General features: G+C 35.9%; 55 protein-coding genes and 1 other annotated feature (1 of these 56 running past the window's edge). Of the genes, 35 read left to right on the top strand and 20 right to left on the bottom strand.

Going from position 1 to position 57,671, the window contains the following annotated elements; all coding sequences use genetic code 11:
- On the top strand, positions 1–593 hold the end of the coding sequence (locus tag ACK3CR_RS07220; protein ID WP_243519946.1) for a sensor histidine kinase. It extends 637 nt beyond the left edge of the window; 593 of the gene's 1,230 nt are visible here — the last part of the coding sequence; the start codon falls outside the window, past its left edge; its stop codon occupies positions 591–593.
- A 406-nt stretch (positions 594–999) separates the two neighbouring features.
- Here ACK3CR_RS07220 and ACK3CR_RS07215 read toward each other — a convergent pair whose 3' ends face one another.
- From ACK3CR_RS07215 to ACK3CR_RS07200, 4 genes are all read right to left on the bottom strand, one after another.
- Entirely contained in the window at positions 1,000–2,901 is a 1,902-nt protein-coding gene (locus tag ACK3CR_RS07215; RefSeq protein WP_488975168.1) for a sucrose-specific PTS transporter subunit IIBC, read from the bottom strand.
- The gene (locus ACK3CR_RS07210; protein WP_488975167.1) at positions 2,894–3,880 is read right to left on the bottom strand and encodes a carbohydrate kinase family protein; all 987 of its coding nucleotides are present in this window, start codon (positions 3,878–3,880) and stop codon (positions 2,894–2,896) included. The genes ACK3CR_RS07215 and ACK3CR_RS07210 overlap by 8 nt, the downstream gene beginning before the upstream one ends.
- A 35-nt stretch (positions 3,881–3,915) precedes the next feature.
- Positions 3,916–5,388, bottom strand: coding sequence for a glycoside hydrolase family 32 protein (locus ACK3CR_RS07205; protein ID WP_243519951.1), 1,473 nt, complete (start codon positions 5,386–5,388; stop codon positions 3,916–3,918).
- A gap of 138 nt (positions 5,389–5,526) precedes the next feature.
- Complete coding sequence (locus tag ACK3CR_RS07200; protein WP_488975166.1) at positions 5,527–6,453, bottom strand: LacI family DNA-binding transcriptional regulator; 927 nt, start codon at positions 6,451–6,453, stop codon at positions 5,527–5,529.
- 192 nt (positions 6,454–6,645) lie between these two features.
- Between ACK3CR_RS07200 and ACK3CR_RS07195 the strand changes: the two genes are divergently transcribed.
- Entirely contained in the window at positions 6,646–7,908 is a 1,263-nt protein-coding gene (locus tag ACK3CR_RS07195; RefSeq protein ID WP_488975165.1) for an MFS transporter, read from the top strand.
- Positions 7,909–8,264: 356 nt separating this feature from the next.
- Positions 8,265–8,651: a hypothetical protein gene (locus ACK3CR_RS07190; RefSeq protein WP_243519957.1), complete on the top strand. Its 387-nt coding sequence runs from the start codon at positions 8,265–8,267 to the stop codon at positions 8,649–8,651.
- Between the two features lie 160 nt (positions 8,652–8,811).
- Here ACK3CR_RS07190 and ACK3CR_RS07185 read toward each other — a convergent pair whose 3' ends face one another.
- From ACK3CR_RS07185 to ACK3CR_RS07175, 3 genes are all read right to left on the bottom strand, one after another.
- On the bottom strand, positions 8,812–9,264 hold the full coding sequence (locus ACK3CR_RS07185) for a DMT family transporter (protein ID WP_243519959.1): 453 nt from the start codon (positions 9,262–9,264) through the stop codon (positions 8,812–8,814).
- Positions 9,265–9,305: 41 nt separating this feature from the next.
- Positions 9,306–9,734 (bottom strand): DMT family transporter, encoded by a 429-nt coding sequence (locus tag ACK3CR_RS07180; RefSeq protein ID WP_328124386.1) that lies wholly within the window; start codon positions 9,732–9,734, stop codon positions 9,306–9,308.
- 389 nt (positions 9,735–10,123) lie between these two features.
- Positions 10,124–10,771 (bottom strand): helix-turn-helix transcriptional regulator, encoded by a 648-nt coding sequence (locus ACK3CR_RS07175; RefSeq protein WP_243519964.1) that lies wholly within the window; start codon positions 10,769–10,771, stop codon positions 10,124–10,126.
- Between the two features lie 404 nt (positions 10,772–11,175).
- On the opposite strand from ACK3CR_RS07175, the gene ACK3CR_RS07170 reads away from it, so the two are divergent.
- Together ACK3CR_RS07170 and ACK3CR_RS07165 are read left to right on the top strand one after the other, a co-directional pair.
- Entirely contained in the window at positions 11,176–12,282 is a 1,107-nt protein-coding gene (locus tag ACK3CR_RS07170) for a threonine synthase (protein ID WP_488975164.1), read from the top strand.
- Positions 12,283–12,368: 86 nt separating this feature from the next.
- Positions 12,369–12,782, top strand: coding sequence for a GNAT family N-acetyltransferase (locus tag ACK3CR_RS07165; RefSeq protein WP_328124112.1), 414 nt, complete (start codon positions 12,369–12,371; stop codon positions 12,780–12,782).
- A gap of 53 nt (positions 12,783–12,835) precedes the next feature.
- On the opposite strand, the gene ACK3CR_RS07160 is transcribed toward ACK3CR_RS07165, so the two are convergent.
- A complete protein-coding gene (locus tag ACK3CR_RS07160; RefSeq protein ID WP_216700977.1) occupies positions 12,836–13,279 on the bottom strand; it encodes a MarR family winged helix-turn-helix transcriptional regulator in 444 nt (147 codons plus the stop codon).
- 230 nt (positions 13,280–13,509) lie between these two features.
- Between ACK3CR_RS07160 and ACK3CR_RS07155 the strand changes: the two genes are divergently transcribed.
- The 8 genes from ACK3CR_RS07155 (at position 13,510) to ACK3CR_RS07120 (ending at position 23,461) form a co-directional block, all read left to right on the top strand.
- On the top strand, positions 13,510–15,279 hold the full coding sequence (locus ACK3CR_RS07155) for a sigma-54-dependent Fis family transcriptional regulator (RefSeq protein ID WP_243519971.1): 1,770 nt from the start codon (positions 13,510–13,512) through the stop codon (positions 15,277–15,279).
- A gap of 203 nt (positions 15,280–15,482) precedes the next feature.
- Positions 15,483–16,376, top strand: coding sequence for a 4-hydroxy-tetrahydrodipicolinate synthase (gene dapA / locus ACK3CR_RS07150; protein WP_488975163.1), 894 nt, complete (start codon positions 15,483–15,485; stop codon positions 16,374–16,376).
- A 23-nt stretch (positions 16,377–16,399) separates the two neighbouring features.
- Positions 16,400–17,566 carry an iron-containing alcohol dehydrogenase gene (locus tag ACK3CR_RS07145; RefSeq protein WP_488975162.1) on the top strand — a complete coding sequence of 389 codons (1,167 nt, stop codon included), beginning with the start codon at positions 16,400–16,402 and terminating at the stop codon, positions 17,564–17,566.
- 20 nt (positions 17,567–17,586) lie between these two features.
- Complete coding sequence (locus ACK3CR_RS07140) at positions 17,587–18,900, top strand: four-carbon acid sugar kinase family protein (RefSeq protein ID WP_488975161.1); 1,314 nt, start codon at positions 17,587–17,589, stop codon at positions 18,898–18,900.
- Positions 18,901–18,924: 24 nt separating this feature from the next.
- Positions 18,925–19,929, top strand: a complete 1,005-nt coding sequence (gene pdxA / locus ACK3CR_RS07135) for a 4-hydroxythreonine-4-phosphate dehydrogenase PdxA (protein WP_488975160.1) — start codon at positions 18,925–18,927, stop codon at positions 19,927–19,929.
- Positions 19,930–20,074: 145 nt separating this feature from the next.
- Positions 20,075–21,493 carry a sodium:solute symporter family protein gene (locus ACK3CR_RS07130; RefSeq protein WP_328124100.1) on the top strand — a complete coding sequence of 473 codons (1,419 nt, stop codon included), beginning with the start codon at positions 20,075–20,077 and terminating at the stop codon, positions 21,491–21,493.
- 24 nt (positions 21,494–21,517) lie between these two features.
- A complete protein-coding gene (locus tag ACK3CR_RS07125) occupies positions 21,518–22,699 on the top strand; it encodes a sialidase family protein (RefSeq protein WP_488975159.1) in 1,182 nt (393 codons plus the stop codon).
- 15 nt (positions 22,700–22,714) lie between these two features.
- The gene (locus ACK3CR_RS07120) at positions 22,715–23,461 is read left to right on the top strand and encodes an SDR family NAD(P)-dependent oxidoreductase (RefSeq protein WP_243519984.1); all 747 of its coding nucleotides are present in this window, start codon (positions 22,715–22,717) and stop codon (positions 23,459–23,461) included.
- 50 nt (positions 23,462–23,511) lie between these two features.
- Here the strand turns inward: ACK3CR_RS07120 and ACK3CR_RS07115 are convergent, their stop codons facing one another.
- Positions 23,512–24,699: an RtcB family protein gene (locus tag ACK3CR_RS07115; protein ID WP_488975158.1), complete on the bottom strand. Its 1,188-nt coding sequence runs from the start codon at positions 24,697–24,699 to the stop codon at positions 23,512–23,514.
- 221 nt (positions 24,700–24,920) lie between these two features.
- Between ACK3CR_RS07115 and ACK3CR_RS07110 the strand changes: the two genes are divergently transcribed.
- The 3 genes from ACK3CR_RS07110 to csaA all read left to right on the top strand — a co-directional run bounded on the left by ACK3CR_RS07110 (position 24,921) and on the right by csaA (position 26,203).
- On the top strand, positions 24,921–25,337 hold the full coding sequence (locus tag ACK3CR_RS07110) for a YfmQ family protein (protein WP_243519988.1): 417 nt from the start codon (positions 24,921–24,923) through the stop codon (positions 25,335–25,337).
- A 153-nt stretch (positions 25,338–25,490) separates the two neighbouring features.
- Positions 25,491–25,730 carry a SunI/YnzG family protein gene (locus tag ACK3CR_RS07105; RefSeq protein WP_488975157.1) on the top strand — a complete coding sequence of 80 codons (240 nt, stop codon included), beginning with the start codon at positions 25,491–25,493 and terminating at the stop codon, positions 25,728–25,730.
- 143 nt (positions 25,731–25,873) lie between these two features.
- On the top strand, positions 25,874–26,203 hold the full coding sequence (csaA, locus tag ACK3CR_RS07100; RefSeq protein WP_488975156.1) for a chaperone CsaA: 330 nt from the start codon (positions 25,874–25,876) through the stop codon (positions 26,201–26,203).
- Between the two features lie 191 nt (positions 26,204–26,394).
- On the opposite strand, the gene ACK3CR_RS07095 is transcribed toward csaA, so the two are convergent.
- Complete coding sequence (locus ACK3CR_RS07095) at positions 26,395–27,870, bottom strand: L-lactate permease (RefSeq protein WP_488975155.1); 1,476 nt, start codon at positions 27,868–27,870, stop codon at positions 26,395–26,397.
- 106 nt (positions 27,871–27,976) lie between these two features.
- On the opposite strand from ACK3CR_RS07095, the gene ACK3CR_RS07090 reads away from it, so the two are divergent.
- A complete protein-coding gene (locus ACK3CR_RS07090) occupies positions 27,977–28,537 on the top strand; it encodes a helix-turn-helix domain-containing protein (RefSeq protein ID WP_488975154.1) in 561 nt (186 codons plus the stop codon).
- 29 nt (positions 28,538–28,566) lie between these two features.
- Here the strand turns inward: ACK3CR_RS07090 and ACK3CR_RS07085 are convergent, their stop codons facing one another.
- Positions 28,567–29,517 carry a DMT family transporter gene (locus ACK3CR_RS07085; protein WP_488975153.1) on the bottom strand — a complete coding sequence of 317 codons (951 nt, stop codon included), beginning with the start codon at positions 29,515–29,517 and terminating at the stop codon, positions 28,567–28,569.
- 106 nt (positions 29,518–29,623) lie between these two features.
- Here ACK3CR_RS07085 and ACK3CR_RS07080 point away from each other — a divergent pair, with 106 nt between their 5' ends.
- Positions 29,624–30,514, top strand: coding sequence for an AraC family transcriptional regulator (locus ACK3CR_RS07080; RefSeq protein ID WP_488975152.1), 891 nt, complete (start codon positions 29,624–29,626; stop codon positions 30,512–30,514).
- Positions 30,515–30,538: 24 nt separating this feature from the next.
- Here ACK3CR_RS07080 and ACK3CR_RS07075 read toward each other — a convergent pair whose 3' ends face one another.
- From ACK3CR_RS07075 to ACK3CR_RS07065, 3 genes are read right to left on the bottom strand one after another with little or no spacing between them, the layout of a single operon-like run.
- Positions 30,539–30,889 (bottom strand): DMT family transporter, encoded by a 351-nt coding sequence (locus tag ACK3CR_RS07075; protein ID WP_488975151.1) that lies wholly within the window; start codon positions 30,887–30,889, stop codon positions 30,539–30,541.
- Between the two features lie 23 nt (positions 30,890–30,912).
- The gene (locus ACK3CR_RS07070; RefSeq protein WP_243520003.1) at positions 30,913–31,242 is read right to left on the bottom strand and encodes a DMT family transporter; all 330 of its coding nucleotides are present in this window, start codon (positions 31,240–31,242) and stop codon (positions 30,913–30,915) included.
- Between the two features lie 11 nt (positions 31,243–31,253).
- Positions 31,254–31,793, bottom strand: coding sequence for a TetR/AcrR family transcriptional regulator (locus tag ACK3CR_RS07065; protein WP_243520005.1), 540 nt, complete (start codon positions 31,791–31,793; stop codon positions 31,254–31,256).
- Between the two features lie 908 nt (positions 31,794–32,701).
- On the opposite strand from ACK3CR_RS07065, the gene abc-f reads away from it, so the two are divergent.
- The 4 genes from abc-f to ACK3CR_RS07045 all read left to right on the top strand — a co-directional run bounded on the left by abc-f (position 32,702) and on the right by ACK3CR_RS07045 (position 37,180).
- Positions 32,702–34,330 (top strand): ribosomal protection-like ABC-F family protein, encoded by a 1,629-nt coding sequence (abc-f, locus tag ACK3CR_RS07060; protein ID WP_430238260.1) that lies wholly within the window; start codon positions 32,702–32,704, stop codon positions 34,328–34,330.
- A gap of 131 nt (positions 34,331–34,461) precedes the next feature.
- Positions 34,462–35,604, top strand: a complete 1,143-nt coding sequence (solA, locus tag ACK3CR_RS07055; RefSeq protein ID WP_328124089.1) for an N-methyl-L-tryptophan oxidase — start codon at positions 34,462–34,464, stop codon at positions 35,602–35,604.
- A 77-nt stretch (positions 35,605–35,681) separates the two neighbouring features.
- Complete coding sequence (locus tag ACK3CR_RS07050) at positions 35,682–36,566, top strand: Vgb family protein (RefSeq protein WP_488975150.1); 885 nt, start codon at positions 35,682–35,684, stop codon at positions 36,564–36,566.
- 128 nt (positions 36,567–36,694) lie between these two features.
- Positions 36,695–37,180, top strand: coding sequence for a small multi-drug export protein (locus ACK3CR_RS07045; protein WP_328124087.1), 486 nt, complete (start codon positions 36,695–36,697; stop codon positions 37,178–37,180).
- Positions 37,181–37,275: 95 nt separating this feature from the next.
- Here ACK3CR_RS07045 and ACK3CR_RS07040 read toward each other — a convergent pair whose 3' ends face one another.
- Positions 37,276–38,616: an amino acid permease gene (locus ACK3CR_RS07040; RefSeq protein WP_243520014.1), complete on the bottom strand. Its 1,341-nt coding sequence runs from the start codon at positions 38,614–38,616 to the stop codon at positions 37,276–37,278.
- Positions 38,617–38,732: 116 nt separating this feature from the next.
- Positions 38,733–38,964: a binding site (T-box leader), on the bottom strand.
- Positions 38,965–39,196: 232 nt separating this feature from the next.
- Here ACK3CR_RS07040 and ACK3CR_RS07035 point away from each other — a divergent pair.
- The 7 genes from ACK3CR_RS07035 to ACK3CR_RS07005 all read left to right on the top strand — a co-directional run bounded on the left by ACK3CR_RS07035 (position 39,197) and on the right by ACK3CR_RS07005 (position 47,013).
- Complete coding sequence (locus tag ACK3CR_RS07035; protein ID WP_488975149.1) at positions 39,197–40,360, top strand: iron-containing alcohol dehydrogenase; 1,164 nt, start codon at positions 39,197–39,199, stop codon at positions 40,358–40,360.
- Between the two features lie 356 nt (positions 40,361–40,716).
- Positions 40,717–41,817, top strand: a complete 1,101-nt coding sequence (locus tag ACK3CR_RS07030; RefSeq protein WP_328124084.1) for an ABC transporter ATP-binding protein — start codon at positions 40,717–40,719, stop codon at positions 41,815–41,817.
- A gap of 145 nt (positions 41,818–41,962) precedes the next feature.
- Positions 41,963–42,949: an SIS domain-containing protein gene (locus ACK3CR_RS07025; protein WP_243520020.1), complete on the top strand. Its 987-nt coding sequence runs from the start codon at positions 41,963–41,965 to the stop codon at positions 42,947–42,949.
- Between the two features lie 111 nt (positions 42,950–43,060).
- Complete coding sequence (locus ACK3CR_RS07020) at positions 43,061–44,347, top strand: ABC transporter substrate-binding protein (RefSeq protein WP_243520022.1); 1,287 nt, start codon at positions 43,061–43,063, stop codon at positions 44,345–44,347.
- Positions 44,348–44,397: 50 nt separating this feature from the next.
- A complete protein-coding gene (locus tag ACK3CR_RS07015) occupies positions 44,398–45,276 on the top strand; it encodes a carbohydrate ABC transporter permease (RefSeq protein ID WP_488975148.1) in 879 nt (292 codons plus the stop codon).
- Positions 45,277–45,296: 20 nt separating this feature from the next.
- Entirely contained in the window at positions 45,297–46,160 is an 864-nt protein-coding gene (locus ACK3CR_RS07010) for a carbohydrate ABC transporter permease (protein ID WP_410915145.1), read from the top strand.
- A 13-nt stretch (positions 46,161–46,173) separates the two neighbouring features.
- A complete protein-coding gene (locus ACK3CR_RS07005) occupies positions 46,174–47,013 on the top strand; it encodes a fructoselysine 6-kinase (protein WP_410915144.1) in 840 nt (279 codons plus the stop codon).
- A 34-nt stretch (positions 47,014–47,047) separates the two neighbouring features.
- Here the strand turns inward: ACK3CR_RS07005 and ACK3CR_RS07000 are convergent, their stop codons facing one another.
- Complete coding sequence (locus tag ACK3CR_RS07000; protein ID WP_328124081.1) at positions 47,048–47,788, bottom strand: GntR family transcriptional regulator; 741 nt, start codon at positions 47,786–47,788, stop codon at positions 47,048–47,050.
- 541 nt (positions 47,789–48,329) lie between these two features.
- Positions 48,330–48,551 (bottom strand): hypothetical protein, encoded by a 222-nt coding sequence (locus ACK3CR_RS06995; RefSeq protein ID WP_488975146.1) that lies wholly within the window; start codon positions 48,549–48,551, stop codon positions 48,330–48,332.
- 393 nt (positions 48,552–48,944) lie between these two features.
- Here ACK3CR_RS06995 and ACK3CR_RS06990 point away from each other — a divergent pair, with 393 nt between their 5' ends.
- The gene (locus ACK3CR_RS06990; RefSeq protein ID WP_488975144.1) at positions 48,945–49,289 is read left to right on the top strand and encodes a hypothetical protein; all 345 of its coding nucleotides are present in this window, start codon (positions 48,945–48,947) and stop codon (positions 49,287–49,289) included.
- Positions 49,290–49,642: 353 nt separating this feature from the next.
- The gene (locus ACK3CR_RS06985; RefSeq protein ID WP_488975143.1) at positions 49,643–50,377 is read left to right on the top strand and encodes a class I SAM-dependent methyltransferase; all 735 of its coding nucleotides are present in this window, start codon (positions 49,643–49,645) and stop codon (positions 50,375–50,377) included.
- 237 nt (positions 50,378–50,614) lie between these two features.
- Here ACK3CR_RS06985 and ACK3CR_RS06980 read toward each other — a convergent pair whose 3' ends face one another.
- From ACK3CR_RS06980 to ACK3CR_RS06970, 3 genes are all read right to left on the bottom strand, one after another.
- Positions 50,615–51,283 carry a TetR/AcrR family transcriptional regulator gene (locus ACK3CR_RS06980; RefSeq protein ID WP_488975142.1) on the bottom strand — a complete coding sequence of 223 codons (669 nt, stop codon included), beginning with the start codon at positions 51,281–51,283 and terminating at the stop codon, positions 50,615–50,617.
- A 131-nt stretch (positions 51,284–51,414) separates the two neighbouring features.
- Positions 51,415–52,137 (bottom strand): MBL fold metallo-hydrolase, encoded by a 723-nt coding sequence (locus ACK3CR_RS06975; RefSeq protein WP_488975210.1) that lies wholly within the window; start codon positions 52,135–52,137, stop codon positions 51,415–51,417.
- 98 nt (positions 52,138–52,235) lie between these two features.
- Positions 52,236–53,411: an FAD-dependent oxidoreductase gene (locus ACK3CR_RS06970; protein WP_488975141.1), complete on the bottom strand. Its 1,176-nt coding sequence runs from the start codon at positions 53,409–53,411 to the stop codon at positions 52,236–52,238.
- A gap of 497 nt (positions 53,412–53,908) precedes the next feature.
- Between ACK3CR_RS06970 and ACK3CR_RS06965 the strand changes: the two genes are divergently transcribed.
- From ACK3CR_RS06965 to ACK3CR_RS06950, 4 genes are all read left to right on the top strand, one after another.
- On the top strand, positions 53,909–54,364 hold the full coding sequence (locus ACK3CR_RS06965; protein ID WP_488975140.1) for a MarR family winged helix-turn-helix transcriptional regulator: 456 nt from the start codon (positions 53,909–53,911) through the stop codon (positions 54,362–54,364).
- Complete coding sequence (locus tag ACK3CR_RS06960; RefSeq protein ID WP_488975139.1) at positions 54,361–55,761, top strand: MDR family MFS transporter; 1,401 nt, start codon at positions 54,361–54,363, stop codon at positions 55,759–55,761. Before ACK3CR_RS06965 ends, ACK3CR_RS06960 begins: the two co-directional genes overlap by 4 nt.
- A gap of 121 nt (positions 55,762–55,882) precedes the next feature.
- Entirely contained in the window at positions 55,883–56,626 is a 744-nt protein-coding gene (locus ACK3CR_RS06955; RefSeq protein ID WP_488975138.1) for an SDR family NAD(P)-dependent oxidoreductase, read from the top strand.
- Positions 56,627–56,744: 118 nt separating this feature from the next.
- Positions 56,745–57,449 carry a DUF6022 family protein gene (locus ACK3CR_RS06950; protein ID WP_488975137.1) on the top strand — a complete coding sequence of 235 codons (705 nt, stop codon included), beginning with the start codon at positions 56,745–56,747 and terminating at the stop codon, positions 57,447–57,449.
- The last annotated feature ends 222 nt before the right edge of the window (positions 57,450–57,671 follow it).

Here is a 57,671-nt window from a genome sequence, read left to right as displayed (position 1 = left end):
CGTCTGCCACCATTCAAGAAAAAGCAGTGGATATCTCGCTAATTTCAAAGGAAAGCCGGCGCTTGTCTAAACTTGTTGGCAACTTACTAATGCTTGCACGGTCTGATTCTGGAAGTTTAGAAATGGAGAAAGAGACCTTTTCATTAAGCATTTTGCTAGAAGAGCTTCATGAATATTATGAAGAAATTGTATCCTATCAAGGCAAATCTATTACGATGAGGGTAGAGGACTCTCTTCATTTTAAAGGAGATAAAGAACGAATTCATCAACTAATGATTATTTTATTAGACAATGCATTGAAATTCACAAATATTGATGGATGCATTGAAGTGTCTTGCCGTGAAACACCTTCTTCTATCAATATAGAAGTAAAAGACAATGGAATCGGCTTACGGGAAGAAGAAATCCCAAAAATTTTTAACCGATTTTATCAAGTGGATAAAGCACGATCAGATGAAGGCGGAGCAGGACTTGGTCTTTCTATTGCTCGTTGGATCATCGATAAACACTATGGGAAAGTGAAGGTAACAAGCAAACTAGGAGCAGGAACAAAATTTGAAATTACGTTCCCTAAAAATCAAAGAACAGGATAGCATAATTTAGAATATGATGTAGAATGAGCAGGAATTTAGGGGCGATTTGCAAAATATAATAAGAGTAAGGCTAAATCATGATAAGTTTATAGTATTGCATAGGTGCCTAATAGATTCATCTTCTTTATGCTTATTAGCCTTATGATGTAGAGTGACTCTTAAAAACTCTATGAGAAGAATAGTAAGTAAAAATGATATGGGGGTTTACAATATGGATGTATTGAAAGACCTTAATATTATCGTATGGGGAGGACTATCATCTTTCATACTAGGATTTGTTGTTCTTACTATTATTCAAAAAATTGTTTTTGTTTTTCTTTCTAGTTTTTAAACTCCAACAAGTATTTTAAATATTTTTATAACAAAAAGAGTAGATGACAATATCTACTCTTTTTGTTTGAAGAGGCTAACCAAGTTGAACAGCGAGTACTGTTTCTTTACTAGGTTTTCTTTTTGGTAATACTTCTTTGACTGACGGAAGTCCAGAAGGGATAATAACAGGTGTAATGGATGAAAGACCTGCTTGTTTAATTACGTCTAAATCAAATTCCATAATCAGTTGACCAGCTTTTACCGTATCTCCTGTTTTGATATAGGACGTAAATCCTTTGCCTTTTAAGTTCACTGTATCAATTCCTATATGAATTAATAGTTGGGTACCGCTTTCATGTTCTAGGAAAATAGCATGTTTGGTTTCAGCTACAAGACCTACTGAACCGTCAAATGGAGCATAGACTTTTCCTTCTGATGGTTGAATAGCCATTCCTTCTCCCATTTGTTTTTGAGCAAAAACAGGGTCTGGAACCTCTTCTAGTTTAATAACTTCTCCTTTAATTGGAGAAGGGATTTCTAGTGATGTTAGCGAGTTGTTTATTTTATTGATTTTTTCCTCTGCTTTCATCTGTTTGTTTAGAGAGCTTTCTTGAGGTGCATCTTTATATCCGAATAACCATGTGAGAGTGAATGCTACGGCCATTGCTACAACGTTTGTTAAAATATAAAGAAAAAGTTGATCATTCAAGTATAAGAGCGTACCAGGAATTACGGTTACGGCCATACCTGTTCCAGCTAAGTCGAAGAAAGAAGCAAGGAATCCTCCAACAGCACCACCAATTAACCCTATAATAAAAGGCTTCATAAAGCGTAAGTTAACTCCGAAAATAGCTGGTTCTGTAATTCCTAAAAAGGCTGAGAACGAAGAAGGGAGGGCTAGTGCTTTTAGCTTTTTATTTTTTGTTTTTAGTCCGACTGCTAAACAAGCAGCACCTTGGGCAGCCATTGCAGCCGTAATAACTGCATTAAACGGATTGTTTCCATACTTCTCGAGAAGTTGGATTTCTAAGAAATTAAAAATATGATGAACACCTGTCACAACGATAATCTGATGAAAGAAACCAATTACAAGTCCTGCAATACCGTATGGCAAGTTCAACACAGCTGTTGTGCCTGTTAACACCCATTCTTCTAGTGAATGGAAGATAGGACCAATCGCAAAAAGTCCTAATGTAATCATAACGGCTAGTGTAATAAAAGGAGTTAAAATAAGATCTAATGCTTCAGGTATGCGCTTTCTTAATGATTTTTCAAATTTTGCTCCAATTAAACCGATAAAGAAAGCAGGCAAAACAGAGCCTTGATAGCCGACAACTGGAATAAATCCGAACATTGTTAACGCTTTCTCAGTACCTTCTGCAACAGCATAAGCATTTGGTAGAGCAGGGTTTACTAACATCAGTCCGAGAACAATTCCAAGTATAGGGCTACCTCCAAAAACGCGGAACGCAGACCATGCAACAAGAGCAGGTAAAAAGGCAAAGGCTGTATCTGTTAAGACTTGCGTATATAGAAGGAAGTTTGGCGGAATATCTTTAGGTGTTGCCCCAAACCATGAGAGGATTTCGTCTTGAGTAAGCAATCCTCGTAGTCCCATAAACAATCCTGTAGCAACTAATACAGGGATAATAGGAACGAAAACATCTCCAAATGTTCGAATGCTCCGCTGAAAAGCATTTCCTTGTTTTTTACCTTCTTTTTTCACATCTTCTTTTGAGGAACTTTCAATTCCTAGTTTTTCGACTTCTTCAAAAATACGATTAACAGTACCGGTTCCAAAAATGACTTGAAATTGACCTGAATTGAAGAAAGCTCCTTTTACTTTATCAATATTTTCAACTTTGTCTTGATCAATTTTTTCCTTGTCATGAACCATAATTCGAAGGCGAGTAGCACAATGAGCAAAAGAGGCAATATTTTCTTTTCCACCAATCGCTTCTAATACTTCTTTTGCAATTCTTTGATTTTCAGACATTGATGTTCATTCCTTTCCTCATACATTGTTGTACATCTATAAGAGTTGGAAGAGCTGGAAAAGCTCCTTTTCGAGTTGTTGTTAGAGCTCCACTTGCATTAGCAAATTGCAGCAATGTTTCATTATGTTCTAGTAGAATAGAATGTAATTTTTCCTTTTGTACACCATATTGAAGTAGCTGATATAGGAAAGCTCCCATAAAAGCATCTCCTGCACCTGTTGTATCTTGTACGTCAACTTGATAACCGTGTGAGTCAAAACTTCTATCTTTTAAAAACAGTTGTGCACCTTGTTTTCCTTTTGTATACAGAATAGCTTGTACATCTCCTATAAAAAGAGAGGAAATTGCTTTCTTTTTATCTGAAATTCCAGTTATAAACTCTAATTCATCTTCTGATATTTTTAAGAGATTTGATTGTGGAATAAAAGATTGAATGGTACGACGATATTCCTCGTGATCATGCCATAAAGGAAGGCGAACGTTAGGGTCAAAACTAATGAGTCCACCTTTTTTCTTCATTTCATTAATTGCTCGCACATGAGCGTGTTTCATCGGTGACTCGATTAAGTCCACAGATCCAAAATGTAAAATATCTTGGCTTGTAAATAAATTTGAGTCAATTTCTTCTTCAGTTAAAAGCAAATCAGAAGAAGGATTTCGATAAAAAGAAAAATCACGCTCTCCATCAGCTTGTAATGAAACGAAAGCTAAGCCTGTGTTAGCTTCATTTGTTCTTTTGATAAGGTTTGTTTGTACACCAACACTTAATAATTGATCGATTAGGAAGTCTCCAAATGCATCGTTACCTAGTTTTGTAATGACCGAGGCGTTTGCCCCTAATGTAGCAGCTGCAGCTGCCACATTTGCTGGGGCACCTCCTGCAGCTCGTTCAAATGATTTAACATCTTTTAAAGCCATTCCTTTGTCTAAAGGAATAAAATCTATTAATACTTCACCAATTGCAAATAATGTTCCCATCTGTTCACCTTCTACGTTTTAAAAATCGTTATTTCTTAATAGTCCCATTTAACTGCTTTAAACTTAGCGGTTCCTTTTTGAGCAAAGAAACGAATAGCTTTACTGTTTTGACTAGGGAAAATCCGGCTTGTAAAGACTTCTTCGCCGTCATTTATAAAAATCTCAACAGAGGAGACGTCTACAAACATGTGAATCTTAAATGTTTGCGCATCGAAAGAGCAGCGACGTATAGATCCGTTTTTCTTCCCCAAAGGTTGCCCAGATAAAGAGCGGTCTAGAATTATTTTATTACTCACAGAATCGTACGCTAGTACTGTTTTTTCGGTATTGCTTGCTCGGAATTCAATTCCAACTCGATCTGCTTTTATGTCTTCAATATCACAGATAAGCTCATAAGCTGTACCGTAAAAATCCTCTAATTGTTTTGTTTCATTATCAACACTAATATTTATATTTTTCTCCTTTTTACGGAGAAGAGCTAGCTCTGAAACAGGGCGTTGAATTAACTTGTCATCTTTTATATTAATTTGTCTTGGAAGTGTTAAACAGTGTGCCCATCCTTCTTTGTCTGTTGGATATTCTAAATCAGGAAGACCCATCCATCCAACTAAAATTCGACGACCATCAGGAGTTTCGGTTGTTTGTTGGGCATAAAAATCAAATCCTTTATCTAACTCTTGAAATGGTTGATGTTCAAAGGCTCGCGACTCCATATTTAAAGGTTTTCCAATAAGATAACCTGATTGGTAAATGTTATTGTATCTCTCGTTTTCTTGTTCAATCCCTTGAGGAGAAAAGAGGAGGACACCATGATCATCCATTTCAAAGTAATCTGGGCATTCCCACATATAACCGAATTCATTAAGGTCTGTAAGAATCTCACCTCTAAAGTTCCACTGAAGGAGGTCTTTTGATTGGTAAAGAACGATGCAGCCTGTTTTATTATCTCGCTGTGCTCCAATAACACAGAAATATTCTTCATCTGATTTCCATACTTTCGGATCTCTAAAATGATCTGTATATCCAGGCGGGGTTTCGAAAATAACGGGTTTATCAAACTTTGTAATTAAACCGTTTTTGTCCATCTCTGCCAAGCACTGAAAAGGATGCCTCACCCAAGAATGATCACGCGTGTTGCCTGTATACATAAGATATAGTTTGTTATTTTTAACAATTCCGCTACCTGAATATGCTCCATGAGAATCATATGGTCCACCAGGTTTAATAGCAATGCCAACTTCTTCCCAGTGAGCTAAATCCTTAGAGGTCGTATGAAACCAATACTTCATTCCATGCTCAGGACCAAAGGGAAACCACTGATAAAAGAGGTGATAAGCCCCATTGTAATAAGAAAATCCATTTGGATCATTCAATAATCCAGTTTGAGGTTGAATATGATATTTTTGACGCCATGGACTTTTTGACACCTTTTCTTTTAAGCGCTCGAGCTCTTCAGGAAGAGCTTGTTCAATATACCTGTACTTCTCTTCTCTTGTCATTTTTTCCATTATTTTCATCCTCATCATCGAGTTTTAAATCATAGGGGTTTTAGGAACCGGTTCCAAAAAAGACTTTTGAAAAAACCAATTCCAACTTCAGTTTAAGGAGTGGAACCGGTTTCGTTGTGTTTATCATAATAGATAGTATTATAGTTTGTCAACGCTTTCTCTTTCAATCAGTGTAACATCTAGCGTAGAACACATATTAACGCTTTGATCTTCTACGAGCTGAATAATTTGTTGGGCAGAAAGTTCACCTGCTTGCAGGTAAGCATAATGCACAGTTGTTAGAGCAGGATGAACAATTTCAGATGTGTCATAGCCACCAAATCCTGTAATAGAGAGTTGTTCTGGGATACGGATGCCTCTCGCATGGGCAGCTTTCATGACCCCAAGTGCAATATTATCTGTTGCACATACAGCAATAGAAGGGAGGGAGGCATCCAAAATGTTTGAAGCTACTTCTATCGCATCTTTAATTTTAAAGCTTGTTTCATAATATTGAACCTCACAATTGTGTTTAGCAATGGCTTTTTGAAATCCCTGTTTTCTTTTTATTCCAACTGCTTCGTCTTTCTCTGTTACGCCTAAATAAGCGATTTGTTGATGGCCGCTTTCTAAAATATGTTTCCCCATTATATAGCCAGCTTTAAAATCATCATGAATTAAACTATGTAACTGACTGTGTTTTTGACCAACTAAAATAACGGGGATGTCGACCTTCTCGATAGCGGTTAGGTGAGCTTCTGTTATTTCTGCAGCAAGCAAGATAATTCCTGACACTTTCTGCCTTGCAAAATCATAGATAGCCTCAATTTCCCGATGTTGTTCTTGATTTGTATTAGAAATTAACAAATGATAATTTTGAGCTCTCAGTTCTTGGTCCATTCCTGTTAAGGTTTGCGAAGTTGCATAAGAATCTAAGCGAGGGACAATAGCTCCGATTATATTTGTTTTCTTAGCTTTTAAACTTTGAGCAAACGTATTTGGAATATAATTTTGTTCTTGAATAATTTGCTCGATTTTCTTTTTTGTCTGTAAACTAACCGAGCCGCCATTTAAGTAGCGAGACACAGTACTTTTTGCTACTCCAGCAAGCTTGGCGATATCAGCGATTGTTTTAATATGAAAAACTCCTTCCTTAAGAACCCTACCATTTATAGATATAAGATATTATACTAATTTTAACTCTGTTTCAAAAGGAAAGGGAGCTAAACTTTTACGTCTCTTTCTAAACACATTAGAAATTAAAAGGAGCTTGGTACAATGGCTAACAAATCGGGATTACCACCTTCTTACATGAATCAGCACCTTTTAGAAAAAACAAGCTACAAATGGATTGTTTTACTTATTGCCACTGTTGCTCAAACAGCGGCAACATTTGTTACGTATGGAATGGGACCGCTCGCGACCTTTTATCAACAAGAATATGCTCTTTCACAGTTCCAAACAGGTTTAATCGTTTCTACCGTTAATATTGGTCCAATATTTTCAATGTTGTTTTTTGGAGATTTAATGGATAAGTTTGGTGAAAAATGGGTTGTGGGAGGAGGCGCAATTATCCTCGGTTTGAACATTTTTTTCGCCGCCTTTATTGATCATTATGCGTTCCTTATTGTAGTACTCACTTTTGTTGGGGTATGGTACGGGACGGCCCAACCAGGGGGGAGCAGCGTTATTATAAAATGGTTTCCTAAAAAACAGCGAGGCCTTGCGATGGGGATTAGACAGACGGGAATTCCGATTGGAGGAGCTTTAGCTTCCGCATTTTTACCGATCGTTTTTTACCAGTATCATTTAGCTTCCGCATTATTTCTGCAATCTTTTGTTGCCATAATAGGGGGGATTGTTTTTCTTCTTTTCTATAAAGATATGAAAATAGAAAGGAAGGATAGAAAAGAAGAACGATTTATGGAAAAACTTCACCAAATTAGAAATAACAAAAGTCTTTATCCTGTTTTTTTCATTGGCGTAACGATGATTTCGTTTCAAATCATCCTTGTTGCCCATCTTATGAGTTATCTTCATCAAGCTTCTCATATTAGATTAGGTACAGCAGGTCTTCTGCTTAGTGTCTGTTTAATTGGAGGCATGATCGGAAGAATTGTGCTTGCTTTTATAAGTGATACCGTTTTTAACGGGAATCGGAGCAAGCCGCTTCAGCTTACAATACTGGCTACAGTCTTTTTTCTACTAGCTCTTATCTTTTTACCAAGCCATCTATCAATAGCAGGAAACACCGTACTTTGCTTTTTTGTTGGGTTTTTAGGAATTGGTTGGTTCAGTTTATTTATTGTTTTAGTTTCTGAGAAAGCCTCGTCGCATTTTATTAGTTTAACAGTTAGCTTTGCGTTGACTTTGAACCAGTTAGCAATTGTGCTTTCTCCTATGATATTTGGATTGTTCGTCGACTTTTTCCATGGGTATGGCGTTCCATTTCTTTTGTTAACAGGCGCAATACTAATTGGTGGAGTATGGTTAAGGTTGTCAGAGAAGAAAGAGAAAATTCAAGTGTTAACTAGAATGTAAGATATGTTTCGGTGTCTAAAAATCTTAAACGAACATAATATATTCAGTGTTTTTAGTAAAAGGATGTATTTTTTCATGCCTTGAGCCACTACAGCCATCCTAATAACAAGAGAGGAAAAAGGTATATGAGATCATCATATACTTTTCATATGGGGTATGTATGCACACCTTTTCTTCTTCTTTCATACGTATGTAAAAAGAGCATTAGTTTTTATAATGCCCCTTTTATATTCCATAAATTCACTTCTGCCCTCTGCTTGTCTGAGGGTTTTTCGTATCCTAATTCTATTCCTTAATCTTTCATATTTCTCTCTTTTATGGAAATGCTATCATAAGATGGAAATAGTAGGGGTATTTTGAGTATCTTAAAATTTCCAAAGGTATTGTTATCTTTAATGCTAATTCTACCTTGGTTCTCCTTGCCATTGCTTGGTAAAAGAGCTGTTAAGAGGTATCTGCCAGCAGCGTTATTTATTTCTCTTGTTGTGAGAATCGTTCATTTTAGAGCAAAAAGAAAGAATTGGTGGCACTGGGAAGAAAGACTTCACCCCAAATTATCTAGTGAATTCCCTTTAATGTGGGGACCTTATTTAATAGGATCAATGTGGATTTTCAAATTAACATATGGTCGCTTTGTTCAGTTTTTATTGCTGAATTTATTCGTTGATTCTCTGTTTACGTTTGTATTAGTGGACTTTTTTAAAAAGCGAGGAATTGTGTCGTTAGTACGCTTGAAAAAGTGAGGGCTAGCTCTCATTTTCTTTATGGATTCTCTGCTTTTATATGGATTTCAGTACATAAAGGACAAAGGAAAGGAAAAGGGAAGATAGAAAGGAAAAGTATTTAAAAAGACAGCCTTATGGCTGCCTTTTTCATGTATGTATAGAGGGTTAAATGTGATTGCTAGCTTTTTTCCTCTTTCCCTTTTCCGAACTTAAATACTAAGATGCCAGCAATAATAACAAGAACTCCTAAAAGCTTATTAAATGTAAAGGGGATTTTTTCTAATCCTAGCCATCCTAGCGAATCCCATAAAAGAGCGGTTCCGAGCTGTGATGTCAAAACAATGGAGATTGTAAACGTTGGTCCAAGTCGTTTCATCCCTTGTACTAAACAAAAAACAACTCCAACTCCAATTACTCCTCCAAACCATTGCCATGTTTGTAAATTTTGTAGCTCAAACGTATTTTTTCCTTCTACAATCAAACTTACAATGAAGGAACATAAAAATCCCATTCCAAGTACAGTTGTTGTTGTTGTCCATGAACCGGTTTTTTCGTTCACTTTATTATTAAAAACCGTTTGTAGGCTTACAACGGCTCCTGCAAGTGCAGCGAGCAAAATACCAATTATCATATGAATGCCTTCTTTCATAAGGTGATGAATATGTATCTTGCTTATTTATAACTTAAAATAAGAACACCAACAATCATAATCGTAATGCCTAAAAATTGAGGAAGCTTCATCTTCTGTTTTATAAGCCCAAACCAACCTTTTATATCAATTAAAAAAGCCGTACAAAGTTGAGAGATTAAAAGAATAGAGATAGCAAATGTTACTCCAATATGTTGAATAGCGGTAACTTCGCTAAATATAATAAGAGCACCAAAGCCACCTCCTAAAAGATAAAGTGGTTTTACTTTTTTAATTTGAGCTATATGTCCATCCCGTTTTACAACCCAAATGCATAAGGCAAGCAGAAACCCAACAAATTGGGTAAGTGAAACAGCTTGCCATGTGCCGACTGTGTCACTAATTCTTGTGTTAATAACGCCTTGAAGAGTAATGCATGCTCCTCCTAAAAAGGCAAATAAAATTCCTTGCATGTTTCTCATTTCCTCCTTTTGAATGATTTTGCTTTTACACTTTCTTAAGTGTAAAGGAATAGAGGGAGTGGGGCAACGGACTGTTGACAGATTTCAGGGTGAGGATAGAAATTTTTAAAAAGACGATTGTTTAATTGTCTTTTTGAAACTATGGGCTATTTCTTTCCTTGTTAGACGTCCTTTTAACTTACTGTATAATTATATTTTACAATATCATTCTATTCTACTAGTTTTATCCTAACTTAAGAATTAAAAAGAAAGAATACGCATTTTAGGGGGAGAGGAAATTATATTAATATAAAAAACTATGAGGTAGAAGAAAGGGGAATTTGGTTTGTAGAGGAAATAGAGTAAAATAACAAGAGAACCCCCTGTAGAGGTTTCTCCTGTTATTTAAAGCCATTCTTTTTAATCTCATCTAAGTAGCTATATACCGTTACTTTTGAAATTCCAAGCTTATCTGCTACTTTATCAACAGATCCTTTAATAAGGAAGATCCCTTTTTCGTCCATAAATTGTATAAGCTTAATCTTATCTTTTCTTTTCAATTGTTGTTGATGATGATTTGAAATGATTCGGTCAATTAAATCATCTGCAATTTCAACCACATTTTCTACCGGCTCTATTGTGGCTTCCTTTGTCTCTTCTTGATCAGTTCCTATGAAATCTTGCAGAAATGCTTGAAGATGGATCATATTTTTTATGCTGTAATTAATACAAAGAGCTCCAACTACTTTATCATCTGTTCCTCGTATCAAAGCCGTAGATGACTTTATTTCTTCCCCATCTTCGGTATATGTTTTGTAACCTGCTACATAATCATCATGAAATTCGCGAGATAATAATACTTCCTTTACTAAGTGATCAAAGGGCTGTCCAACAGTTCTTCCTGTTACATGATTATTGACTGCGTAAATGACGGAGTTTTGAGGAACCGTTAAATCATGAATCACAACTTCACAATCTTTCCCAAATGTTTTAGCAATTAAGTTTGCAATAGGAATATATTTTTTTAATTCTTGATTAGAAACATTCACTTTATAATAACCACCTTGTATTGGCATCTTATTAGATATAGGTTTGTTCATTCTTATAACCTTTTCTGTATTATACTATAATTTATAGAAAAAAATATATAAAATATTATATTAGTTGAATTTTATATAATTTTTTATATAATTATACGTATAACCATTATAACTTCTTTCTGCTGTATAATTTTTTATAAATTATTATGAATAGAGTTTATCTAAAGATTATTTCAAAGCAATTTTTAGACTAATTCTATAATGCGAGGAGAACTCGGAATAACTAAATGAAGAATCTTAATAGTTTTGTGAGCACATATTTTAAATTCTATTGCGCTAATAAATAGAGGGCATGACGAACTTAAGATAGAGATAGAAACTCTCTTGAAAACTAAAATAGAAGGGGATTAGAAATGAAAGAGCAGTATATGTGTCATTCATGTGGAACTAAGTATAATATCACCGAAATGATCTGGAAATGTAAATGTGGAGGTTTGTTAGATTTAAAGAAAGAGAAAGGGGAGATAAATCCAGAGGAATGGAAAAAAGGACAGGGTACAATGTGGCGATATGTTTCTTCTATGCCATTTAGTGAAGAGTGTTCGATATGGAAGACGATTACAATGGGAGAGGGTTATACGCCGCTTATTAGATTAGACGAAAATGTACCCCATACTTTTGTGAAAGTGGATTACATGATGCCAACTTTGTCATTTAAAGACCGAGGAGCAGCTGTCTTAATGGCGAAAGCAAAAGAATTAGGCGTTACAAAGGTGATTGCTGACAGCAGTGGGAATGCAGGAACGTCAATTGCTGCTTATGCGAGACGTGCAGGGATCCCTTGTGATGTTTTTCTAAGCGAAGCAACATCTCCTAAGAAAATAGCTCAAATTAAAGCGCATGGAGCTAATGTAAGAGCTATCCAAGGAACAAGAGAAGAAGTAGCTTCAGCGGCTCAAGAAGCTGTTGAGCTTGAAAAGGTGTTTTATGGAAGTCATGTTTACAATCCATTCTTTTATGAAGGCACCAAAACTTATGCCTATGAGCTTTTTGAACAAAGTCAAGAGTTCCCAGATGCGCTTATTATTCCTGTTGGCAATGGAACGTTACTGTTAGGCACATATTATGGTTTAAAAGAATTACAAGAGTGTAAGTTAATTCATAAATTGCCAAAACTAATTGCTGTTCAAGCTGAAAACTGTTCACCTTTAGCAGATTCCTTTAGTGATAACGAAAAACAAGAAAGAAAAGGTACTAAAGAAACAGTAGCAGAAGGAATAGCGATTGCAGCACCTGCTCGAGCTTCGCAAATTTTAAAAGCTGTTCGTGCAACAGATGGTCGGTTTATTACAGTAGCAGAAGAAGAAATTCAAAAAGCGCGCGTCGAGTTAGCTCACAAAGGTTTTTACGTGGAGCCTACAACAGCCGCAAACTATGCGGGTTACTCCAAATATGAAGGTGCAAAAAGTGAGCGTATTGTAATTCCGCTTTGCGGAGCAGGAATTAAAGGAGATAAATAAACGGCTGGACTGTCCTATTAAGAAGAGGGGGATATTGATAGTTCAGGTTACATTAATCGCAATCTTTCGTTTGGGAGAGTGAGAAAATGGAGTGGACAATAGCTAACATAGAGAAAGAACAAGCTTGGGATATAAGGCATAAAGTGATGTGGCCGAATAAAAGCATAGAGTACATAAAATTAGAAAATGATTCATCTGGCATTCACCTTGGTCTTTTTAGAAGAGGAAAGTTAATTTCTGTAGTTTCTCTTTTCGTAGATGAGGAACAAGCGCAGTTTCGAAAGTTTGCAACAACCCAAGAAGAGCAAGGAAAAGGATATGGAAGCAAGTTGTTAAGGTATACACTAGAAAGAGCTAAAGAAGAGGGAGCATGTAAAGTTTGGTGTAACGCAAGAAAGAATAAGATCGATTTTTATAAAAAGTTTGGATTATATGAAAAGGGTAAGGAGTTTATAAAAGGAGGCCAATCGTATATTATCATGGAAAAATATTTTGCTTAAAATATTTTAAAGTAGAAAAGCTGACCTTATTAGTAAAGGACAGCTTTTCTACTTTATGTTAACAAGTTATCCAACTTTTTAAACACATTTGTCACTTGGTCAATCTCTTCATCTTTCATATCTCGAAAAAGTTCAATAAATGCCTCTGCTCGTTGCTTTATCACTTCATTTACAACTTTTTTTCCTTCCTCTGTTAGTGAAAGTTGAATAACTCTTCGATCGCTTTCTAAGCGAACTCGGTCAATTAGATGATGTTTAAAGAGGGTGCTCGTTAACACTGTACCCCCTCCTGACGTGATTCCTAAATAAGATGTCACTTCAGAAGCTGTACATCTTCCTTTTTTAGAAAGATAGAGAAGAATTAAAATATGTCCATCTGCTAGGTTATATTTTGTTTTAGGGAAAAGGTCGTTTTGCTTTTTTAGCTTTCGAAATACGTTTTGAAATACGTCCTGAAATTCCGCAAGTTTTTGTTCTTTTTGCTCGTTTTTTTCCATACTTCGACTCCTCATAAGATAGCTGCTTTTATTATGACATTTTTTCTGATTGTTGGATAGAGATGAACTTCTTTCTATATAAGTTGTAACGATTTATTGTGTAAAGGGATGTTGATTATCGTCTTATCCTTAAAATCTCTTTTCCACAATTATTTTACTTTTGAATAAATAGGAAAGTTTGATATATTAAAGATGTGTTTAAATTTGCAACAGAAACAGAAGGTGATGAGATGAAGGTAATGGCCATTGCACCTTATACAGGGCTAAAAGAGTTAATGATAAGTTTAGGAGAGCAGGAAGATTTTGAACTTCAAGTAGAGATTGGAGATTTAGAGGAAGGGTTGTCACTTGCGAAAAAAGCCTGTGATCAAGGTGTAGATGTAATTATTAGTCGCGGTGGAACAGCGGAGCTTATTGAAAGAAAGGTTTCGATTCCTGTTGTTGAAATAGAAGTTTCAGGTTACGATATGCTTCGTGTTTTAACCCTTGTTAAAGGTTACCCTGGTAAAACAGCTATTGTAGGGTTTTCTCCAATTTCAGAGGGAGCTGCTACAATTTGCGAAATCCTAGATATTGATATTTCTTCTTTTAAGATAACCGAAGAAGACGAAATTCAGCCTATTTTAATTAATTTACAGCAAAAAGGTTATGAAAATATTATTGGTGATGCTAGTACAACAAAGAAAGCCGAGGAATTGGGGCTAAACGGAATTTTATTAACGTCTGGAAAAGAGAGTGTATTAAAATCGTTTCAACAAGCGAAAAGAAGTTATCGTTTTCTCTCTTCTTTGCACAAAAAATATTTAATCTCACATCAGCTTCTACAAGAAGAGCAAGAGGCAATTGTTGTATATGATATAAACGGAGCTGCTCTATTTTCTAATCCTTCTTTCTCAGAGAAGATTGGGAATGAATTTGAGAATCATTTCAATATAAAAGAAGCCATCCGTTATGCTTTAACACAAGGAACATTCAAAACGATGTTGCAGATGAACGGATCTTTATGGAACATCACAGGGAATAAGCTTCAAAATGAGAGTTCAGAGCTTTTTGTTTTTCGAATAACGAAGGGACTTCTAGATGAAAGGCAGGCAAATGGTATATCTGTTATTTCACCTTCAACTGAATATATAACCAAAAACAGCTTAGGTGGAATAGCAACAAAAAGTAATGTAATGAAAGAAGCTATCGCAAATGCTGAAATGTGTGCCAATACAGATGTATCCGTATGGATCAGTGGTGAAGAAGGAACAGGAAAAAGCCGACTTGCACGATACATTCACTTTAATAGCGGTAGACGTCAGTATCCGCTTGTTGTGATCGATTGCAATGTTGTAGATGCTGATCAATGGGAAGAGTTACTAAGCACCGAAAATCCCCAGCACTTTTTCTCTAATCATGTTCATGGCAGCATTTTCTTGAAAAATGTGGAACATCTTCCTTTATCACTTCAAAAAAAGCTCGCTTTTTATTTGAATAATGAGGCCCAAGCATGTCGTTTTCTTTCTTCATCTCAGCAAGACCCAAAACACTTGCTAGAAATGGAGGAGTTATACCCGCCATTGTACTATGCTTTAGCTGGAACAATCCTTTCCCTTCCTTCCTTACGTGATCGTGCGGAAGATATTGAAAGTTTGACTCTTTTGCTTATTGGAGAGTTAAATATAAAGCTTGGAAAACAAATTGTTGGAATTCGTCCCCAAGCAGTAGAAGAACTGAAACGGTTGAAATGGAATGGCAACTTAAATGAACTAAAGCGCTTTATTCAAGAGAGTATGGTCCTTGCCAAAGGTCCGTTTTTAGAATGCAAAGACGTTAAGAGAGCTACTGTGATAAAAGAAAGAGCTGAAGTTTCAGCTAACATAGACTTGAACGGCACATTAGAAGAGATTGAGCGGAAAATCATCCAAAAAGTATGGAGAGAAGAAGGAATGAACCAAACGAAAACGGCTCAGAGACTTGGAATCAATCGCACAACCCTGTGGCGAAAGTTGAAGTAAATAAAACAGTTGCCTTTGTTAAAAAAGGTAACTGTTTTATTTTTAAACAATTATCGTCGTTTTTTGAAAATTTATAATTATTATGTTGATAAATTAAACATAAAGTAATACAATTAATATTGTAAACGCTTTACACAGTTGAAAACACATTGTGTTTCAAAAATAAACAATGAAGCTCGCTTTTGATAGAGGAGGAAATCAAAATGAAAGTAAAAGGCATCATTCCAGCGTTATTAACCCCCTTAACAGCTCAACAGAAAGTTAATGAACCTGTATTGCGTCAGCTAGCAAACTCGCTTATCGATGCAGGAGTGCACGGGCTCTTTGCTCTAGGTACAAACGGTGAGTTTCATTTATTAACAGAAGAAGAAAAATTGAAAATTGCTAAAGTGCTTGTAGAAGAAGTAAATGGAAGAGTTCCCGTTATTGTAGGGACAGGAGGGAATAGCACAGAAGAAGTGATTTCCTTGTCTAACAAGATGGAGAGATTAGGAGTTGATGCTCTTTCTATTATTACTCCTTACTTTGTTACTCCAACGCAAGAGGAGGTAATTGTTCATTTTCAAAAAATAGCTTCCTCAACTTCTCTACCTGTTCTTTTATATAACATTCCTTCAAAAACAGGGATGAGCTTAGAGCCGCAAACAGTGGCAACTTTAGCTAAGGTTGACAATATTATCGGAATTAAAGATAGCAGTGGAAACTTCGAAAATATTAAACAGTACATTTATGAAACAAAGGAAGAAGACTTTAGCGTATTAGCAGGTACAGATTCTCTTATTCTCAAAACGTTACAAAAAGGTGGCGTTGGCGCAATAGCAGCAACTGCCAATATGATTCCTGAAATAGTTGTTGATATTTACAACAATTGGTCTCAAGGTAATCTGGACAAAGCAGAGGAAGCTCAACAAAAGTTACAGCCTTTACGTGACACCTTTCAATATGGGACATTACCAGCAGCTTTAAAAAAGGCTGTAGAACTTTCTGGCCTTCCGGTCGGACCACCGAAGTTCCCTGTTCAACCGATTTCAGGAATGGAACTTGCTCATATTCAGAAGATGGTTGAGGGCTATAAGAAACAAAGTGTAAGTGAATGATAGAAGAGAAAGAGGGAGAGTAGATGACAAACTTATATCAATTTCAAACAGCTGATCATATTATTTCAGGTGCTGATAGCCTTAAAAATATAGGAGATTATCTTCATCTTTTAGATAGAGAGCTTCAAAGAGCGTTAATTGTGACACAGCCAACGATGAAACGCTTGGGTTTTGTTGAGCAAATGAAGAATGACTTAGCCAAACATGGAATTGAATCAGATATAAACATTGACGTTCTTCCAGAACCTACACTTCAAAATATTGAAGAAGTTTTCGAATCTATAAAACATCAACAATATGATTTGTTCATTGGGCTTGGGGGAGGAAGCGTTCTTGATGCAGTTAAAATTCTCTCTGTTCTAGCAACAAATAATCAATCTCTTAAAGATATGTTAGGAACGGATTTAGTGAAGAAACCAGGAATTCCAACACTTTTAATTCCGTCCACTTCAGGAACAGGTTCTGAAGTGACGCCAAATGCCATTGTAACTATTCCTGATGAAGAACTGAAGATAGGGATAGTCAGTAAGCATCTTCTTCCAAACCTTGTTTTTCTTGATCCTATTTTAACGCTTAGTTTGCCTCGGCCAATTACGGCTGCAACAGGGATGGATGCGTTCACGCATTCACTTGAGTCATTTATCTCGAATAAAGCAAATTTAATTAGTGACATGGTAGCACTTGAATCTATTCGTCTTATCTCAGCTAGCATTGTCGAAGCATATCAAAATGGTTCTTCTGTTGTAGCGCGTGAGAAAATGCTTCTTGGTTCAATGTACGGAGGAATGGCTTTAACAAGCGCAGGAACAGCAGCAGTTCATGCCTTAGCTTATCCGTTAGGAGGCAAATTTAAAATTCCACACGGTGTTGCGAACTCTATGCTCCTTCCACACGTAATGAAATTTAATATGGACGCAATTGAAGAACGCCTCTCTCTAGTAGCTGAACCAATGGGAATTGACACAAGAGAGTTATCCGAAAGAGAAGCAGCAGAAAAAGTAGTCGAAAAAATCGTGGAATGGACTAACCTATTAGAAATTCCCCAAAATCTTAAAGAGTATGGAGTAACAGAAGGAGACGTTTCTTCATTAGCGGTTTCGGCTTCAAAAGTAACGCGTCTTTTAAAGAACAATCCAAAAGAGCTAAGCTTAGAAGATATGGAAGCAATCTACCGCAAACTACTTGTTTAACGTAAAGGTGATGATGATTGATGAGAATATCCGTAATTTCTGATGATTTAACTGGAGCAAGTGATTGCGGAGGTCAGCTAGTCCAATATGGGCTTGATGTATCTGTTGTTTTGCAAAAATATCATGAAAAAGTTCAAGAAAATCAAGCTGTTATCTTCAATACAGATAGCCGTGCTTTAGCTGAAAATGAAGCCTATAAAAGAGTGAAAAAAGTAGCGAATTGGGTTCAAAAGCAACCATTTGATATTGTATACAAAAAAATTGATTCCACAATGAGAGGGAACATCGGGCAAGAAATCAATGCTGTTGCGGATGTTTTTTGTCCTGATTTTGTGTTAATTTCACCCGCTTTTCCTAAAGCAGGACGTCAAGTTGTAGATGGTATTCACTTTCTTCATCAAAAGGAGCTTCACGAAACAGAAGTAGCAAATGATCCTAAAACACCTGTAAGAGAGTCGGAAATTTCACATTTAATTGAACAACAAGCTAAACGAAAGGTTGGTCACCTTTTTTATAAAGACTTGCGAATCGGCAGCGAAAATGTGAGTAAGAAGCTTGCCCAATTTAAAGAACAAGGAATTTCATATATAACCGTTGATGCGATTGAAGAAAGAGATTTAAACTCTCTTGTCACAGCCGTTGCCCAAACAGATCTTTCGGTTGTTTGGGTTGGATCAACAGGGCTTATTAACTACTTACCACCTCTTTACGGATTACAAAAAAAAAGAGATCAGCTTCAGCTTACTTATAATAATAATCCAGTTTTATTCGTTGTAGGAAGCGTAAGTAAAGTTGGTAGAAATCAGCTTCAGACACTCCAAGATAGAACAAATACAGTTGGCTTAGAAATAAATCCTAAAAATATGCTAGCGACAAAGGAAGGGTTGAGAAAAGAAATTCATCGTATTCTAACTGAAGCTGGCGAAGCTTTTCAATACGGGAAAAATGTTGCATTGTTCTCTTCTGCAAAAGTGAAAGAAACACAAGAAATGGGAAGGAAATACGGTTATAGTGCTGTTAGGGTAAGCAACGAAATTTCAGCTATGCTTGGAGACGTTTCGCGTAAACTTATAGAAGTTTACGATCTCAAGAACCTTTTTCTTACAGGAGGAGATACCGCTCAGCAAGTATTAGAAAGGTTAAACGCAAACTCCTTTCAGCTTATGGATGAGGTGGAAGCTGGGATTCCACTCGGAAAGCTTGATAATCAAGAGATTTTTGCCGTTACAAAAGCAGGAAGCTTTGGAACTGAACTAGCAATGGTGAAATCGCTTTATAAACTGCAAGGGAGAAAAAGCGATCGTTTAGATGTTTTAAATCATAAAACGAATTAAAATTTGAAGCTTGAGGAGGCTATTATGAAACCTATTATTGGAATTACGATGGGAGATGGAGCAGGGGTAGGACCTGAAGTCATCATCAAAGCACTTGCTCATTCTTCTGTTTATGAAATGTGTGATCCGGTTGTTATTGGCGATGCAAAAATATTGAAAAGAGCCGCAGAATTGCTGGAGTCTTCTGCAGATATACATGAGATTCATGATGTTAAGGAAGGGAAATTCATTCATGGTGTGATAAATTGCCTTAGTCTTGATCTTCTTCCAGAGAATTTACCATTTGGGGAAGTTTTACCTGAGGCAGGAAGCGCTGCATTCAAATTTATTGAAAAAGCCATTCATCTAGCCAAAGAGAAAGCGATTCACGCTATCTGCACAGCACCGTTAAATAAAGAAGCGCTTCATAAAGGTGGTTATTCGTATCCTGGTCACACTGAAATTTTAGCAGAACTAACAGATACAAAAAGCTACTCCATGATGTTATCATCGCCAAAACTAAAAGTGATTCACCTTACAACTCACGTTGGATTAAGAAAAGCGATTGATTTAATTAATCCGGAAAGAACGTATACAGTGGTGAAATTAGCGCATGAAACATTATGCAGAGCTGGGTACAGTGCTCCGAAGATCGCTGTTTGCGGGATTAATCCTCATGCTGGCGAAAATGGCCTCTTTGGTGAAGGAGAAGAGGAAGAAAAACTTGTTCCTGCTATTGAAAAAGCAGCGAACGAAGGAATGAATGTGACAGGACCGTATCCGGCTGATACCCTCTTTTTCCGAGCGGTTCGAGGAGATTTTGATATTGTGATTGCTTGTTATCATGATCAAGGGCATGTGCCGATCAAAGTATTAGGACTTGAAGAAGGAGTTAATATTACAGTTGGGCTAAACGGGGGAATTATCCGAACATCAGTTGATCATGGTACAGCTTTTGACATTGCAGGAACTGGGGTTGTTGATGAACGTAGTATGCTGGCAGCTATTGCTTCAGCGGCGGAATTAGCTCCAAAAGAAGCGGTGAAATAGCATAAGGAAGTGAAGGCTTTTAAGGCCTTCTCCTTTAGGAGTATACATGTAAGCGTTATCTTTTGTAGGATAGATAGAATTGCAAAGTGATTTATAAAACAAGGATCTAAAAGCTGGGAAAGATACTTATAGGGGGATGCGGAGGATGGAAACGTTAAATCCGGGTAGTTTAACTTTTGTACTAGGTGTTATTGTCGTATATATATTATTCACAACATGGCTAACAATGAGGTTGCGAAGTAAATCGAGTGCTGAATTCAACAATGCAGCAAAATCACTGCCAGCGATTGTTGTTGGAATTCTATTAATGTCAGAGTTCATTGGAACAAAGTCTACAGTAGGGACAGCAGAATCATCATTTACAAACGGAATTGCTTCTTCTTGGTCACTGATTACTGTAACAATTGCCTTTTTCCTTTTTTCTTTCTTTCTTGTAAATAAATTTTATGGTACTGGAAAGTATACAATTTCAGGCATTATTGAACAAAAGTTTGGAAAGTCAACAAAGATGGTAGTATCCGTTATTATGATTGTAGCACTTCTTCTTGTGAATCTAGGAAACTATTTAAGTGGTTCAGCAGCTATTGCTTCTATATTAGGATTACCGCTTATGACTTGTGCTATTATTACAGCAGTTGTAAGTACGTTTTACTTCACTTTTGGAGGAATGAAAGGCGTAGCATGGGTTACCATTCTTCACTCACTCGTAAAATATGCGGGAATTATGATCACGGTAGTGGTAGCCGTTTACTTATGCGGTGGATTTAAGCCTGTAGCAGCAGAGCTTCCAACACACTATTTTACATGGGATGGAACAATTGGTGGTGCAACGATTTTTGCTTGGCTTATTGGAAATATGGGTGCTATTTTTTCCACGCAGTTTATCATTCAAGCGATCACTTCATCCAAAAGTGCAAAAGAAGCGAAAAGATCAAGTTTGTATGCTGCATTGTTATGCTTACCATTAGCGATTGCGATTGGAATTATCGGAGTTTGTGCCCGCTATTTGTATCCGAATATTGACCCTATCTATGCTTTTCCAGTATTTTTAGAACATATGAATCCTGTCTTAACAGCTATTGTCGCAACATCTCTAGTCGCTTCTATTTTTGTAGGAGTATCAACTGTTGCTCTTGCAACAACAACACTAATTATCGATGACTTTTATGCTCCAAAAGCAAAACCATCTCCTGAAAAACTTATGAAAGTAACGCGTATTACTTCTATTGTGGTTGGTTTTGTGCCTTTAATTGGGGTTGTATTAGCTCCAGAATTGCTAAGCTTGTCATTTTTTACACGTGCATTAAGAACATCTATTGCAGTTGTAGCTGCTATGGGATTTTACCTTCCATTTTTCAGCACGAATCGAGGAGCAACGATTGGACTTGGTTTGTCAGGTGTATTAACTTCTGTATGGTACTTACTTGGAGATCCATACGGTATTGATAATATGTATATTGCTGTTATCACACCATTTATCGTGATGGTGATTGATCGCTACATCGGAGGAAATAAAAACCGGAAAATGTCTGAAAGTTCAGAATTAAAGGATGCGAAAGTTTAAATAAATCAAAGGGAGTGTTAAGACATGAGTAATCAAACAACCATTACTTCAGATGGAAAATTAAAAGAGGTAACAGAAGGATTAAAAAGAACAGAAGCCTATTTACCTTCTGATTGCATTCAAAATCATGCAGCGAACTTGCTTGTTTTAGAGAATGGAGATCTACTATGCACATGGTTTGCAGGAACACAAGAAGGAATTCCGGACATTCATATTTATATGTCTCGGTTAAAAAAAGGAGAAAGTTCATGGAGCAAAGCAGTTAAAGTATCAGATGATCCAACTCGTTCAGAACAAAATCCTGTGTTGTTTAAAGCTCCAGACGAGAAGATATGGTTATTGTATACAGCACAAAAGTCGGGAAATCAAGATACAGCTATTGTACGCTACCGCATCTCAGAAGATAATGGGTATTCATTTGGTTCTATTAAAACGCTATTTAATCAAGCAGGGACGTTTATTCGTCAGCCAATTGTTGTGTTAGATAATGGTGAATGGCTTCTTCCTGTGTTTTATTGTCATACAACGAAAGGGAGGAAGTGGACAGGGCATAGAGATACAAGTGCTGTAAAAATTTCAAAAGATGAAGGGAACACATGGGAAGAATACGAAGTACCAAACAGTACTGGATGTGTTCATATGAATATTGAGAAGCTTGATAATGGAACGCTTTTAGCCCTATTTCGAAGCAGGTGGGCAGATTATATTTACAGCAGCTATTCAACTGATAATGGAAGAACATGGAGTGAGCCTAAATCAACAGAACTGCCAAACAACAATTCTTCAATTCAGTTTACAAAGTTAACAAATGGTCATTTAGCTCTTGTTTTCAACAATATGAATGCTGAAAATTGCACTGAACGAAGAGCGTCTCTTTACGATGATATTGAGGATGAAGAAAGTGAAGAAAATGTAGTGACAGAAGCGGTAGAGGATAGTGGAGAGAGAGAAGCGTTCTGGGGAGCTCCTCGTGCTCCGATGACAGTTGCTATTTCAGAAGACAACGGTGTGACGTGGCCATTTGTGAAAGATATTGAAATTGGAGACGGCTATGCAATGACGAATAATTCAAAGGATAAGCTTAACCGAGAATATTCTTATCCATCGATTAAGCAAGGTAGTGATGGAGATCTTCATATTGCGTTTACGTATTTTAGGCAAACGATCAAGTATGTTCAACTTACTGAAGAAGAAATTAAACGATAAGTGGAGGAACTTGCGATGTTGCTAGAAAATAAGATAGCGATTGTAACAGGAGCGAGTCGTGGAATTGGGAAGTCCATTGCCTTAACGCTTGCTAAACAAGGAGCTTCTCTTATTATTCATGGAACAAATGTTGAACTTCTTGAAAATTTGGCAGATGAAATCCGATTATTAGGAAGAGAATGTATTGTAAAAGTAGGAGACGTAGCAGATCCACATGTAGCTCAAAAAGTTGTCAAAGTAGCTATTCATAGGTTTGGTCGAATAGATATTTTAGTCAATAATGCAGGGATGAATATGAGAACATCTACGCTCGAAATGGAACTTGAAGATTGGCAGCGAGTGCTTGACGTAAACTTAAATGGTACGCTCTATTTTTGTAAAGCAGTTTTACCTTATATGATTGAACAAAATGGAGGAAAAATTGTAAACGTTAGCTCGACAACGGCAAAAACAGCGCATAAAAACGCGGCGCCGTCTTACGGAGCGTCTAAAGCGGCGGTAAACTATTTAACGATGCACCTTGCGTTAGAAATGTCGTCTTACAATATTTATGTTAATGCCGTATGTCCAGGTCCTGTGGAGACAGATATGAGCAGTCAATGGACAGAGGAATATCGTCAATCTGTAACAGGACGCATTCCACTTCAAAAATTAGGGAAACCGCAAAATGTCGCAGATAGCGTATTGTTTCTAGCTTCAGATATGGCTGACTTTATTACAGGAGAGACTATTAATATTAATGGTGGAACATATATGAATTAAAGGGGAAAAGGAGACTAGAATGCTAGTCTCCTTTTCAGGATGTTTATTCTTTAATGTGCTTTAAAATTATAAAGTGGTTTAATTACTTCTTCAATAGTAAGCGCGTCTTTTGTATGCTCGATAATTTCTTCCATGGACTTATATGCCATTGGACTTTCATCTATCGTAGATTCCACAACAGATGTTGACCAGACATCCTTCATTGTTGATTTATAGTCTTCAAAAGGCACGACTTGTTTTGCTTTTGTACGCGACATCAGTCTTCCAGCGCCGTGAGGACCAGAGTAGTTCCAGTCTGGATTTCCTTTTCCATACGCAAGTATACTTCCATCGCGCATATTCATTGGCACAATGACTTTCTCATCTTTTCGAGCGGAAATGGCTCCTTTTCTGAGAATCATATTATCCATATCAATATAGTTATGAATCGTATCAAATCGCTCGGTGATGTTCCACTTCATATGATGAACGATCTCCTCAATCATAGCGCGACGGTTGTAAAGGGCGTAGTTCTGGGCAATCTTCATGTCATGCATATAATCTTCAAATCCTTGACCTTCTAGATAAGCGAGTGCTTTTCTGATGTGTGGGGTCGCGACTGCTTTTAAAGCATCTTGAATTTCAGCATGCCTGCCTTCTTTCTTTAGCTTCTGAACAAGCTCTCTTTTTTGTTCGCTTAAATCTGTTAATCTTTCATATGCAAAATTTTGATAGTGCTCGGCAATTTGTTTTCCGAGATTTCGGGAGCCGCTATGAATGACAAGATAAACATCATTATGTTTACTTTGGTTCAGCTCAATAAAATGATTACCTCCGCCTAACGTCCCAATGCTATATTTTGCTCGATGAACATTAATCGGAGCTCGTACTTCATCGTATGGAATGGTATTTGATAAAAGGTGTGGATTGTGACGCATCGCAAAGCCGCTTGGAACATGTTTGCGGACCACTTCATCTAATTGATCATAAGATATTTGCTCCGCTGTTACATTTAACTTGGCAACGGCCATCCCACAACCAATGTCAACTCCAACTAAATTAGGAACAATTTTATCTCCAATTGTCATTGTTGTTCCAATTGTGCATCCAGCACCTGCATGAGTATCAGGCATAATGCGGATTTTATTATCTTTCACAAACTCTTGATCGCAAAGTTCCACAATTTGTTCTCTTGCTTTGTTGTCTAAGTTAGTCGTGAATACTTTTGCTTTGTTGTACTTTCCGCTTAGTTCAATCATATTTTTCTCCTTTAAATGTCTTATTAAGAGGTTACTATATATTGGTATATTTTTCATCTTTTATTTTTATGAGAAGTTGATTGTTTCATGATGAATGAACGTTACCTTTGAGGGGGAAGGGCAGAGATGTCACGAATATGACAAAGATAAAAGGATGCTCTTATGATAAGATAAAAGATGTAAATATTACATGTAGTTGAAGTATAATGGAGATGATTAATGTGACCTGGTTTTTTATAATTTCATTAGTTGTAATTAGTTTAGTTAAAATAATAATTGCATGTCCGCCAAACTTTCTGGCAGAACGGCTTGTAGGAAAGTTCGAGCTTCATCCAAAGCTCGAAGAAAAAGATGTAACAATTCGTATAGGGGAAAGTCAAATAGAAGGGCAAGACAAAAACGAGGTTCTTCGCTCGTTTAACGAAGCCGTTTTTTTAAATCGCTATGATCTCTTTCCTAAAACAAATGGCACCCCTCTTGTGATTGAGACGAAAAAAGGAAGCAAGGATGTTACATTTCTAGTTTATCGCTATAACGATCATGTGGACGTTTTTAAGCAATATAAGAAAAGCACTGTTGCATATCGTCTTCTTTCAGATTGCTTACAAGAACCAAGCAGAGTGGAAGCTGCTTATTAAATAAAAAAAGACGTTCAACATTATCTTGAACGTCTTTTTTGTATTAAAGCTAAGTTTGATGTTCATCTTTTTTCATTCTTCGTTAGGTTTATGAGAGAAAGAAGGTTTTAAAACGATCTCACTCTAGTCTTCCTTTTTTTATTTGCCCTTTATATGTTAAAATGTAATTATAAGGAAAAAGGGGTGTTGATCACAGTAGGCATGGACGTCGAAAAGAGAGAAAAAGAATTCGTTATTCAAGGGGGATTAGCCATAATTCATATTCCTTTAAAAGAAATTACAGAAGTAACGGAAGATGAGACATATGGTGAGAAAGAAAAACAAGCAGTACGTATTGGGATGTCATATGGAACAACAGATCGAATTGTCATTAAAACCGTGAAACAGAATTAAATTCTGTTTACAACAAACAAATATAGACATTATCAATAAAGAAGAAAGCCAGTAAAAGTGGATTTTTTCACTTTATTCCCTTATAAATATCCGGAATACTCTGTTAAATTAATAAAAACAAACTAAATCTTGGAGGCATAGCAATGGCAACAATCGAAGATTTCTTAAACTTAGATATTCGCGTTGGTACGGTTGTTAAAGCGGAACCGTTTCTGGAAGCTCGAAAGCCGGCAATTAAATTAGAAATTGATTTTGGTGAAATAGGAATTAAACGCTCTTCAGCACAAATTACAAAAAGATACGAACCAGAGCTGCTGATAAATCAGCAAGTAATTGCTGTTGTTAATTTTCCTTCTATGCGAATTGCTGGTTTTAAGTCAGAGGTACTTGTTATAGGTGGCGTACCTGAGGAAGGTGATGTGGTTTTATTAAAGCCAGATCAGCCTGTAAAAAACGGTACGCCTATTGCTTGAGCATTAAAAAATGGATTTCTACGAGAACAGGAACAAAATAGCTTTTAAAAAAACCTGCAGCTTTGCTCATAAGCAGGTTTTTTCACTTATCTTTTAAACTGTAGTGCTTGTATGTCACACTAATGTACACCTTATTTCCTAAACTTTTAAATAATCCATACTATGGCATAATTTCAACTCACTATGTATTTTTAAATACATAGTGAGAAGAGAAAAATTTCAAGAACTAAAAAACTTAACGTTCCCCCTATTATGAAAGTCATTTTTCTTTGAATAATATTCTCCTGTTTTCCAACTTTGCACACAGAAGTGCTTAATGTAACTCTAGATGGGTTCATCATAGTAATCATTGAAGAACTTACATTTTGAGTACAGGCTGCTAAAATAGGCATGGAGCCGATTTCAGCAGCTGTTTGGGTTTGCAGCTTAATAAACATTGTATTTGAAGCTGTATTACTTCCTGTTAGAAACCCGCCGACAGCTCCAATAAAAGGAGAAAGATAAATAAAATATGCTCCAAATGAGTAAGCAGCAAAGTTTGAAAGAACATGGATCATTCCGGATTTAGTCATAATTTCTGAAATGAAGATAAATAGAAATGTCGTAAGAACAACTGGAAAACATTTTCTAACACTTAATTTTAAACTTTCTAAGATGTTTAGTATCGAGAGTTTAAAAAGAATGGTTGCGAAAATACAGCTCAAAATAAGAAAGAAACCTGGAGAATATAACAATGGAAGCTCAAAATCATAGTTTTCCATTTTAATATTAAAGGTACTATTTAAGTTTTCTTGAAAACTAGGAATCATTCTAGAAGTGAGAAGAACAAACGTTAATAAAAGATAAGGGCTTATATTTTTAATGAATGTTAATTTTTCCGTGGAAGAAATATCAGGTGTTTTATTTCGTAGTTTAATGAGTGAAAACACCATAATTATTGTAATAAGGGAGCCGAATAAGCCTGCAAGTTCAACATTTATATACCTATTGCATAATAAAATACTACTACTGAGAACTAAACTGACAAAAATAATTTCGGGTAGTCTTTTTAGAACTTCCCTTTTTCCAGCGGCAATTGTACATCCTAAAATAGTAAAATAGATATAAAGAGGAAAAGACATCAAGGCACTTCCTACACCAAGCATATCTAAATCTACATCACTTAGCTCAGCTCCGATAATTGTTCCTAAAGCTAGTGTTCCCCACGGTATTGCGCATAAGCTAATTAAAGATAGAAGAGAAGCTTGAATGCCATTAAAACCTAAGGCAAGAAGAATAGGAGCTATTACAATAATAGCTAGACCAAACCCGCTAACAGATTCTATTAAAGGAGATAGTCCTAATGATAAGATTAATACTTGGTAAATTCGGTCGTTTGTTGATAGAGAGATAAAGAATGCGATTTTTTTTACAGCCCCTGCTTTTTCCATGAGATGAAAAAGTAAAATACCAAAGAATAAAATGTAGAGAATCATAAAGGTTGTTAAAGAAGTTTTAACCATAGGATGTAGCAACGCTGTTGGACTCTTATGAAAGAATGGAGATAGGGCAAGCAGAGCTGTTAAAATAAGAGTGAACACGCCTGTGAAAATAGAAGACTTTTTGAATAAGAAAAGAAGCGACAAGATACTAAAAAGGGGAAGAAAAGATAAAATAATCTTGAGCATAATAACACTTCCTATCTGTTTTATACTATAGAATAAAATATTACACTATAGTATAATTAATTTCTACCCTTATTTTTGAAAAAATTGTGTAGAAGGTGTGATAAAAATGGGTTTTGGAACAAATATAAAAAATATGAGAAAAAAACAAAAGATGACCCTTCAAGAGCTTTCTGAGCAAAGTAATGTGAGCGTTTCGATGCTTTCACAAATTGAGCGAGAAGAAAAAAACCCAACGCTTCAAGTAGCTTGCCAAATTGCGGAGTCATTACATACAACATTATCGTTCCTTATTGAAGAGCAACAACAAAAGGAAACGATCACAATAAGGAAAAAAGAACGTCTTATATACCGTGATGAACAGTCAGGATTTGAGCGACATTTATTATCGCCATCACTCCCTTCAAAAGGAGTGGAATTTATTTTAAATGTTGTTCCTCCGTTTACGGAATCGGGAACTTTTCCATCACATAAAAAAGGGGTAAAAGAATATATATTTGTAGCTAAAGGAACATTAAAGGTTGAGTTAGGGAACGGTGTGTTCTTAGAAGAGTTAAAAGAAGGAGATTCTTTTTATTTTGAAGGAGACATAGAGCATCGATTTATTAATGAGAGGGAAGAAGAATGTCATTATTATTTAGTAATTGATTCATCCAAAGGCACCTTTTAAAAGGTGCCTTTGGGTGATGAAGCATTACGTTAGCTAATTTTTGAGCTAACTTTTTTTTGAGATTTTTTTAATTTAGAATGAGTTTTGCTTCCAAAAGCTAAAATAAACACAACTCCTATGATGCAACATGCACCAAGCCATTGAAACGTTCCAAACGGTTCTTTTAGCCAAAAGACGGTTGTGATGACAGCTGCTAAAGGTTCTAAGCTGCCTAAAAGGCTCGTTTCTTTTGGAGAGAGAGATTGTAAGCTTTTAATATAAAACCAAAAAGCAATCATTGTTCCGAACACAATAATAAAAGCTAGATATAAATAAGTTTTTAATGTGAAGGATGTCCACGCTGCTGCCCATAAAGGATGAATAAAATTTAAAGCAACTCCACCTATCACCATTGCCCATCCTACCACAACAAGAGAATCATATTTCTTTAAAAGCGGCGCTGCATATAAAGTATAAAAAGCAGCGGCAACTCCAGATAACACACCCCATACGATAGCTGGAACAGGGACATACATTTGAGAAAGAGACCCGTTTGTTAATAAAAGAAAAGAGCCTAAAAGAGCTAGCAAAACGGTTATCATATCATTCGTGGTGAAAACGGTACGCTTTCGTAAAAGAAGATATACAATAATCATCACAGGTGATAAATATTGAAGCAGCGTTGCGGTAGCCGCGTTTCCATAATCAATGGCTGCCATATACGTATATTGAACACCAAGCATCCCCAATAGACCAAAGATAATAAGATGAAGAGCTGCTTTTTTATCTTTCCACACCTTAAAAACTTCGCGCGGGTTTTGCGTCACAAATTTAAGACTTAAAAGAAGAAGTCCTGCGATAAGTAAGCGAATGACTACAAGCCAATTCACATCAATATTATATTCTTGAAAAATTTTCTTAGAGACCGTTCCGCCAATCCCCCAAAAAATAGCTCCTGTTATAACTAAAAATAATCCTATTTTTCGATTTTGTTCGTTCATTATATCTCTCCTATCTTTATATCACGATATTGTTATAATAAAAGAACAAAAAGGTTAGGAATACCGATATAGGATTGAAAAGTATAACAATATTGAGGTGATCTTATTGAAAGAGAGAAGTTTTCAGATTGATGCAAATTTAAGAGAAATTACAAAACACCGTACAGAGACATTGCCTATTGCATGCTATGAAACAACCATTAGGGAAAATATAAACCGCTATATTCCCCTTCATTGGCATGAAGAAATTCAGCTTGTTGTTGTCCTAAAGGGAGAAGCTGTTTTTCAAGTTAATGAAAATCAAAGAGCTGTCAAAGAGGGAGATGCACTTTTTATAAACAGTGGCTGTTTGCACATGGCAGAAGAAAAGAAAGGATCAAACTGCGTTTATATTTGTTTAAATGTACTTCCGCATTTATTTTTATCTCAAGAGCTTTATACAACATACGGTTATCCATATGTCAAAGCTCCTCATTTATCGTATATTTTTATAGATGGAACAGAGCGATGGGGGAAAAGTATAATAGAATCGATTTTAAAAGTTAAAGAGCTCTTAAAGGAAAAAGCTCCTTTCTTTGAAATCGATATTGTGACTCAATTAACAAGGATATGGAAAAACTTAGTTTCTCATGCTTTTCAACAAAATCATCCTAAGACAAATACGCTGAAAAATGAGCGTATGAAAAAGATGCTGAACTGGATTCATGAGCACTACAAAGAGAAAATTACATTAAATGATATTGCCAGATCAGGGCAACTCAGCCGCTCTGAGTGCTGTCGATATTTCAAACGAATTTTACACACAACTCCAGTCAGCTATATAACGGAATATCGGATTCAAAAGAGCCTGCTCTTATTGTTAGAGGAAGAAGCGAGTGTTACGAATGTAGCGTATGCGGTAGGCTTTAATAGTACGAGTTATTTTATTGATCAGTTTAAAAAAGTGATGAAGATAACACCTTTTGTTTATCAACAGGAGAGAAGGGGAGAAAGTTGATATATTATTAGAAAAGCGATCATCTTACGCTGATGATGGCTTTTCTTCTTCCTTATCAGAGCTAGAAGAGTTTAACAAAATCACTCCTAGAATGATCACGGCCAAACTTATAAATGTAATAACGTTAAATGCATCTTTGAAAAAGACAATGCCAACGAGTGTAGTTAATCCAGTACCAGCACCAGCCCAGATGCCGTATCCAAGGCTTAGTGAAATGTATTTGAGAGAAAGAGCTAAAAAATAAAAAGCAAGCACAAATCCTAAGACAACCCCAAAAGAAGGAAGCAGAACAGTAAACCCGTTAGATAACTTTAGCATGCTTGTTCCAAAGATCTCGCATACAATAGAGAGAGACAGCAAAATATATCCTTTCATTTCAATTCCTCCTCTGCTATGAATCAATGAGCTTGACCTGTAGAGATTTTTAAGGCGATAACACCACAGATAATAAAAGCTAATCCGATTCCTTTTTTTAGATTAAAATGATCTTTAAAAACAACTACGCCGACAAGCGTAGTTAAAGCAGTACCAGCGCCAGCCCATATCGCATAAACCGTTCCTATAGGAAGAGTACGAATGGCTAAAGATAGAAAATAAAAGGCGAGTCCCATTCCTATTACAACTCCTATCGAAGGCAAAACCTTCTTAAATCCTTCTGACTTTTTGAGCATTGTACTGCCAAAAACTTCACATATAATCGCAAAAGCTAAAAGAATGATAGCGTTCATTCCAATCCTCCTTACTTTGTCATTTCATATAATTTTTCAAACGTTTCATTTTTTAACTCTTTTTCAATCGGAGCAATATCGAGCAGTTGTGAATAATAAAGACCGTCTATCGTTAGGCGAATAATAGCTCCTATAACAGGGTCTATTCCATCGTTTAACAGCCGATCTTGAGTATATTCATAGCTTTTAACCATTGTTTTAGAAGCTTCTGGATTCAAAAGCGACTGAGCCATTACCGCCACATTAAGCTTTGAGTTATTTTCAAGATCCCATTTTGAAAGCTCAATATAAGCTCTAGACCATTTTCCTTTTTTAATGGGATCTTTCTCTGCTTTTTCATCCAGCAACAGTGTAAATTCCTCAAAAATAGATTGTGTTAAGCCAACTAATAAATCTTCTTTACTTGGAAAATGATAAAGAAGCCCACCTTTACTAATGCCTGCTTTTTTAGCAACTGCTTCAAGTGTTAAATTGTGAAAATCATGTTCAAGAATCCACTCTGTAGCCGCTTTTAAAATAAGCATTCGTTTTGCTTCAGATTTTGCAGTCATAAAATCACCTCTATAAAACCGTCCAGACGGTCTTTTTTATTCTTTGACAATTATACCGTCCAGATGGTCTTTTTTTCAAGCTTAAAGTTTATGAAAAGAATAAACCGTCCTTAACCATCTTATAAAAACGCTACTCAAAGAAAGAAGGAACAGAACGAAAGGAAAGCGTATGTTTTGGAAAAGTTAATGAGAGAAAAGAAACAATATCTTTTACTTGAACCCTTGATAAAGGTTCATAAAGATTTGTAGAAAGAAGTCAGTTATTAATATAAATTACCTTATTCAGCTTTCCTCCTTTTAAAAAAAATCCTAAACAAGATAACAAACCCTTTAGTCCTTGCTTCATTACTTTGTTATTTAATAAATAAGGCTCTTCTTCAAGGAATAGTGAGAATCTCTTTTCATAAGAGGAAGAAGATATGCTTTAGCATGCTCTCCATTGGTGTATTTTTCCCACTTCAATAAATGAATATTTTCTTTTGCGTATAATGTAGGATTAGTCAAACTAAAGGCTCCCTTAAAATGCCACACTTAACATGGAGCAAAGTTCTAGGCATTATAGTGTATTTTATATATGGTGATAATATAGAATATTTGCGTAACTACGTTCATTATAAAAACGGCTAATGACTCAAAAGTAAATACACGGTTTTATCTCTCATAAATGTATGCTATACTTATAGTAAGAATATGACAAGGAGTGATGGGTGGACGATGATTAACTAATCTTATTTTTTTAGTTTGAAATCGGATATTTCAAATGACACAAAATAGGATTAGTCTGCCCACTTTTATAACTCTTTAGCTATTTTACAGTAGCTTATTTGTCTATGTATCGGTACGGCTAATCCTTCCAATTAATTTGGGAGGATTTTTTTGTCCTCTCATTATAGAAAAGGACGGATTTTATGAAAGAAATGTTGAAATTGCAGAATGTAAGCTATGAAGTGACGGAAAATAAGCTGTTTGACAAAATCAATGGAACGGTTCATGAAGGGGAAGTAATCGGGATTATTGGTAAAAATGGAGCAGGAAAGTCTACATTACTAAACCTGATTCATCAGCAGATACAGCCAACAAAGGGGTATATTCAGTGGCTCGAAAAAAATATAAATGTTGTGTTTGTTGAACAGGAAAAGGAAGCGTACAATTCGACCTATGAACTCCCATTACAACGAAAACTTTTAAACGAATGGAGAGTGCCGCTCCATGATTTCTCAAAATTAAGCGGTGGAGAAAAGTTAAAAGCGCGCCTTGCACATGGGTTCGCAGAAGAGAGCGACCTTTTATTACTCGATGAACCCACAAACCATCTTGATGAAGAAAGTTTAAATGTTTTACAAAGTAAAATTGATGCTTATAAAGGGACAATTCTTCTTGTTTCCCATGATCGTGCTTTTTTAGATGATGTGGTAACTAAAATATGGGCTATTGAAAACGAACAGCTTATTGAGCACCACGGAAATTACTCCAGCTATATGAAAATGCGAAAAGAAAGAAGACGCGCTGAGCAGCGTGAATATGAAAAACAGCAAAAAATGATTGAACGGATTGAATCTCAAATGGATGAACTTTCTTCATGGTCAAAGAAAGCCCATGCTGAGTCCACTAAAAAAGAAGGCTTTAAAGAATACCATCGTGTGAAAGCGAAAAGAACGGATTCTCAAGTGAAGTCGAAAAGAAAACGACTTGAAAAAGAGTTAGATAAAAAGAAAGTGGAGCGTGTCGAAGATGAATATACGGTTCAGTTTTCTATTTCTTCTCACCATAAAGTTGGAAAACGCTTTTTAGAAGTTAAAAAGCTAACAAAAGCATTTAACGAAAAGATATTGTTCCAAAATGCGAATTTTACGATTCAGCATGGAGAGAAAGTAGCGATTACAGGAGAAAATGGAAGTGGGAAAACAACATTGCTGAAAATCATAATGGGAGAAGAATCAGCAGAAGGAGACATATGGATATCGCCATCTGCTCATATCGGCTATTTAACACAAGAAGTATTTGACCTGCCTCTTGCACAAACACCAGAGCAACTTTTTTACCGGGAAACGTTTGCCGAAAGAGGTGAAGTTCAAAACTTAATGAAACACTTAGGGTTTATGTCTTCACAGTGGAAAGAACCGATTGAAAAGATGAGCATGGGTGAGCGCGTGAAATGTAAGTTAATGATGTATATATTAGAAGAAAAAGACGTGCTTATTCTCGATGAGCCCACAAACCATCTTGATTTACCATCGCGTGAACAGCTTGAAGAGACGCTATCTCATTACAACGGTACGCTTCTTATTGTTTCCCACGATCGCTATTTTCTTGAGAAAACAACAGAGACGAACCTCTTATTAACAAAAGGAAACATTCAAAAACAATTCAATAAAGTGCCCGAAAAAAGAGACAATAGAGAAGAATTGAAGTTAAAACTTGAAACGGAAAGGCAAGAAGTATTAGGGAGACTTAGTTTTATAGCTCCAGGACATAAAGAATATGAGGAACTTGACCAAAAATTTAAAGAGTTAACAAAAAGAATTTTAGAGCTTTAAATCAAAATAGACTGTAGCAAAAAAGTAGAAGAATATTTAGTTCTTCTGCTTTTTTGTTATAATAGAGAGAATATTCTATACATACATCTTATAATCAACTAAAAACCGATAAAACAGAAGGAGACATCACTATGCATTATGACATCATTATTATTGGAGCTGGATCCATGGGGATGGCAGCGGGGTATTATTTAGCAAAAAGCGGAAAGAACACATTATTGCTTGATGCATTCGATCCTCCACACACAGAGGGAAGTCATCATGGTGAAACAAGGATTATTCGCTATGCATATGGTGAAGGAGAAAAATACGTACCCCTGTTATTGCAGTCTAAAAAGCTGTGGGCTGAACTTGAAAAAGAATGGGGACAAACTTTATTTACGAAAACAGGTGTTTTAACCCTTGGTCCGAAAGATTCGAGATTTGTCCAAAACGTCATCTCAAGTGCCAAAACCTACGATTTACCACTAACCGTTATGACAGCTAAAGAAGTGAATGCAAAGTGGAAAGGCATTTCAGTTAATGAACATTTAACAGGATGCTTCGAGCCAACGTCAGGCGTTCTTCATAGTGAAAGATGTATTAAAGCATATCGTAAGCTTGCAGAGGAGGAAGGGGCGACTCTTTTGCCATATCGCAAAGTGATAAATCTTACAGTAAGTGAGGAACAGGTGACAGTAGAAACGGATAATGAAACGTTTACTTCTGAATCTCTTATTGTTTCAGGGGGAGCTTATTCAAATGAGCTGCTTTCTATGCTGCATTTAGACTTACCGCTACAGCCGATTCGCAAAACATTTGCTTGGTTTAATAGTGATGAAGAAATATATAACGAAAGAGAGTTCCCAGCCTTTGGTTTTGAGACGGAAGAAGGCATGTATTACGGTTTTCCGAGTATTAACGGGGCGGGGTTAAAAGTAGGCCGTCATGATACAGGCCATCCTGTAGACCCTAATGATCCGTTAAAAGAGTTTTCTGCATATAAGGAAGATGAGCAAGATTTGACAAACTTTTTAAAACAGTTTATTGTGCAGGAACCAAGCTTAAAGTATGGAAAAACGTGCATGTATACGATGACCCCTGATGAAGATTTTATTGTAGACTCTCATCCGAACTATCCAAATGTTGCAATTGCTGCTGGATTTTCTGGACACGGATTTAAATTTAGCAGTGCCATTGGGAAAGCGCTAAGCGAGCTCGTAACAAAAGGAGAGACTGAGCAAGATCTTTCGCTATTTTCACTAGAGCGATTTGAAAAGAAAAAACTCGTGTGAAGCACTGTTTCATACAGGAATTCTTTCCTTTTATGAAGAAGCATGTAAGAAGCTATACATAAAAAGGAGGGTTCCTTATGAAGATGAGATATAAAGAGTACAACCTTTCACTCGAAAACTCAGGTCCTTATGGAATTACGGTAGGGACGGATGGAGAGTTGTGGTTTACGCAGCATAAAGCAAACAGTATTGGACGGATTACGCTAGATGGACAGGTTACGTATACAAAAGTTCCGACCGCTGGTGCAGGTGTATTGCTTATTACGTCATCCTATAATGATGAACTATGGTTTACAGAAAATAAGGGAAATAAAATTGGGCGCTTAACATCTGAAGGAGAGATAAAGGAATATCCTCTTCCACACGAAGACTCAGCTCCATTTGGCATTACAAAAGGACCTGATGGTGATGTATGGTTTACAGAAACAAAAGGGAACCGGATTGGGAAAATTGCCTCGTCAGGGGAGATTACTGAATATAGCTTACCTGCAGGGGCTACTTTTCCGTCGTATATTGTATATGGTGCTGATGGGGCACTGTGGTTTACATTAAATCAGAGTAACCAGATTGGAAGAATTACGGTAGCAGGAAATATAACACTATTTGATTTGCCGACAGAGAACGCCGGTCCTGTTGGTATAACAGGAGGTCCTGATAACGCCCTATGGTTTGTTGAAATCAATGCGAATCAAATTGGACGCATCACCCTTGATGGAGAAATTTCAGAATATAAAATTCCTACATCACATGCTCGTCCACACGGCATTGCAAAGGGGCCTGATGATGCCCTATGGTTTACGGAGTGGGGAAGAGACCAAATTGGGCGCATTACAACAGAAGGGGAGTTTAAAGAATATCAACTTCCAACAAAAAGTGCTGAACCACATGGTATTATCCTAGGATCTGATGGGGCGCTATGGTTTGCCCAAGAATGTAATAAAATAGGTCGATTAAGTTTTTAGCAAGTAAAAGAAGTTCAAAAAATGAACTTCTTTTTTTGTTGAAAATGACTTGAACCTCTCCTCACGTCACCTTTTATACTGAAAAATGTAAGATTTACCTATTGAAAAGGGAGTATGGAGGAGATCGATTGGTTGAAGAAATTTTGTATAGAATTAAAGAAATGCAGTTAATGTATCGTTTTGGGATGATTTTTTTGATTGGATTTATCCCATTTCTTGAAGCTCATGTAGCAGTTCCTTTAGGAGTTTTATTGGAGTTACCATTCGTTTTAACCGCATTTTTAGGTATTGGAGGAAATATTATCTCCGTGTTACTTGTTGTCTTGATTGTTACTCTTATTAAGGATAAATTAAATCACCATGACCGTTATCCTTCTATAAAAAGACGGTTTGCAAAAGCAAGACATTACTTTGATAAGTATGGAGTACCTGGTCTAGCGCTTTTAGGTCCAATTGTTGGAGCTAATCATATTAGTGCACTAGTATCTGTGGCAGCAGGTGCGAGAAAAGAAAATATAGTGCTGTGGCAAGTCATAAGCATCAGCTTATGGGGGATGGGCAGCGGGCTTTTACTTTTCTATGGAATAGATGCCTATCAATGGTTAAAAAACTAACAAAAAAGCATGGACATAACCACCATGCTTTTTGTTAGTTATAAAGAACGGTCTACTTAATCAATAATTATATGAAGCAACACTTTCACAATACCTTATTGAATTTGATGTTGTTTGAAAAAATACGTTAAAGTAATCAAAAGATAGATAGCAAGGGTGATACTTGTAATAATAAAAGAAGTTGTAAAAATAACGCCAACTAAGATTAAAAGCAAAGCAATAATCGCAACCCACGTTGTGTAAGGAAACCATTTCACATGATAAGAGTTAACTTCAAATGAATTCTTACGTGACTTCACATGAGCAAGACCAATGATTAACCAAATAAATAGAACAGTATATCCTAACGAGCCCATTAAGTAATCAAACGTTTTACTTCCTGCAACAAGGGAAATGATTACTCCTACATATAAAGAAGAGGTACATGTTAAAATTGCATAAACAGGAACTTTTCTTTTTGATAGTTTAGCAAATACTTTTGGAAGGCGACCATCAACAGCTTGTGTATATAGCACACGAGATGAACCGTATAACCCTGAATTCATAGAGGAAATAATAGCAAGTAAAATGACCGCATTCATAATATGATCTGCGCCAGGAATTCCAATCATTTTAAATACCATTACAAACGGACTTTCTTGAACACCATTTACTTCATTCCAAGGAATCAAGCTGACGATAATAAAAAATGGAAAAATGTAAAAGGCAATAATACGTGTTAACGTACTGCGAACCGCTTTTGGAACCACTTTCTCAGGATTTTTAGTTTCTGCTAACGTAACGCCGATAATCTCTGTTCCTCCGTAAGAATAAATAACAACAAGCATTGCTGTAATTAAGCCAACAGAACCATTCGGGAAAAATCCATCATGCTTTGTTAAATTTGAAAATCCAACTGCTTCATGACTGCCAAATGATACGAATAAAAGCAATACACCTGCTAAGATAAACAAGATAATAACGCTAATTTTAATCAAAGCTAACCAATACTCTGTTTCTGCAAAAACTTTTACAGAAAGTAGATTTACAACAGTAACTAGTACAGAAACAAGTAATGTCAAAAACCAAATTGGATACTGTGGAAACCAATATTGTAAGAATATTGCGGAAACTACAGCTTCAGCTGCAATGTTTAGCACCCACATCTTCCAATAAATCCAGTCTAAGAAATAAGCGGGATATGTGCCTAAATGAGACTGAACAAGATCACGAAATGTTCTTGCTTTATTGTTTTGTACCGCCATTTCAGCGAGACCTTGCATAATGAATAATAAAATAATGCCTCCAATAAGATATGCAATAACAACAGAGGGACCTGCCATATCAATGGCTGAACTGCTTCCTTTAAATAAACCTGCCCCGATAGCTCCTCCTAATGCCATCATCATAATATGACGAGAAGTCATTGTGCGTTGTAAATTCTGGTTGTCTCTCATAACACTTACCTCCACTTTCCATAATCAAGCTTTCTAATATCTCAATATTTTATTCCGGCCGGATAACATTTTAAAAAACAAAAAAGCTTATCGTCTCTTTTCTCATTTTGAATGAAAAAAGAGACGATAAGCTTCTTAGGCAAACCGCGGTACCACTCTTGTTGATTCTTTTCGAATCCTGCTCGTATACCTTATAACGTAGGTTATTCGTCAAAATATAGGGGATTTTTACTCCGTTCTATCTTGCTGCTCCTGGGCGAGTTCAAAGCGTTTATAGACTGCGTTGCACCAACCCGCAGCTCTCTGAATCTATAAAAAACTTTTACTACTCCCATTCATTGCGTTTATACATGTAGTTGTGTTTGTTAGGTCTTTCGAATTAATAATCACTATAAAGGACGAATTATTTTTTGTCAACAATCAATTTTCAATAAATTCTCTTAAAAGGGTATGTTTAAGATGTTCCACGTGGTTTTAAATTTTATTTTTTTCAATTGTTAAAATGTGCGTTAAAAGGGAAAAGAGTAGAACAGTAGAAATAAAAAGAAAACACTTTGTTTACATAACAGGAGGAATATAAATGGAATCATACAGCTATTTTTGTTCGACGCGAATTGAAATGGGAAATGGAATTTCACGAAAGCTACCACAGTTGTTGGGATCTCTAGAGATTGGTTCTTCAATCTTGCTTGTAAGCGATCCTGGAGTTATTCAAGCAGGACTTGTAACGCCGATTCAACACGATTTAGAAGCTTATGGCTATCGTGTTTCAGTCTTTGATTCTGTCGCACAAAACCCTCGTTTTGCTCATTGTGTAGAAGGAGCGAGGCAATTTCAAGATTTCACAGCTGATGCCGTTATCGCTGTTGGAGGAGGAAGTGCAATGGATACTGCAAAAGCCATTGCACTGTGCGGAAAAAATGGAGGAACGCCAACGGATTATGCTGATGGAAAGCGAAGCTACGAAAATATAGCGCCGCTTATTTGTGTTCCAACAACAGCTGGAACAGGATCAGAAGTAACACGGTCGTCTGTTATTACAGAAGCAACAACACATCGTAAAATAACGTTAAAACATGAAGTGCTGCGTCCCGTTTTAGCTGTTCTTGATCCAGAATTAACGTTTACTGTTCCTTCTTCAGTAACGGCTGCAACAGGAGTTGATGCTCTTGTTCATGCCATTGAAGGATACACATGTAAAAAAACAAACCCTATTTCACAAGCGCTAGGCGCGAGTGCAATGAAAAAAATTGTTTCTTCCTTGCCGCTTGCATATGAAGACGGAAGAAATAAAGAAGCTCGATTTCACATGTTAGAAGGCAGTCTACTTGCAGGTCTTTGTTTTGGTTCTTCTGATGTAGGAGCTGTGCACTGCTTGGCAGAAGCGCTTGGTGGTCTTTATGATACCCCACATGGAATAGCAAATGCGGTTTTTCTTCCTTACGTCTTAAGATTTAATGCTGAAGAAAATAAAAAAATGCATGCTGATATTGCACGCTATATGCTTTTTGCTGAAGATGATGATAAGGATGAACTAGCAGTCAAAAAGTTGATAGAGGGAATTGAAAATTTCACAAAAAAGCTAGATATTCCAAAGTTAAAAGATTTACCTAATGTACAAGAAAAAGATTTTGCTCACCTTGTTGAACTCGCTATACAAAACGGTTCAACGAGTAGCAATGTTCGAAAAATAACGGCCCAAGATTATCAAGAAATACTAGAAAGAGCGTATAATCAAATTTAAAAAAGGGAGTCGTTTTTCAAAGCGACTCTTTTTTTACTGAACCTATTTTGAGAAGAGAAGGCAAAAGAGCATTTTATTTTTTTAAATGATGAATATTTACATTTCTCACAACCTCTCCTATAATAGGTTCATGGAAACGTTTACAAATTGAGATTAAGGAGGTTTTGTCTTAAATTTAAAAAACATATAACATAGTTTGGATATTTTTTGTTATGATACTTTACACAGTTATTTCTCCTTAAACGATATTTCATTAAGATAGTGAGTAAGTTAGAGAACCTATTTTTAAGGAAAGTAACGAAAAAGTAGGAATGTTTTAAAAGATGTCTGAATATTCAGAGGGGTAGTGATTTGATATGGCTGTTTTAGATTTGGAGAAGGTTCGAAAAGTGTATGACAAAAAGAATATTGCCGTACAGGACTTTAATCTTCATATTCAAGACAAAGAGTTTATTGTTTTTGTTGGGCCATCAGGATGCGGCAAATCAACAACTCTTAGAATGATTGCAGGGCTAGAAGAAATTTCAAACGGAGATTTCTACATTAATGGAGAACGAATGAACGATGTTGCTTCAAAAGACAGGGACATTGCCATGGTTTTTCAAAATTATGCTCTTTATCCACATATGACAGTTTATGATAACATGGCTTTTGGATTAAAATTGAAAAAGGTAAAGAAAGAAGAAATTAAGCGACGTGTAAATGAAGCCGCTAAAATTTTAGGATTAGAAACCTATTTAAATCGAAAACCAAAAGCGCTTTCTGGTGGACAACGTCAGCGTGTTGCTTTAGGACGAGCTATTGTGCGAGACGCAAAGGTTTTTCTGATGGATGAGCCGCTTTCTAATTTAGATGCAAAACTAAGAGTGCAAATGCGTGCTGAAATTATTAAGCTTCACCAAAGATTGCAAACAACAACAATCTACGTTACACATGACCAAGTTGAAGCAATGACAATGGCTACTCGCTTAGTTGTCATGAAAGATGGAGTAATTCAACAAATAGGAACTCCGCAAGAAATCTATCATCATCCTAAAAACGTATTTGTTGGAAGCTTTATTGGTTCTCCTGCTATGAATTTCTTCAAGGGGATGATTGAAGACAGCTATTTTATTGTCGGAAAAACGAAAATGAGAATTCCACAAAGCAAGTTAGAAATGTTAAAAGCTCGAAAGTATGATAAAAAAGAAGTCATTATAGGTATCCGCCCAGAGCATATTGTTTATAGCGATGTTCAGCTTGAAAATACAGCCAAAGTAGCGGCAAAGCTAGAAGTCGTAGAGATGCTTGGAGCAGAGTCTATTTTATATACACATATAGAAGATCAATCTTTTGTAGCTCGTGTAAATTCTCCAAAAGAATTCACTATAGGGGAGACAATTCATTTTCATTTTCAGTTAGGAAAAGCTAGCTTCTTTGATGTTGATACAGAAGAGTGTATTAGCGACCATAAATAGTAGTATCAAATAGAAAAAGGAGATTTAAAGATATTTTTAAATTTTCTGATAAATATATTGACGACTGCACCTTTAAAGCTTAATATAACAATATATAACATTACATGATGTTATATATCTTAATTAAAATTAGAGGAGTGAAAGTATGAGTAGAACTGTTGTAAATGTAAAAAGTGATGTGCAAGCGGTGTTAAATGAATTAGAAAACAAAAACATTCGAAACATTTTCTTTGTAGCATGCGGAGGATCTTCAGCCATTATGTATCCAGCAAAATATGTACTAGATCGGGAAGCCACAACCCTTACTTCAGACTTATACAGCTCAAATGAATTCATTCATCGTAACCCTCGACAACTAGGAAAAGAATCTCTTGTCATCTTATGCTCCATGTCTGGCACAACTCCTGAAACAGCAGAAGCAGCAACGTTTGCTAAAAGTAAAGGAGCTTACGCTGTTGCACTAACAAACGAACCAACTTCTCCACTTGCTCAAAATGCAGATAGCGTAATTAAATATGAGTGGGGCAATGATGTTGATGCATTTGAAACAAATCTAGGTGTTCTTTATCAACTTGTTTTCGGTGTTTTATCTGTTGTAGAAAACAACGAAAAGTTCGCTAAAGCTGTTTCTTCTCTAGAAAACTTACAATCTGTTTATGAAAAAGCACTTCAATATGAGAAAGAAAACGCAAGAAAATATGCTGAAGCCAACAAGGAAGAACCTGTGATTTATACAATGGCAAGCGGTGCAAACTATGGAGCGGCATACTCTTTCAGCATTTGCATTTTGATGGAAATGCAGTGGATTCACTCACATGCTATTCATGCAGGGGAATACTTCCACGGACCGTTTGAAATTATTGATGAAAATGTACCATTCATGATTTTACTAGGCTTAGATGAAACGCGCCCACTTGAAGAAAGAGCTCTATCTTTCTCAAAACGATACGGTAAGAAACTGACTGTACTCGATGCAAAAGAATATGACCTTTCAGGTATTGACGAAGAAATGAAAGGTTACATTGCTCCACTTATTTTAAATCGTGTCCTCAGACAGTATGCAGAGGAACTAGCAGAAGCACGCAATCATCCTTTAAGTAAAAGACGCTACATGTGGAAAGTCGAATATTAAGTTAAACATACTGAAAAATCTGTATATTTTACTTACGAGTTATACTATAATGTTTTATAACATTATAGTATAACTTAATAGTATATGATCTTATTGAAGGAGGGATAAGAAATGAAAAAGACAAAAGTTATGTTACTTTTGCTTTTAAGTTTTGCACTTCTGCTTGGTGGATGTTCTAGCAAAGAAACAACTTCAGAGTCAGAGAATGGAAAGACGGTGTTAACATTCTTTCATAGATGGCCAAAAGAGCCAGAAAAAACATACTTCAATGACGTTGTGAAAGAATTTGAGAAACAACACCCTAATATTAAAATTAAAACAGAAGCTGTTTTAAATGATTCCTACAAAGATAAGATTAAAGTTATGACTGGAACAAACAACCCGCCTGATGTTTATTTCTCTTGGAGCGATGAATTTGCTCGCCAATTTGTACGAGGAAATAAAGCTTTAGATTTAACGTCTTACTATGAAAAAGACGCCAAATGGTCTTCTCAACTCGTCCAATCCCAAGTTAAACCGTACACAGTAGATCAAAAAATTTACGGTGTTCCTGTCACAATGGACGGAAAAATGTTTTTCTACAACAAATCAATCTTCGAAAAATTGAATTTAAAACCACCCGCAACATGGGATGAACTTATCAACGTATTAAAAGTATTAAAGAAGAATGGATATACGCCATTACAGTTTGGTAGTCAAGACACGTGGACAATTTCTCACTATGTTGGCACATTAAATCAGCGCATTGTAAAAGAAAACGTGCTTGCAAAAGATTATAAAAGTGAGACAGGCAAGTTCACAGACAAAGGCTACATACAAGCTCTAGAAAAGTTTAAAGAACTAACCCCTTATTTTAATAAAAATACAAACTCGATTGATCATGAATATGCAAGACAGCAATTTTCAAATGGAAAAGCAGCCATGATTTTTGCTGAAACAGCAGAGATTAAGCTTTTTGGACCAATCAAGTTTGAATTAGGCATGTTTAATTTCCCTAAAGTAGAAGATGGAAAAGGGAATCAAACCAACTTAACAGGAGCACCGGAAGGATTCATGATTTCTTCTAAAACAAAGCATCCTGAAGAAGCAATGGAGTTTCTTAAGTTTCTAGCTTCTAAAGAAATGGGAGATAAGCTTGTCAAAGATGTTGGGAAATATAGTGCTGTACAAAATACGGCAAATAGTGAAAATACAACGCCAGAACAGCTTGATGCTGTAGATAACATCTTAAAAGCAGAGGAAATGGCGCCATGGTTTGATATGGCGATTGATAGCCGTATTGCGGATGCGTATTTAACAGGAACACAACTTATGTTAAACGGTGATAAAACACCAAAGCAAGTAATGAAGGATGTGCAAAAAGCAGCAAATAGCGTGCGTGCGGAATCTAAAAAGTAAAGGAAGAGTTACTCTTCCTTCCTTTTTTATAAGGGAGTGAAAAAACGAGAATGAAGTTAAATCGATTAATACCGTACTTATATCTTCTTCCAGCCTTAGCGTTTTTATTGCTTGTTTATATTCCAATCTTTCAAAATATTTTTGATAGCTTATACGAATGGAGTACCTTTTCTCCTGAAAAAGCATTTGTAGGATTAGATAACTATATTACCCTTTTCAAAGATCCTGTCTTTTATGAGGCTTTAAAAAATAACGTTTTTTATGCTGTAATCTCAATTGTTTTTCAAGTTTTCGGAGGATTAGTTGTTGCGGCTATATTAGAAGATAAATTAATTCGTAGGTTCTCACCCCTTTTTAGAACGGTTTATTTCTTACCTGTCGTTGTCTCGATGACTGTTATTGCTTTACTTTTCACTTTTTTTTATAACCCTGAAGTCGGATTGTTAAATCAGTTTCTTAAAATGAGTGGGTTAGAAAGTCTAGCAAAACCATGGTTAGGAGATAGTGATACAGCTATTTATGCTGTTATTGCAGTGTCTCAATGGCAGTCTATCGGCTATATTGCAATGCTGTACATTGTTGCTATTCAAAAAATTCCGCCTGAGCTATATGAAGCAGCTGAAATTGATGGAGCAAATAAAATTCGTCGTTTCTTTCATATTACAGTGCCACAAACAAAAGAGATGACCTTTGTTGCTGTCATTTTGACTCTTACAGGAGCCTTTACGGTTTTTAATGAGCCTTATATTTTAACAGGGGGAGGACCTGGTACTTCTTCTGAGGTTCTTAGTACGTATCTTTATAAAACGGCTTTTTCTCAAGATATGATGGGCTATGCTTCTGCAATTGCTACAATTATTTTAATCATTACGCTACTTCTTTCACTCTTTCAAATGAAAGCATTTAAAACAGGAAAGGGGGATGAATGATGCAAGTTCCTAAACAAAGTATGATGACTCCAGAAACGATACGTGATGTGAAAAGAGTAAAAAGAAAGAAAGGATATAAAAGCGTAACATTTGTCTACGCTGGGTTGATTTTCTACTTTCTTATTATTGCTTATCCATTATTATGGATGGTGATGAGCTCTTTTAAAAGTACAGAGGAAATCTTCACAAACAGCTGGTCACTTCCGAAAACATGGTTAGTTGAAAATTACGTAGCCGCATGGGAGAGCGGGATTTCTTCCTATTTCTTAAACAGTGTGATCGTTACAGGCTTGTCTTGCATATTGACGGTTTTTGTTAGTGCGCTAGGTGCTTATGGATTATCACGTTTTGAATTTAAGGGAAAAACGTTTATTCTTGTGATTTGCTTAGGAGGATTAATGCTTTCACCGCAAGTAAGCTTAATTCCTTTATATAACATTATTCAAAAACTAGGGCTTTATAACACACATTGGGCTTTGATCTTGCCTTATGTGGCATATCGCATACCTCTGACAATCTTGCTTATTAGAGCTTACTTTCTATCCATTCCAAAAGAATTAGAAGAAGCAGCTCGTCTTGATGGTTGTACAAGTATAGGTATTTTATTTAGGATTTTTATTCCAATGAGCGTGCCTATTTTGTTAACAACAACCATTTTGACAGCGTACTACACGTGGAATGAGTTTATGTTTGCAATCATCTTTATTGATGATGATAGCTTACGCACGATTCCAGCTGGATTAATGCAGTTCAGAGATGCCTTGCAAACAGACTGGGGCGTACTGCTAGCAGGCTTAACAATATCAGCAGCACCAATCGTTATTTTGTTTTTATTTATGCAAAAATACTTTATCAGAGGCATTGCTAGTGGAAGTGTCAAATAAGGGAGGACTTACAGTGAAATTAATTGGAATTGGAGATAACGTTGTTGACTATTACAGAGATCAAGGAAAGATTTATCCAGGGGGAAATGCTCTAAATGTAGCGGTTTTCTATAATCGTCTTACAGATGATCCTTGCGCATATATGGGGATTGTCGGAAATGATGAATGTGCTGCACATGTTATCGATTCATTGAAGCAAGAGGGAGTTGATACGAGCAGAGTAAGAAGGGCAATTGGTGAAAATGGAATGGCTTTTGTTGCACTAGATAAAGATGGGGACCGTGTTTTTGAAGGTTCAAATAAAGGAGGAATTCAATCAAGGCTTGGCCTTATTTTAGATGAGCAAGATATTGATTATATTAGCAAGCATGATCTCCTTCATACAAGTGTATTTAGTCGTTTAGAATACCGTCTACCACAATTGAGTGAGGTTATCGATATTTCGTTTGATTTCTCAACAAACTACGAAGATGATTATTTAAAAAGAGTGTGTCCATACATTCATTATGCCTTTTTCTCAGGAAGTGATTTATCTGAAGAAGAGTGTATGGAACTAATGAAAAAAGCTCATTCATTAGGAACAAAAATGGTTTGTATAACACGAGGTGGAGAAGGGGCTCTTCTTTCTACTAGTGATAAGATATTCAAACAACCGATTATTCCTACCGAAGTTGTTGATACATTAGGAGCAGGAGATTCTTTTATTGCAGGCTTCCTTTCTTCATATGGAGAAGAGCTAGATGTAGCTAAAGCAATGCAAAAAGGAGCAACTGTTGCTTCGCAAACGTGTCAAAATTATGGAGCTTTTGGATATGGAAGAGAGTATAATCCAAATTATAAAATGGTTCAATAAAGAAAGACTCTGCCTAGTTTAGCAGAGTCTTTTCTTATTCCCCATTTGACATTGAGCTATCAATTGTAAATGTGACGCGATTTGCAGGATAGTAAAGAAAAGAAGAGTGAATGGGTCTTTTTTTGGCATCATAGGCCACCTTCTCTACTTTAAAAAGAGGTTCTCCTACTTCACATTTTAAATGCTTTGCTTCATCGGCATTGGCAAATACCATGTTTAATAACTTTTTGTTATGAACAGGGGTTACGTTATAATGCTTTTTAATTGTTTCATACATTGAAACAGAATTATGAACATATTCGTTTAACTTTGGTAGCAATTCTAAAGAATAATGAGAAATTTCTAAGGTGAGGGGCTGGTCATCGTAAAATAAAATACGCTGTAGTTCAAGAATATCACTTTCGGGAGAAAGGGACAAAATATCAGCAATGTTTGCTTTTGCTGCTTTAAGTCCAAAAGACAGCATTTTTGTTTTAGGTACTTTTCCCATTTCAGACATATATTCCGCATGTCCGTTGACAGCGAATAGCTCTCTTTTTGCTTTTGGGTACTGTACAAATGTGCCTTTTCCTTGCTGACGTGTAAGAAGACCGTCTTCGACGAGATCCAATATAGCTTTTCTGACTGTAATACGGCTTACTCCATATATATCACATAAATCTGTTTCAATCGGTAGTTTTTCTCCTGGTGAGTAAACGCCTTTATTGATATCTTCAGTAAGCGTTTGTTTTAATTGAATATACAAAGGTGTAGAACTATGAGTGTTTAGCTTCATGTTTTCCCTCCTTTTAAACAACTGTTGAACTTTGATTATACCATAACGTCATGTGATGTTATAAGACAAATCAAGGTTTAAATCATTTAATTTAAAGTGCTGTGTATTTTATGGTGGAGGTCTTGAAGATATTATGGATAATATAGAAGATACATATGTAAACCTTGATGTAAATAAAGGTAATGAAAAGTCCTGTTCTAATTACGAATAAGATTTTTTTCTTTTTTATATTCTCTTTGTATTTATTTCCTTATTCTCCTATTAAAAACGTTTGTAAAAGTGTATGTATTTTCAAGGAGATTTGTAATTTAATTTTTAAGTTAAACGAACATCAAAAAGGATAGATTTATTATAAAAAAGAAAGGCTGTAAACCTACACTTTTATGGACGTTCACTTTGCGAACTATATGTTTGTGTTCGCTTCTTATGGAGTGAAAAGGTAATTAGTGGATATGACCATTAAGCTCGTTCATAATAGAAAAAAAGCGCCAACTCGTTTTTATTAAACAGGTTTGCGCTTTTTTACTACTTGGACCATGTTTTATCTTTTTTCTTTTAAATAATTGTTATAAGCCATTTCTACTTTATTTGGTTTTGGAGATGTTTTTGAAATTCTTCTTCTTATATCTTCCAATAAATATAGTCCTCTAAGTAAGCAGCCTACTATAATTCCAAAGGCAACGATTCCTCCAATTAAAGGGCCAAGAAGAAATAAAAGATAACCAGCAATGGTTGATAAAATAATAAGCAATAATAAATACATAGTAACCCCCACTTTAACCTTACAAAAAAGGATGTATTTAGTAACAAATGAGGTGTAAGTATATCGTAAATAGGAACTTTTGGAAAGCCGAAGTAACAAAGTCTCTATAAAATCTATTATGTTAACTAAGTTTGTATATCATATACATAAGTATAAGCCTTGAATTAACTTGAAATAATAGGAATTTTATTCCATTAAAGATATAATCAGTTATATAAAGGAAAGGATGAATATTGATGCATAATATTAAAGGGAAATCAAACGAAACTAAAGGGAAATACGCTCCGAGTATTTTTTTTGGAGCTTCAATTGGATCTGTATTAGGTTTGCTTGCTTATGTGAAGGACTGGCTATAGTTAAGAAAAGTTAGGATAAGGGCGGAGGTGGAGTGAATTGGATATTGAGTTCCCAGCCTGGTTTATATTATCAATTTATCTAATAGGTCTAACTTTTATCTACTTAGGTTATAGAATATGTGCCAAACAAAAACTTTCTCTTATTGGTAGTGGTGTGAAACTAAAAAAAGCAGAGAAACTAAATACAGTTTGCAAGTTAACAGGTATTTACTCTGTTATATTGGGTGTACTTGTCATGGCTATACCTATGTTCAATTTATTCTTTAATTTGTTTATAATCATGTTCATTGTTGGAATTATGATTATTGTATCCGCAATATTTTGGCTTACATTACAAAAAATATATTTTGTTCCTTTTACTAAATCAGTAACTTCCCCATAGAAGTGAGCTGTAACAATACAAATAGCCATCCTTTGTCATTAAAGTGGATGGCTATTTGTAGGATTTTAAATTATAGTGCCGATAACTCATTTTATGTTAACTAGAAATGACTATCTTAATTAGTTGGTTCAAGTTAATGAAAAGTTATCCATGCAAGGAGTAAGCCCATACATCCTCTAAGGATAAACTTTTCTACGTCTTAATAGCTAGTAGAGCTTTGTGTTATTATAATTGATATCATTTTAAACAGGGTGGAGTGGTCATAATGGTAAGAAGAATATAGATAGCCTCCTGTGATAGACGTTTAGGTTATTTTAGGAGGCTATTTTACTATATAGGAGATGTTATCAGTAATGAAACAAAATAAATATGATGTTGAAAAATTCTTTTCTGCTTATGAACAAATGCCACGTTCTATCAAAGGGCTTGAGGGAGCTGGTGAGTGGCATGTATTAAAAACGTTAATGACAGATATGAAAGATAAAAAAGTATTGGATTTAGGTTGTGGATTCGGCTGGCATTGCCAATTTACACGTGAACAAGGAGCGCGTTCAGTAATCGGTGTTGACATATCTAAAAAGATGCTTGAAAAAGCTCGTGAAAAAAACGAGGATGCTTCTATTTCATATATCCAAATGCCAATAGAGGATATTAATTTTAAAGAATCGGAATTTGATGTGGTTATTAGTTCGTTAGCTTTTCACTACATTAAATCATTTAGAGAAGTTGCTAAAAAGGTATCTAGCTTTTTAAAATCAGGTGGCACATTTCTTTTCTCAGTAGAGCATCCAATCTTTACTTCTAGAAATGAACAAGACTGGTACTACGACAATGATGGGAACCCTTTACATTGGCCTATTGATTATTATCAAGAAGAAGGAATTCGTAATACGTCCTTCTTAACGGAGGATGTAATAAAGTATCATCGTACAATTTCCACTTATATGAATGATTTGATTAATACAGGTTTTACAATCAAGGCAGTAAAGGAACCAATGCCTTCTGATGAAATGTTAGAAAGTATACCTGAAATGGTTCATGAAATTAGAAGACCTATGTTTTTAATAGTCTTAGCAGAAAAGAGTTAATTTGTTTCACGAAGTAGAATTAGTTAACTAAAGAATAAAAAGGTGTCGCAACCTACTAAGGGACACCTTTTTTGTTTCCTAGAATGTGTGTTATGTTAGCTAAAATTACCTACCAAAGGCCTTATTTTCACTATAGAAATTGCGAAATAACATTAGAAAATATATGAAAAAAGAGTGTTCACTCAAAATTCATGTGAACACTCTTTTTAGCTATACATAGAAGAAAATGAATTTGGGTTACTTTTTCGTTGAAAGTACACCTTGTAAAATCACTTTTATTCCCCAAATGAAACGTTCCTCTCCTTCACCGGAGAATAGTTCTGATTTCAGCATACTAATCATTGGATATTTCGACTCGTCCAAAACATCATATGAGGCCTCCAACTCTTCCAAAGCCTTGTCTTTTTCATTATGACGAGCTCTTTCAACCGCAAGAGATGAGACATAAAGAAGTAAAATATCAAGTCCCCAAGCTGCACTACGTGTATTAATATTACCTGCTTTTAAATTTCGAAGCAAACACTCATTAATATTCATAGAATTTGGTCCGTTAGGCGATGTGATTAAAGTAAGTTCTGCTAAGCCAGGTGTTTCTATCAATGTTAAAAAATAGGATTTAAGCACGTCGATAATGGCATCTTGCCAAAATACCGTTTCACTCTCTGCTAATTGAACATCTTGAAGAGCATAATCTAATACATAAGAACTTAACTTTTGATAATTCTCTACATATACATATAATGAGGCAGGTCCTGTGTCTAAAGCTTTTGCAACTTTTCTCATACTCATTCCTGACATACCATCTTCACATAACAATTGATAGGCTGTTTTTATAATAATATCTAGGCCTAATGGTGGTTTTGCTGGTCGTGTGCGTCGACTTTTTACATGTTCAAATTTATTCATAATTCACCTTATAACATTTGATTTTATTGTTCTTAATTCCTATAGTTTATCATACCTATATATCTTCATATTTTCAAAATCAATCAGGTAAATCACTATATTAGATGACGTCATATTCTCAAACTATATAATTATTTCGCTGAACCCGTTGCAGCAATTTGTGCGATTTCTTCATTTAATGTTTCAGATTCATACATACCACCGTGATAGCAAATTACACGTTTAATATCAAAATCAGCAAATTTTGTTAACGATTGATAGGCTTGGTCTAAATCAGGTGTTTGCACAGGGGTTGGACCTTCTAATTGAGGTCCACGAATAACCATGGCATCCCCAGCTATTAATGTTTTGGATGCAGGATGATATAAACTAATGTGTCCTTCTGTGTGACCTGGTGTATGAATGACCACAAGACCGCCAGCAATGTCTAGTTCTTCACCATCTGCTAATGTACGTTTTATAACAGGGGTGGTTGGTACTATATACCCTTCACTGAATTGAACATCTAGTGGTGCTGGTAACTCTTTAATAAGAGGTCGATCACCTTCAATATACGGACGATCTAACTCGTGTGAAAAGACTTCAATTGTTGGATTAACTTCAAGAAGTTTTGCCAGACTGCCAACATGATCGATATCTTGGTGTGTCAGAATAGTGGTTGTTAGTTGGCTAATAGATAGACCACGTTTTTCTAATTCTATAGCAATCAACTTTTCGCTACCCGGCATACCTGTATCTACAAGTACAACGGCATTTTTACTTATAATTAAGCTAGGATTAATAGACCATAGACCACCAGGAAAAGCCGGTACTTCGATATTTAAAGTTATGGGTTCAATAATTGTTTTTGTCATCATGATTCTAAGAGTCTGGCAATTGCATCTCCACTCTTAGATACACCTCCATTTTGTTTTAGTTTTTTTATAGTTGATCTCTTTAAATGAAATTCATATTAAGCATTTTGATTTTCTTCTTCATTAAGTGATTTCATCAATTCACTTGTCTTTTCAGCTGCGTTAATGTCAAAGAATAAATCCATGTTCTCTTTAGTTTCGGCAGCTATTTCAGCTGCATATTTGAACATTTTTAACTCATAATTATAGACAGCTTCATCCATGTTATCATGATTGATAATCGATAGTGCGAGTTCAGCTGCGTCCAACATCGCAAGGTTTGCACCAGCACCTGCAAAGGGTGACATTACGTGCGCAGCATCTCCTAAAAGTGTGATACCTTTTTTATGTTCCCACTTATGTCCTACAGGTAGCATATAAATACGACGAGGGAAAACAGGTCCATTTGCATAATGAATATATTTTTTTAGCGCTGAGCCCCAATCTTCGAATAATTTAAGAAGCTCTGGTTTTGCTTCTTCTAGATTGTCATAGTTAATACCGTTATTGTGTAACCAGTCGTTTGATACTTTAAAACTTAAATAGATACGAATTTTTCCATCACCATTCATTTGAGCTAACATACCTTTATAATCATCAAGTGCAAATACACTACCTAAACCATTCAGCTCAACAATATCAAGAAAATTCTTTTTCGCATCTAAAATATTGATTTCTATCATGCTAACACCTGAATACTCTGCTGTTTCTTTACTAACAAATGGACGCAGTTTAGAGAAAGCGCCATCAGCACCCACTACTAAATCGACTATTTCAGTAGCTCCATTTTCAAAATAAAGTTCATGTTGACCATTTTCTATTGGAGTAGCATATAGAAGTTTATGTCCCCATTTAATAGCCTCTGAATCTACAGCATCTAATAACATATGACGCAACACTGTACGATCAATTTCAGGCCGAGAATCTGCAGCAGCCTCTGGATTTACATTTGCGATATCTTCATACAATACAGTAGCTGTTTTATCCATTATTTTTAACGCCTGACCTTCATAACGGCAAATTTCTTTAAATTGTTCAAGTAGGCCTGCTACTTGAAGTGCTTTTTGTCCCATATCTTCTGTTAAATCAAGTGTACCGCCTTGTTCTCTTTGTGTGACAGAGGTTTCACCTTCAAAAATTACTGGATTAAACCCAGCTTGTTGTAAGATACGAGCCAGTGTTAATCCGCCAGGACCAGCACCAATAATGGCAATACGTTTATGTTTATTCATCATGTATTTCACTCCTAGTCATTAATTTTAATCACAAGTGAACAGTGTTCGGTTGTGGCATAAACAAATAAAAGAATTCGTTTAAATAGAATTCTTCTCATCATCTGATTACTTACATCAAATGTAATCATTATTGTTCCTAAATATTTTATTATTTCGGGTATATAATATGTTATATCATAACGAACACTGTTCGTAAAGAATGGTGTTCGTTATTTTTTCGGATTTTTATAAATTCAAAAACATAATCCGTTATTTTAGTACACAGAATCAATCTTTTCACAATGAATGTGAATTTAAATATGGAGATGCAGTATTAAACCTAAGTTAGTCAACGCTATTTTAGATTGCATTTTTATCAAACAACAATCGTTAAAATTTTTGTCAATTAATGATTTTATGACTTTTTGATTTCCTTCCTCTAAAGGTCAACATGTTGACTTTTTTAATTAAGCTCTTTAAAATGGTCAACATGTTGATTATTTTAAAGGAGTATGATTATGGATTCTAAAGTGAAAATTATTATGAACTTCCTTCGAGCTTCTACATTGCTTAATCGAACAGGCCTCAAACTCGTAGAAGGCACAGAGTTAGCTAGTGTCCAACAGTGGCAATTGTTGGGGATTATTGATCGAAATGAGGGAATTTCCTTAGCTAAATTATGTGAGGAAACACTTGTCACAAAACAAAATATTACAGGATTGGTTGAACGCTTACGTAAAGCAGAGTTGATTACAACATGGACCGATTCAAATGATAAACGTATAACAAGAGTGGGGATTACGTCTAAAGGGAAGGAAACTATGGAGAAAATGAAACCTCGAACAGAGATGAGCAATAATATAACCTTTGCCGATTTTACTAAAGAAGAGCTCGACATGTTTGATAACATGCTTGAGCGTTTTATTACTTCATTACTTCTTGAACCAAATGCAAAGAAAGGAACAAAAGAATGAACGACTATCAACGTAAAATAACCATCGCTTTACTTATTGCAACCTTTTTATCTGCGATAGAAGGAACGATTGTGAGTACCGCAGCACCGGCTATTGTAGAAAAACTAGGCGGAATCGATTTGATTAGTTGGGTTTTTGCTCTATATTTACTTACTTCCGCCGTCACAACCCCTATTTTTGGTAAACTAGCTGACCTTTTTGGACGAAAAAAAGTCTTTATAGTGGGGACTTTCTTATTTCTACTAGGATCCTTATTATGTGGGCTTTCACAAAATATGGGGCAATTGATTTTATTTCGTGCTCTTCAAGGAATTGGAGCTGGCGCTGTTATTCCCATAACCTTTACCATTATCGGAGATATTTTCACTTTTGAACAACGTGCAAAAGTTCAGGGGTTATTTAGCTCCGTTTGGGGAATTGCGGGGCTATTTGGACCATTAGTCGGAGGTTTTTTAGTCGATTATGTAAGTTGGCATTGGATCTTTTTTATTAATCTTCCTTTTGGTCTAATTTCTATGTGGATTATTGGAAAACACTTAGAGGAAAATATTGAAAAACAAGAGCGGAAAATTGATTATGGGGGAGCTATTACGTTTACCATCGGTACCACAGCCCTACTTTATCTCCTTCTCTCAGGAGGAAGCAGTTTTCCTTGGAATTCTGTGATAACGTATGTACTTTTAGTGGCATCCATTATTCTTCTTGTAGTTTTTGTGCGTATTCAAATGAAGCATCCTGAACCTATCATTCCTATTAAATTGTTTCATTATCGAGAAATCTTAATATCAAATCTTGTTGCCTTTTTAGCAAGTGCTATTTTGATTGGGCTCACAACTTATATTCCTTTATGGATTCAAAATGTACTTCAAAAAGGGGCTACGGCTTCAGGTTTTATCTTACTCCCCATGTCCATTGGTTGGCCACTTGCAGCAACATTCGGCAGTCGCTTCTTAATTAAAGTAGGCCCTAAGCCGGTTTCCCTTATCGGAATATGTCTGGTTACACTGGGTTCATTCGCTTTAACATGGATTACCCCATCATCCCCTATCTGGATGATGCTTGGTATCACCTTTATTATGGGATTAGGTTTCGGTTTGTCGATTACTACATTTACAATTGTTGTACAATCTGCCGTTGGCTGGAACCTTAGAGGAGTCGCTACTTCTTCGAATACCTTTGTGCGTACATTCGGGCAAACATTAGGAGTAGCCGTACTAGGAGCATTCTTAAATCAACAATTAGGGGTTTCAACAGACTCCTTATCAGAAGTAGCTTCCCATTCTCTTGCAGCTGGAATTCATGACATCTTTCTAATTATGGCTGGAATAGCTGTAATCAGTGTGGTTGTCACATTCTGGGTTCCTAAAAAGAAAAAAGAAGAAGAACAAGCAGCATAACTTAATAACTTGAGATTTCACGATTAGAACATCCAATCGGACGTTTCTAATCGATGTATCTATATAAAAAATCATAAATAACAATCTATAACCAATCAAAATATTAAAGGAGAGAGGAAAAATGAATAATAAAGTAGCCATTGTAACAGGATCCAGTCGAGGAATTGGCGCAGAAACAGCCAAATTATTAGCTCAGCGTGGAGCAAAAGTAGTGGTTAACTATGCAAGAAGTGCAACTGCAGCAGAAGAAGTTGTAGAGGCTATTCAAAAAAGAGGTGGCCAAGCCATCGCTATACAAGCTGATGCTAGAAATATGGAACAAATGAGTCAGCTGGTGGAAGAGACCGTAAAAGTATATGGAACAGTAGATATCCTTGTTCATAATGCGGGCATGAGTTTTCCTAAAAAAACATTTGAAGAGATGGAATGGGAAGAATTCATTCAAAAAACAAATGATGAACTTCAGGCTGCATTTGTATCAACCAAAGTCGTACTGCCTTATATGAAAAAACAACAGTATGGAAAACTTGTGTATGTATCAAGTGGCTTAAGCAATCATCCAGCTCCGGCTTTTATCGCCCATGGAACATCTAAAGGAGGGCTGAATAGTTTTGTGAAATATATCGCCCAAGAAGTAGGAAAGCAAGGGATTACAGCAAATATTGTTTCTCCAGGTTTAGTCGAAACGGATGCTACGGCTAATCTACCACAAGAATTTAAACAACAACAAGAATCTTTCCTTCCACTTGGAAGACTTGGTCGTCCTGAAGATATTGCAAAAACCATTGCTTTCTATGCGAGCGATGATAGTTCTTATATTACAGGAAGTTATACACCAGTAAGTGGGGGCGGTGAAATGAATTAATAAAAAGGCTAAACCAACTTAGATATGTCCTTGAAGTCATTATACATCTATACATGAAAGAGAATGATAGACGAATACACTAAATCATGATGGATAAATGAAAAAGGGGTTGTGGAAAGTGAAAAAGTGGAATGAATTTTTCTCATCCAATAAAGAGATTACGATTCGAAATCTAGCCAGATATATGAATCAATCTGTACAGCAGCAATGGGATTTGATTTTAAAAGAAAATCATGATGAATTAATAGACCATTTTCAAACAATAGGTGAACCTGCTTATGGAGTGTATTTAAATAAGCTTCTAAAACCTATTCTAAAGCAACTAACAGATGCAGGATTAAATATAAAGCCTGGCTTCATTATGCCCAACTCTATAGAACACTGGGGACCACCAGAAGAGCGTGAAAGATGTATCTGGTGTGTAGTAAAAAAAGAAGATGAAACGTCTTTAGGAACACTTGTATTACGAATGTTTCACTCCCATACTAAGTTTGATGTTCCGAGTGCTCCTGTTTTCTTTTCATTAGACGAAATAGAAAAAGAGGCGATTATAAAAGCTATTTCTCAAGCCTCTATACGCCTAAATAAGAAGGATCATGGATTCGTTCCTCAGAATAGAGAAAATACAGATGTTCTAAAGTGGGAATATAGTACAGAAACAGGAATCAGTGATTATTTAAACTCTAATCAGGCTGCCTTGGAAGTAAGTTATCTTGACTATGCTCTTTCAAAATGGGGAAGACAAGGATGGGAGTTAACATCAGTAGGCCCTTATGACGGTCGCCTAGTTGCTTTCTTTAAACGCCCTATATCAGCTAATTAAATGAATTTTGAAAATAAGACCAGATTTCTACATGATATCTGGTCTTATTTTTAGTATTTTATAAGAATTTGGTGTTTGCACTTCCTAGAATCAATATTATGGTGCGACAAGAAGTCGCTTTCTTACAGTGTAGCTAACGCTACTCATCTAGACGCAAAGATAATCTCCATCCGAAACGGCATGCTTGGTAACGAGCCTGTCGGTTGCATGAGGAAATGCGGA

Source organism: Priestia sp. TRM10 (assembly GCF_057808375.1).
This window is presented reverse-complemented; position numbering and strand designations above follow the sequence as displayed.

What these genes read in the sequence shown, in the direction of transcription:
- ACK3CR_RS07215 (WP_488975168.1), bottom strand. Translation starts at nt 2,901, where the DNA reads ATGTCTGAAAATCAAAGAATTGCAAAAGAAGTATTAGAAGCGATTGGT.
- ACK3CR_RS07210 (WP_488975167.1), bottom strand. Translation starts at nt 3,880, where the DNA reads ATGGGAACATTATTTGCAATTGGTGAAGTATTAATAGATTTTATTCCT.
- ACK3CR_RS07205 (WP_243519951.1), bottom strand. Translation starts at nt 5,388, where the DNA reads ATGGAAAAAATGACAAGAGAAGAGAAGTACAGGTATATTGAACAAGCT.
- ACK3CR_RS07195 (WP_488975165.1), top strand. Translation starts at nt 6,646, where the DNA reads ATGGCTAACAAATCGGGATTACCACCTTCTTACATGAATCAGCACCTT.
- ACK3CR_RS07185 (WP_243519959.1), bottom strand. Translation starts at nt 9,264, where the DNA reads ATGATAATTGGTATTTTGCTCGCTGCACTTGCAGGAGCCGTTGTAAGC.
- ACK3CR_RS07180 (WP_328124386.1), bottom strand. Translation starts at nt 9,734, where the DNA reads ATGCAAGGAATTTTATTTGCCTTTTTAGGAGGAGCATGCATTACTCTT.
- ACK3CR_RS07170 (WP_488975164.1), top strand. Translation starts at nt 11,176, where the DNA reads ATGAAAGAGCAGTATATGTGTCATTCATGTGGAACTAAGTATAATATC.
- ACK3CR_RS07165 (WP_328124112.1), top strand. Translation starts at nt 12,369, where the DNA reads ATGGAGTGGACAATAGCTAACATAGAGAAAGAACAAGCTTGGGATATA.
- ACK3CR_RS07160 (WP_216700977.1), bottom strand. Translation starts at nt 13,279, where the DNA reads ATGGAAAAAAACGAGCAAAAAGAACAAAAACTTGCGGAATTTCAGGAC.
- ACK3CR_RS07155 (WP_243519971.1), top strand. Translation starts at nt 13,510, where the DNA reads ATGAAGGTAATGGCCATTGCACCTTATACAGGGCTAAAAGAGTTAATG.
- dapA (WP_488975163.1), top strand. Translation starts at nt 15,483, where the DNA reads ATGAAAGTAAAAGGCATCATTCCAGCGTTATTAACCCCCTTAACAGCT.
- ACK3CR_RS07145 (WP_488975162.1), top strand. Translation starts at nt 16,400, where the DNA reads ATGACAAACTTATATCAATTTCAAACAGCTGATCATATTATTTCAGGT.
- ACK3CR_RS07140 (WP_488975161.1), top strand. Translation starts at nt 17,587, where the DNA reads ATGAGAATATCCGTAATTTCTGATGATTTAACTGGAGCAAGTGATTGC.
- pdxA (WP_488975160.1), top strand. Translation starts at nt 18,925, where the DNA reads ATGAAACCTATTATTGGAATTACGATGGGAGATGGAGCAGGGGTAGGA.
- ACK3CR_RS07130 (WP_328124100.1), top strand. Translation starts at nt 20,075, where the DNA reads ATGGAAACGTTAAATCCGGGTAGTTTAACTTTTGTACTAGGTGTTATT.
- ACK3CR_RS07125 (WP_488975159.1), top strand. Translation starts at nt 21,518, where the DNA reads ATGAGTAATCAAACAACCATTACTTCAGATGGAAAATTAAAAGAGGTA.
- ACK3CR_RS07120 (WP_243519984.1), top strand. Translation starts at nt 22,715, where the DNA reads ATGTTGCTAGAAAATAAGATAGCGATTGTAACAGGAGCGAGTCGTGGA.
- ACK3CR_RS07115 (WP_488975158.1), bottom strand. Translation starts at nt 24,699, where the DNA reads ATGATTGAACTAAGCGGAAAGTACAACAAAGCAAAAGTATTCACGACT.
- ACK3CR_RS07105 (WP_488975157.1), top strand. Translation starts at nt 25,491, where the DNA reads ATGTTAAAATGTAATTATAAGGAAAAAGGGGTGTTGATCACAGTAGGC.
- csaA (WP_488975156.1), top strand. Translation starts at nt 25,874, where the DNA reads ATGGCAACAATCGAAGATTTCTTAAACTTAGATATTCGCGTTGGTACG.
- ACK3CR_RS07095 (WP_488975155.1), bottom strand. Translation starts at nt 27,870, where the DNA reads ATGCTCAAGATTATTTTATCTTTTCTTCCCCTTTTTAGTATCTTGTCG.
- ACK3CR_RS07090 (WP_488975154.1), top strand. Translation starts at nt 27,977, where the DNA reads ATGGGTTTTGGAACAAATATAAAAAATATGAGAAAAAAACAAAAGATG.
- ACK3CR_RS07085 (WP_488975153.1), bottom strand. Translation starts at nt 29,517, where the DNA reads ATGAACGAACAAAATCGAAAAATAGGATTATTTTTAGTTATAACAGGA.
- ACK3CR_RS07075 (WP_488975151.1), bottom strand. Translation starts at nt 30,889, where the DNA reads ATGAAAGGATATATTTTGCTGTCTCTCTCTATTGTATGCGAGATCTTT.
- ACK3CR_RS07070 (WP_243520003.1), bottom strand. Translation starts at nt 31,242, where the DNA reads ATGAACGCTATCATTCTTTTAGCTTTTGCGATTATATGTGAAGTTTTT.
- ACK3CR_RS07065 (WP_243520005.1), bottom strand. Translation starts at nt 31,793, where the DNA reads ATGACTGCAAAATCTGAAGCAAAACGAATGCTTATTTTAAAAGCGGCT.
- abc-f (WP_430238260.1), top strand. Translation starts at nt 32,702, where the DNA reads ATGAAAGAAATGTTGAAATTGCAGAATGTAAGCTATGAAGTGACGGAA.
- solA (WP_328124089.1), top strand. Translation starts at nt 34,462, where the DNA reads ATGCATTATGACATCATTATTATTGGAGCTGGATCCATGGGGATGGCA.
- ACK3CR_RS07050 (WP_488975150.1), top strand. Translation starts at nt 35,682, where the DNA reads ATGAAGATGAGATATAAAGAGTACAACCTTTCACTCGAAAACTCAGGT.
- ACK3CR_RS07040 (WP_243520014.1), bottom strand. Translation starts at nt 38,616, where the DNA reads ATGAGAGACAACCAGAATTTACAACGCACAATGACTTCTCGTCATATT.
- ACK3CR_RS07035 (WP_488975149.1), top strand. Translation starts at nt 39,197, where the DNA reads ATGGAATCATACAGCTATTTTTGTTCGACGCGAATTGAAATGGGAAAT.
- ACK3CR_RS07030 (WP_328124084.1), top strand. Translation starts at nt 40,717, where the DNA reads ATGGCTGTTTTAGATTTGGAGAAGGTTCGAAAAGTGTATGACAAAAAG.
- ACK3CR_RS07025 (WP_243520020.1), top strand. Translation starts at nt 41,963, where the DNA reads ATGAGTAGAACTGTTGTAAATGTAAAAAGTGATGTGCAAGCGGTGTTA.
- ACK3CR_RS07020 (WP_243520022.1), top strand. Translation starts at nt 43,061, where the DNA reads ATGAAAAAGACAAAAGTTATGTTACTTTTGCTTTTAAGTTTTGCACTT.
- ACK3CR_RS07015 (WP_488975148.1), top strand. Translation starts at nt 44,398, where the DNA reads ATGAAGTTAAATCGATTAATACCGTACTTATATCTTCTTCCAGCCTTA.
- ACK3CR_RS07010 (WP_410915145.1), top strand. Translation starts at nt 45,297, where the DNA reads ATGATGACTCCAGAAACGATACGTGATGTGAAAAGAGTAAAAAGAAAG.
- ACK3CR_RS07000 (WP_328124081.1), bottom strand. Translation starts at nt 47,788, where the DNA reads ATGAAGCTAAACACTCATAGTTCTACACCTTTGTATATTCAATTAAAA.
- ACK3CR_RS06995 (WP_488975146.1), bottom strand. Translation starts at nt 48,551, where the DNA reads ATGTATTTATTATTGCTTATTATTTTATCAACCATTGCTGGTTATCTT.
- ACK3CR_RS06985 (WP_488975143.1), top strand. Translation starts at nt 49,643, where the DNA reads ATGAAACAAAATAAATATGATGTTGAAAAATTCTTTTCTGCTTATGAA.
- ACK3CR_RS06980 (WP_488975142.1), bottom strand. Translation starts at nt 51,283, where the DNA reads ATGAATAAATTTGAACATGTAAAAAGTCGACGCACACGACCAGCAAAA.
- ACK3CR_RS06975 (WP_488975210.1), bottom strand. Translation starts at nt 52,137, where the DNA reads ATGACAAAAACAATTATTGAACCCATAACTTTAAATATCGAAGTACCG.
- ACK3CR_RS06970 (WP_488975141.1), bottom strand. Translation starts at nt 53,411, where the DNA reads ATGATGAATAAACATAAACGTATTGCCATTATTGGTGCTGGTCCTGGC.
- ACK3CR_RS06965 (WP_488975140.1), top strand. Translation starts at nt 53,909, where the DNA reads ATGGATTCTAAAGTGAAAATTATTATGAACTTCCTTCGAGCTTCTACA.
- ACK3CR_RS06960 (WP_488975139.1), top strand. Translation starts at nt 54,361, where the DNA reads ATGAACGACTATCAACGTAAAATAACCATCGCTTTACTTATTGCAACC.
- ACK3CR_RS06955 (WP_488975138.1), top strand. Translation starts at nt 55,883, where the DNA reads ATGAATAATAAAGTAGCCATTGTAACAGGATCCAGTCGAGGAATTGGC.